A 56,028-nucleotide genomic window follows, 5' to 3' on the forward strand; every position below is an offset into this window, starting at 1 on the left:
CCTCGACCACGAACTCCTGCCGAAGAACATCGAAGGCACCCGAGCCAAACTGAAACGCCTCGTCAAGCTCGACATCCTCACCGAGATCGACACCGACAACTTCACCACGAAACAGTAGCCAACCGAACGCCCGCCACCGGCCGTCCCGCCCCAGCCTCACCCCGAACCGGACATCAACTCACGAACCGCCCTCTCAGAGCCTCGCGACCTCCCATCAGCGACGCAACGCCGGGACCCTGATGGCCCTGGCCCTCGGCTGCGGCCTCGCCGTCGAAGACCTCGCCCTCGTCCGCGGACGCGACATCACCGGCGGCCCCGGAGGCCGAGCACTCGTCACCGTCGGCGGCCGCCGTCCCCGCACCGTCATGTGCCGCTACGCCTACGAGGAACTGCTGCTCACCAGCACCAGGGGCCTCGAGCCGGACACGTACGCGTTCCGCCCCCACTACGGCGACCGCTCCAGCAAGCACCTGGCCTCGGACTGGCTCACCACACACCCCCGCCACACGGGCCGGAACAGAACGGAGGTCCTCCAGCCCCAGCGCCTGCGGACCGCCTACCTGCTCGGTCTGCTCCATGACAGGCTCCCGCTGCCCGTCATCCTGCGCGCCGCAGGCGTCAAGTCCCTTCACAGTCTGTCGCGTTACGTCGAATTCCTGCCGGACGTCCCCGACGGCCACGCACTCGAGCTCATGAGGGGCACGCCCGAATGAGCCGACGGGAAGCCGACCGGCCACGCCCCGGCCGCACCAGCGGCAACCCTCTGAGGCCCTCACCGGACCAACCCACCTGGCCCGAGAGCGAGAAGATCTCCGGCGCCCTCGTCGACACGCTCTTCGACCTCGTCCGCCGCAGCGGAGCCCTCGAGCGCCTGCCCAGCGACACCGGCCGGCCCGGACCCAAAGGCCTCGACTTCCGCACGGTCCTCGTGGGACTGCTGCTCGCCCAGTACAAGCGCTACCGCGCCAACCTGGACGACGCGTGGGAGCTTCTGTTCCTCGGACTGAGCACCAAGTCCAAGCGCCTGCTGGGAATCCCGGACCTTGACCTCACCCTGCGCGACGACATGCCCGAAGACGAAGGCAATCGGGTCATCCACCTGCAGTACGCCACCTCCAAGCGCGTCTACGGAGCATGGAAGTCGATGAACCGGCGCTTGGACCCCGCCCCGCACAACCGCCGAAAGCGCATCACCATCGCCGAAGCCGAAGCCATCCGTGCCCAGTGGGCCGACCCGGCCAACGAGCCTATGGTCCGCAACCTCGAAGCCATCGCCCAGGACCTGATCATGGCCCCGGTCAAGAGCGCTGTCACGGCCGGACTCTTCCGCCGCTGGCCCGGGGACGTCGCAATGGACGACACCCCGCTTCTGCTGCGCGCCCAACGGGAGAGCGCCCACGACGACCGGGCGTCCTTGGAGATCACCGCAGGCCTCTACAAGAAGGGCGGCAGCAAGAAGAATAAGAAGGGCGGCGACGCGAAGAAGGGCCGCTCCACCGGCACCCGGCGCGGCGTCGCCAACGAATCGCGCCAGCACTCCGGCGAGAGGGCCACCGGGCGCGCTGCCGCCAGCGGCAGGGCCCGCACGGCCAAGAAGACCAGTGTGAACAAGGCAGGCGGTAAACAGGCGAAGGCCAAGGAGGAGCCGGACGACAACGACCTGATCTTCGCGTATGCCCTCATGCTCACCACCACGACCCACGCCGTGGGTGATCTCGCCGGCACCTACCCCAAAGTGACGCTGGGCATGATCCTGCGCACCCCCGGTACCGAGCCCGGTCGAGCAGCCATGCGCTCGCTCCACCCCTCCTACGAGCACGGCATGGCCCGCGGACTCGTCTGCGCTGACCGCGGCATCAGCCAGGCGAAGGCCGAAGACTTCGACATCCCGCTGCTCGGCATGGGCCTTGGCGTCGTCAAGCACTACAACGACGACCAGGTCGACCTCCAAGGCGAGTACCGCGGGATGCATCTGATCGGCGGCCGCTTCTACTGCCCGCTCATGCCGCAGGCGCTCGCCACCGCAGGCGCGATCGTCGTCGATGTCGAAGCTGACAAGGCGGAGCGCCTCCTGGCCCGTGAGCAGGTCCGCCAGCGCAGGCCCTACGCGACCAAGCTCAAGCAGAGCGGACCCAACGGCGACGAACGCCGGTCCTGTCCCAGCCTGGGACCGCACCCGACCGTCACCTGCTACCGGCGCACCGTCGGCACCAAACCGCAAACGGTCATCGACCTCGACGCTCCTCTCCCGCGCACAGCACACGCACTGCCGCACATCGCCGGGTCGGCCAACGAAACCGGACCCCACCCGAGTATCTGCACCCAGGCGAGCGTCACCGTCCCGGGAACCGTCCTCGCCAAGCACCGCCAAGCCATGGCCGTCCTCGACGACGACTGGCAACAAGCGTGGTCGCGGCAACGCAGCCAGAACGAGGGCCACAACGGCATCCTCAAGAAGGGCTACAGCGACGACCTCAGCGACCCGGACAAGCGACTGTCCCCAGGCCGTGTCTCCCAGACCATCCTGGTGGCGATCACGCTCTGCGTCGCCAACATGCGAGCGATCGAGGTCTTCCGCCGCAGCCGCTACTTCAAGGCCATCAAATCGGCCACCCAGCCAACCAAGCGGGAAAGCGCACAAGCCGGACAAGAGCCGAGCCTGCCGCCGAGCGCCGACGTTCACGTCGAGGACTGCCAGCCGTCCCGCGAGTGAGCCCCACCTGCAGCGATCGGCAGTACAACGCAAAATGCCCATGAAGCGAACTAGGTTCGCTTCATGGGCATGCTCACGTTTGCGGTAAATCGCCTGCCGGTGCCCACTTTTCACAGCACCGCCGCCTAACGACGATTGAAACCAAGATCAAAAACCCACTCCGAGCATCAAGGGCTCGTCGAGTCAAGATCATTTAGCGATCTCGGGAACGCTCGCGGGATGAATCCTTGAACGACCCTGCTAGTGTCCGAGGGGGGACTTGAACCCCCACGCCCGATAAAGGGCACTAGCACCTCAAGCTAGCGCGTCTGCCATTCCGCCACCCGGACGGGTGTTGTGTCTTTGCGGGTTGTTGTCCCGCGCTGACATGGACAACAGTAGCAAAGATCGCCTGGTAGACCCAAAACCGGGGCGGCGGGGTGGCGGCGGGCTTCGAAAGCGTGGGGTGGAGGGGGGCAGGCCCTTGGGGTGCGGCGGGTGCTGGGGGAGGATGGCGGGATGGCGCCCGCGGCTCCCGGCCGGGCCGGGGCGGCGCGGGCCGCAGCCGCGCCGGGCGGGCCGAGGTTAGGTGGGAGCGATGAGTGTGGGCAGCGAGCGCGCGGTGACGGCCGAGTCGGAGGTCGCCGAGATCTGCCGTGACCTGATCCGTATCGACACCAGTAATTACGGCGACGGATCGGGCCCGGGGGAGCGGAAGGCGGCCGAGTACGTCGCCGAGCAGCTCGCCGAGTTCGGGCTGGAGCCGCAGATCTTCGAGTCGGCCAAGGGTCGCGCCTCCACCGTGGTGCGGATCGAGGGCGAGGACCGTTCGCGGCCCGGCCTGCTGATCCACGGCCACACCGACGTGGTGCCGGCCAACGCCGACGACTGGACGATCCACCCGTTCTCGGGCGAGATCGCCGACGGCTGCGTGTGGGGTCGCGGCGCGGTCGACATGAAGGACATGGACGCGATGACCCTCGCCGTGGTCCGCGACCGCCTGCGCACCGGCCGCAAGCCCCCGCGCGACCTGGTGCTGGCGTTCCTCGCGGACGAGGAGGCCGGCGGCACCTACGGCGCCCGGTTCCTGGTGGACCGTCACCCCGAGCTGTTCGAGGGCGTCACCGAGGCGATCGGCGAGGTCGGCGGCTTCTCCTTCACCGTCAACGACCAGGCCCGGCTGTACCTGATCGAGACGGCGGAGAAGGGCATGCACTGGATGCGCCTGACCGTCGAGGGCCGCGCCGGGCACGGCTCGATGGAGAACGACGACAACGCGATCACCGAGCTGTGCGAGGCGGTGGCCCGGCTCGGCCGGCACCAGTTCCCGCTGCGGATCACCAAGACCGTCCGGGCGTTCCTCGACGAGCTCTCGGACGCCCTCGGCGTCCCGCTCGACCCCGAGAACATGGACGAGACGCTCCGGGTGCTCGGCGGCATCGCCAAGATGATCGGCACCACCCTGCGCAACACCGCCCAGCCGACCATGCTCGGCGCCGGCTACAAGGTGAACGTCATCCCCGGCCAGGCCACCGCGCACGTGGACGGCCGCTTCCTGCCCGGCTACGAGGAGGAGTTCCTGGCCGAGCTGGACAGCGTCCTCGGCCCGCGCGTCAAGCGGGAGAGCCTGCACTACGACAAGGCGTTGGAGACCAGCTTCGACGGCAAGCTGGTCGAGGCCATGCAGACCGCGCTGCGCGCCGAGGACCCGATCGCCCGGGCCGTCCCCTACTGCCTGTCCGGCGGCACCGACGCCAAGTCCTTCCAGGACCTGGGCATCCGCTGCTTCGGCTTCGCGCCGCTCCAGCTGCCGCCGGAGCTGGACTTCGCCGGGATGTTCCACGGCGTGGACGAGCGGGTGCCGGTGGACGGCCTGAAGTTCGGCGTCCGGGTGCTGGACCGGTTCATCGACCTCGCCTGATACGGCGCGCGCCCGATGCGGCCGCGACCGGCGCACCCGAGATCCGAGAGGAAATCCGCACATCCAGGAAATATGAGAAGCAGTCGAGCGTGAGAGATGCCGATCAGCTGTTCGCTTGATCACTTCAACGGGTGAATGTCGGCCCGGCCCCGCATCCCGGGTGCCGGGCCTTCGTTCATCCGTGTGCAGCCCGGGGGAACGGGCTGGAATCGACCAGGAGGAACAGAACAGATGAAGGCCAAGAAGATCGCTGCCGTCGCCGCCGCCACCGGTGGTCTGCTGCTCGCCGGCGCGGGTGTCGCCTCGGCGCACGGTGGCGCGCAGGCGGAGGGTGCCGCGGCCGGCTCCCCGGGTGTGCTCTCCGGCAACCTGATCCAGATCCCGGTGCACGTCCCCGTCAACGTCTGCGGCAACACGATCAGCGTGATCGGCCTGCTCAACCCGGCGTTCGGCAACAGCTGCGCCAACTTCTGACGGATTCCCCGAATCCGGCGCCCCCGTACGGCCGTTGGCCGTGCGGGGGCGCACTCATGTCTGCGGCCGTTCCCCGGTGGCTTTCCCGTACGGGTGAACGTCATGGTTCCCGGAATACCGCAGACCTCACCCGATCGGATGAACTGACTGCAACTGGCTCAACCTTCACCACCAGGGGTCGTTGAACGTAGTGCTGCCGCAATCGCGGCACGGAATTCCGACTATCGGATTGATGAGCGGTCCCGGCTCGCGGAATGCGGAAGTCATCGGAAGTCGGTTCATCTGTCCACCGGACAAGGAAACAAGGGGAGTCAATGCGACAGGTCGCCAGGAAAGGCCTCCTCACGGCCATGGCCACCGGCAGCGTGCTGGCCTCGACCGCGGGCTACGCCCACGCGACCGCCGACGCTCACGGCGTGGCCGCGAACTCGCCGGGCGTCGGCTCGGGCAACGCGGTGCAGGTCCCTGTGGAGCTCCCCGTGAACGCGTGCGGCAACACCATCAACGTGATCGGCCTGCTCAACCCGGCGTACGGCAACAACTGCGCGAACCTCAGCCCGTCGCGCCCGGCCGGCACCACCCCGAGCACCACCGGCAACGGTGGCTCCGGCACGGGCGGCTCCCACACCGGTGGCTCCCACCCGGGCGGCGCCCACACCGGCGGCTCCGGCTCCACCGGCTCCGGTCCGACCGGCACGTCGGGCGGCGGCTCGTCCGTGACGGGCGGCGGCGCCACGGCCGGCGGCACGGCCAGCAACTCGCCGGGTGTGATCTCCGGCAACCAGGCGCAGGCCCCGGTCGACGTGCCGGTCAACGCGTGCGGCAACACCATCGACGTGATCAGCCTGCTCAACCCGGCGTTCGGCAACAACTGCGACAACCACGTCACGCCGCACCAGCCGCCCGTCCCGGTCGTCGAGACGCCCCCGCCCGGGTGCACCCCGCCGGGCGGCGAGTGCCCGCCGGTGACCCCGCCGGTCACGCCTCCCGTCACTCCGCCGGTCACCCCGCCGGGGACGGAGCGCACCGTCGTCCCGGTCGGCGGCCAGGCCTCCACCCCGGCCCCCCAGGTCGCCGGCGTGCACTCCGCCGCGGACACCTCGGACCGGCAGCTGGCCTCCACCGGCGCGGACGGCCTGGAGATCCTCGCCCCGGCCGGCCTGCTGCTGATGCTCGGCGGCGGCGTCCTGTACCGCCGCTCCCGCGCCCTCGCCCGTCGCTGAGCCCGGACCCGACCCCGCTGAGCCCGGACCCGACCTCCACCGAGGCCGGAGAGCACCGCGCCCGGGCCGCCCCACCGCTTCACGCGGGGGGCGGCCCGGGCGCGGGCATGCGCGCTACCAGGTGGAGCGGACCTGCCGGATGATGCGCCGCTTCAGTCGGACCGTCCGACTGCCGTCGGGGTACAGCCGGAGTCGGTCCAGCTCCCACTGCCCGTACTCGGCGTGGTCGGTGAGCAGTTGGCGCGCGGCGTTGCGGGAGGTGCCGCGCGGCAGACGAAGCGACTGGTACTCGTACTCCGGAAGCCGGACCGGTTTGGTAGGGATCAAGACTTCTCCTCCGCTGCTGTGCTGCCTGCAAGCCTACGGCGCGCCGTCGACCGGTGGCCGGTTCGGGTCCGATCCGCTTCCGGGCGACAGGACGAGCCTTCCCGGGTGCGGAGCTGAGCGTCAATCAGTTTTCCCTTCCGGTACGGATACCCGTCCCGGGCCGCGCCGACGCGTCCCCGGCACGCACCGGCGAACGGGCCGCAGGCCCGGGCAATTGGTGGTGACGGAAAGGTGCGGAACGGACATCGAGGGTGAACTTGCCCGCTTTTCACGGCTGTAGGTGACAACCGCTGTGCGTGTTGCCGTCGGGTGGGGATAGCGTCTGCACCATGTCTGATGCCGCGCAGCTGACCATCACCGAGGTACGGGCCGCCGCAGAGGCGGTCAAGGCCGCCATTGACCGCCACCTGCAGGCCGTCTCCAGCTCGACCGAGCCCGGCGATCCGGTCGTCGTCCACGCGTACGAGGAGCTTGCGGCGGCCGCCATTGCCTACGACCAGATCCTGTACGAGGTCTACGACGAAGTCACCCCCTTCGAGATCCCGGGCGACGAGACCGGGACGGGTTACCAGGGCCCCGAACAGCCCGAGGCGATCAGCGTGTTGATCCGCCGCGACTACCTGATCACCGACCCGAAGCGCCTGCGGGCCCAGGCCGAACGGGTCGACGAGGGGCTCACCCCCGGCGGGGGTGGCGAGGCCGAGATGACCGCGGCGATCGGCGTGCTGTTCGGCGAGTACGAGCCGGACGAAATCGCCGCCCGGGCCGAGGAGTTCGGCCTGGAGGAGGGCGACTCCACGCTGTGGGTGTCGGCCACCGACCCGACCGAACCCGGCGAGTGGCTGCCCGAGCCGTTCGACGGCGCCGACCCGGAGCTGCTGATCTGCCGCTTCGACGTCAGCGAGGTCTACGACGACGAACTGGACGACTGACCCGACCCACCCCGCCCGATCCGGGAACGCCGACGCGAAGGGCCCGGGACGACGCAACCCGTCGTCCCGGGCCCTTGCCCGTCTGCCGCCCCTGTCGGCCCCTGCCGCCCCTGCCGGCCCTACTGGTCGGCCAGGAGCGACCGCAGGCGGGTGGTGCGCGGCGTCGCCGGGCGCTCGGCGACCGCCCGGGCGAGCGCGGGGCCGGCCGCGTGGACCACCGACAGGTGCCGCTCGGCCCGGCCGAACGCCGTGTACACCCACTGCCGGGTCAGCTGCCCGGCCGCGTCCTCCGGCAGCACCACGACCACCGCCGGCCAGCGCCGGCCGACCGCCTGGTGGGCCGTCACCGCCCAGCCGTGGCGGAGCTTCCCGGCCTGCTGCGGGGTGAGCGTGAGCCGCCCGCCGTCGGCCAGCTCCAGGTGCAGGCCCTGCGCGTCGCCGTCCAGCACCCGCCCGGGCAGGTTGACGCCCAGCGCGGGGGAGTGCACCACCCGGTCGCCCGGGTCGAAGCCGCCGAAGCGGCCCGGCCCGGGGTTCAACTTCGCCTTCGCGGCGGCGTTCAGCGCCCGCGTACCTGCCGGGCCGGCGTGGCCCGGCGTCAGCAGCACGGTCTGCTCGGACGGGATCGACAGGGCGCGCGGGACGGAGTCGGTCAGCAGCTGCACGGCGCGGTGCACGGCCTCGCCGCCGTCCTTGGCGGTGAGGATCACCACCTCCTTGTCCGGGGCCTCCACCGGCTGGAGTTCGCCGATGCCGACACCCGAGACCAGCTCGCCGATCGGCCCGAAGTCCGGGGTGCGGGACGCCACCGTCGGGCAGGCCCTGGCCGCCAGCAGGTCGGCGAAGAACCGGCCCGGGCCGGCCGACCACAGGCCGCCCGGGTCGCCGGACAGCACCAGCCGGGTGCCGTCCGCGAGCGCCTCCAGCAGGGTGGCGGCGGTCTCCACGTCCAGCAGCGGCGCGTCCAGCACCACCAGCACGTCCAGCGGCAGGGTGCCGTCCACCGCCCGCGGCAGCTCGGCGCCGTACAGCAGCTCGGCCAGGGTGCCGATCCGCCCGGCGGCGGGGGAGCCCTCCGGGAGCAGCGCGGCCAGCGCGTCGCGGCCCTGCCCGGTCCAGGTCGCCGCCCGGGCCCGCAGACCGAGCCCGGCGGCGGCGTGCAGCAGCGCGGCCGGCTCGGCGCGGGCCGCCTCGCCGCCGGTGTGCAGCACCAGACCGGACCCGGCGACAGTGCGCACCAGCTCCTGCGCCGAGCGGGACGGCGCAGCCGCGGCCGCCGCCTCCCACGCGGCCGGGCCGGGCTGGACGGGGGGCTCCTCGGACGCCGCGACGGCCTCGTCCGCAGCCTCCGCAGCCTCGCCCGAAGCCCCCGCGTCCTCGTCCGACGACTCCGCAGCCTCCGCAGCCTCCGCAGCCTCCGCCTCCTCCGTCTTCTCTGCGTCCTCGTCCGCAGAGCCTTCGTCCGAGGAGACGTCGGAATCCTGAACGTCCTCGCCCGGTACGAAGGTCGACAGCAGCCGGACCAGGCCCTCGCCGAGGCTCTCCTCCGCCAGCGCCAGGCGCTCCAGCGCGAGCAGGGTGCGGACGGGCGGCTCCTCGTCCTCGTCGTGGCTGCCGGGCGGCATCGGCAGCTCCTCCTGGAACGGCATCACCTGCCCGTCCTCCAGCACCGCCTGGAGCGCGCCCGCCGGGTCGGGGACGTGCTGGGCGCGCAGCGCCTCGGAGACCGCGGCGAGCTCCTGCGCGGAGTGCCCGCGCAGCGCGGCCTGCTCCATCAGCCACGTCACCAGCGCCTGGGCGCGCCGCGGGTCGCCGGGCTGCGCCTCGGCGCCGAGCAGCCCGCGGGCGAAGCCGTCGGCGTGCTCGGGACGGACGCCGGGCAGCGAGAGCACCGCCCACGGGTCCGCGCGCAGCAGGCCGGCCGCGCCCTCGCCGAGCTCGGCGACCGCGACGGGGGCGAGCTGCGCGGGCGCGCCGCCGACCGCCAGGACCTCGGCGACGGCGGCGAGGGCGGCCTGCCGCTGGGCGTCGGCGGTCGGGCCGTCAGCAGTGGGGCCGTCAGCAGTGGGGCCGCCGGCGGTCGGGCCGCCGGCGGGCTGCTCGGCGGCGGGAGCGTCGTGGGAGCCGCCCTTGCCGACCGCGCGGATCGCTTCGGCGAGGGCGGCGACGGTACCGGCGTGCTGCTCGGAGGCCGGGGCCGGGCTCTCCTCGGGGGTGGTCATGCGGAAGGCTCCTTCAACGGGCCGGACGGCGCTACAGCTCCGTCCAGCCCTGGTCCGGGTAGCGGTGCACCGGGGCCGACACGTCGTCCAGGGCAGCGCGGATCTCACCCGGAAGCGTAAGGGCCTCCACCGACAGTGAGGACTGCAGCTGGGCGGCGGTGCGGGCGCCCAGCAGGGCGGCCGACACGCCGGGCCGGTCGCGGACCCAGGCGAGGGCGACCTTCAGCGGCGTGGAGGCCAGGCCGTCGGCGGCGGTCGCCAGCGCGTCCACGATCCGGCGGGACGCCTCGCCCAGGTACGGCTGCACCGACCCGGCCGGGTGCGGGGCGGCGCCCCGCGACTCCGCGGGAACGCCGTGCCGGTACTTGCCGGTCAGCACGCCCCGGCCGAGCGGCGAGCCGGCCAGCAGGCCCGCCCCGGCGTCCAACGCGGCGGGCAGCGCCTCCCGTTCGATGCCGCGTTGCAGCAGCGAGTACTCCAGCTGGACGGCGGCCAGCGGCGCGCGGCCGGGCGAAGCCTGCTGCCAGGCCGCGGACTTGGCGAGCTGCCAGCCGCTGTACTGGCACACCCCGGTGTACCGGGCACGGCCGGAGGAGACCGCCAGGTCGAGGGCGTGCAGGGTCTCCTCGGTGGGCGTGGCCGGGTCGTACGCGTGCACCTGCCACAGGTCGACGTGGTCGGTGCCGAGGCGGCGCAGCGAGGCGTCCAGGGCGTTCAGCAGGTGGCCGCGGGAGGCGTTGGGGCGGGGGGTGCCGGGCAGCAGGCCGGCCTTGGTGGCGATGACCAGTTCGGAGCGCGGGACCAGACCGTCCGTCAGCCGGGACAGCAGGTACTCGGCGCCGCCGTCGGCGTACACGTCGGCGGTGTCGACCAGGGTGCCGCCGGCGTCGACGAAGGCCTTCAACTGCTCGGCGGCCTCCTGCTCGTCGGTGTCCCGCCCCCAGGTGAGGGTGCCCAGGCCCAGCCGGGAGACCCGCAGGCCGGTGCGGCCGAGCTGTCGCTGTTCCATCGCGCCCTCCGTCCACCGTGCTGCGCCACGCGTGCGGGCGCAGGTCGGGGGCGGTGCCCCCCACGTGCTGCGAGATTAGCGGCGAAACCGTTCGCTGCCCGGGACGACCCGCTCGGCCGACGTGGTGTCGGGCTCAGCAGTGCGTCTCGATGAACAGCAGCACGCGGCCGTCGTCGTCGGCGAACTCGTACGCCTCGTGGAACGGCAGCGCGGCGGCGTCGAATCCGGCCCGCGCCGCCAGCCAGGCGGCCGGGCGTTCCTCCGCGGCGAGGAACCGCGGCATCCACAGCCGGACCCGCTCGTCGTAGTCCACGTCCATCGTCATGCGGTCGGCGGTGACGGCGAGCCGCTTGGCCCGGCGGACGTCCAACGGCCCGCGGACGAGGCGCCAGTGGCAGCCGTCGGCGTCGGTGAAGCCGCGGTCGTGGACGGGCATCGGGCTGAAGCGGACCTCGGGCTCGTCCTCGGGGCGTGCGGGCAGGGCCGCCACCAGGTCGGCGAAGGTGGTGGAGCGGCGCTTCCCGGTCATCCGGGCAGCATGTCAGGGCGGAGTGGCGGACAACACGGCTACCGGTCAGTAGTGTGTCGCTCGACACAGGGGCTACTCTCGCCGCACCACCGGATCTGGAAGGCAGTGGGCACATGCGACTCGGGATCAACCTCGGCTACTGGGGCCTCGGTCTGGACGCCGACAACATCGCCGTGGCCCAGGAGGCCGACCGGCTCGGCTACTCCGTCTGCTGGGCCGCCGAGGCGTACGGCTCGGACGCCGCCACCGTGCTGTCCTTCGTCGCCGCGAAGACCGAGCGGATCGACGTCGGCTCCGCGATCTTCCAGATCCCGGCCCGCACCCCCGCGATGACCGCGATGACCGCCGCCACCCTCGACACCCTCTCCGGCGGGCGCTTCCGCCTCGGCCTCGGCGTCTCCGGCCCGCAGGTCTCCGAGGGCTGGTACGGCGTCAAGTTCGACAAGCCGCTGGCCCGCACCCGCGAGTACGTGGAGATCATCCGCAAGGCGATGACCCGCGAGCGGCTCGTCCACGACGGCGCCAACTGGACGCTGCCGCTGCCCGGCGGGCCCGGCAAGGCCCTCAAACTCACCGTCCACCCGGTGCGCGAGCGCATCCCGCTGTACATCGCCTCGATGGGCCCGAAGAACCTCGAACTGACCGGCGAGATCGCCGACGGCTGGCTCGGCCTCTTCTTCGCCCCCGAACACGCCGCGCTCTCGGTCGACGCCCTCGCCGCCGGCCGCGCCAAGGCCGGGCTGACACTGGACGGCTTCGACCTCTGCCCGACCGTCAACATCGCGGTCGGCGACGACATCCACGCCGCCGCCGACACGCTGCGCGACTACACCGCCCTCTACCTCGGCGGCATGGGCAGCAAGGAGAAGAACTTCTACAGCCAGCTCGCCCGCCGAATGGGCTTCGAGCAGGCCGCCGACGACGTCCAGACCCGCTACCTCGCCCACGACAAGGCCGGCGCCGCGGCCGCCGTCCCGCACGACTTCATCGACGCCACCTCCCTCCTCGGCGACACCGCCCGCATCGCCGACCGCATGCAGGCCTACGCAGCCGCCGGCGTCACCACCTTGACCCTCGCCCCCGCCGGCTGGTCCCTCGACGAGCGGATCGCCGTCCTGCGCACGGGAGTCGATGCCCTGGAACGCGCCGGGCTGGCCTGACGGCGGGTCTCCCCGGGGGCGAGGTCGGTGCGAACAGCGCGACGCCGTTCGACGGCTGCGGGCGCCGCCTGCTCGGTGTTCGTCGCCTCTCCCGGGTGCAGGCTGCCGCCGGCTGACCCGCGCGGCAGCGGGGCGTGATTCCTGACGCTGTCGCGCGAGCCGGAGGGCACCTCGTCGGACGGGCGGACGACCGCGAGGTGTCGGGCGCGTTCGATCCCTTCGCCGGCTCGAAGCCCGGGGTCGTGGCTCAAGGGCCATGGCTCAAGGGTCGGCGCGGGTCGCGTCCGGTCGCGCCGACAGACTCCAGGCCGGGCTAGTATCGCCGAATGGCGATGAAATCTCCCAATAAGGATGCCGGCAGGGGTGGTCTTGAACCCGCTGCCGCCTTGTTTCGTTCGCTCGGCGATCCAGCCCGGTTGGCGATCGTCCGGCGGCTCGCGGTCGGCGAGGCCCGGGTGGTCGACCTGGTCGAGCAACTCGGTCTGGCCCAGTCGACGGTCTCCAAGCATCTGGCCTGCCTGCGCGAGTGCGGCCTGGTGGACTCCCGCCCGGTCGGCCGGGCGTCGATGTTCACACTGACCCAGCCTTCACTTGTGGGCCTGCTGGTAGCGGCCGAGGCCGTGCTGGAAGCCACCGGCGAGGCCGTGGCGCTCTGCCCCGCCTACGGCACCCCGGACGGAGAGCGCGCGTGACCGCCCCCGAGATCGCGGCCGGGACGACGGCAGTCCACGAGTCCAGCGGCGGCTGCCGCTGCGAGCCCGGCTGCACCGACGCCTGCTGCCGCCCACCGGTCGTCAGGGATGCTGCCTGGCACGACGCTGCGCGCAAGGCGAAGCTGCTGTCCTGGCTCAGCCTGGGTTTCATGGCGACCGAAGGCGCCATCGCCATCACCGCCGCCGTGCTGGCGTCCTCCGTCGCGCTGCTCGGATTCGGCCTGGACTCCGTCATCGAAGGCCTGGCCTCGGTGATCATCGTCTGGCGGTTCAGCGGCTCCCGGACTCTGTCCGAGGACGCCGAGAGCAAGGCCCAGAAGGCCGTGGCGGTCACGTTCTTCCTGCTCGCCCCGTACATCGCCTACGACGCGATCTCCGCCTTGGCGGCGGGCGAACATCCGTCGACCAGCGTGCTCGGCATCGTCCTGTCCGTGTCCTCGCTGATCGTCATGCCGCTGCTCGGCCGGGCCAAGCGCCGTCTGGGCAAGGTGCTGGACTCCGCGTCGACGTCCGGCGAGGGCACGCAGAACCTGCTGTGCGCCTACCTGGCCGGTGCTGTCCTGGTCGGCCTGCTCGCCAACACGCTGTTCGGCCTGTGGTGGGTCGACCCGGTCATCGGCCTCCTGGTGGCCGGCCTCGCCGTGCGCGAGGGCATCGAGGCATGGCGCGGCGAGGAGTGCGGCTGCTGACGGCCGGCGAGGTCACCGTGCGGGACGGGAGCCTTCGGCCTGGCCGGCCCGGGACCTTGCGCAGCGCCACGGCCGGCGGACGCCCCGCTGCATGAGCTTGACCATGGCGTCGGCGGTCTGCGCCCGAGCCCGGCGGGCGGAGCGGTCCGTGGCCAGTCCGGTGCCCAGTCGTTCTTCACAGCCTGCTGAACCGGTGCGGCCGTTGCCCGGTTGCGGTCAGCTTGCCTGTTCCTCCCGGAGTTGCCGCCGGTCGGTGTCCTCCCACGGGAACGGGGCGAGGTCGGGCTCGACCCAGCCGGCCCTTGCCTGTGCGCCGGCCAGGGTCGCCGGACGGTAGAACCGGGTCAGAAGGCGCTTGTCGAGCAGGACGGGGTGGTTGTCGGCGAACGCGGCGAAGTCGTCGTCGCCGTGCTCGGCCGCATAGTGGTCCACCAGTTCCACCCAGGCTCGGCTGACGGTCGCGTGGTACTTCTGGGGTGCGCCTGCGTCGCGGGCGGTGCGCTGGATGCCGTCGCTGACCAGACCGACGGCTGCGGGCATGCCGAACCGTCGTACGGCCAGCCACGTCAGATGCACGTGTTCTCGGTGGCCGAACTTCCCGGAGGTCGCGGTCACTTCGGCCATCAGTGCGTTGAAGTCGGAGGGCTGGGTGGTCATGAGGACACCTCGGTCAGGGCTTGCAGTGCGGTGCGCAGGCAGGCGATCGCGTCGGCCGGCAGGCCGTGGAGTGCGCGGTGCTCCAGGTCGGTGATGGTTTGGCGGATCGTGGCGGCGGCCACGCGGCCGGAGGCGGTGAGTTCGATGAGCACTGCGCGACGGTCTCCCGGGCGGGTGCCGCGGGTGATGTGGCCGCGTCGTTCCAGGCGGTCCAGCACGCTGGTCAGCGTGGTGGGGCGGGTGCCCACTGCCGCGCCGAGCTCAGAGACGGTCCGGCCTCGGCCGTCGGCGAGATTGGCCAGCGCGTTGATCTCGGAGGGGGTCAGATCCAGGTCGACGAGCTCTGCGGCGAGTACGTGCAGGGTGGCGTGCGTGGCCCGCTGCAGCGCGAGCAGGGCCGACCATTCGGATGGCACGGATTCGGACTTCATGAGTTCGGACTATACGATTTCGTATCACCTACGGCAAGCCAGGTCCGGACGCGGGGGAGAAAATGCGACGCGCCCCGGGCCGGCGCGAGGCCGGTCCGAGGCGCGGGGTGCCGGTGGCTGTTACACGTACTCGATGAGCCAGCCGACCGGGTTGTCGTCCACCACGTCGCTGCTGCTCTTCTTCACACGCCCGACGTGGATCTTCTGGATCCCCTTGGGGAGCTTCTCGGTGACCCGGGCACCGCCTTGGTTGACGTCCCAGTCCTTGGCGGGAAGCCAGGTCGTACCGTTGTGGAACTGCACCTTCAACCGCACATCGACCCAGCTGGAGCCGAGGCTGAAGTACGCGTCCCCCCACACGCCCGTCTGGTTGGGCTGGGGGATGGGCAGGAGAAGCCCGTACCTGTAGTGGATGAGCCCGTCGCTCTCGTTGAACACGAAGCCCGTAGGGACGTCGCCGAGCTGGAAGTTGGCCACCAACGCTCCTCAAAGAATGCCGGGTGTGTCGCCGTTCGATGGGCGACGCACGGCTCACGCTAGGGCGGCCTACTGCGCTTTCCGGTCGCCGGATCATTCAAACCCCCCGAATTGGTGAGGCATAAGCACAGGGGGCGGGTCCACTTTCCGGGCTCCAACCTCCTTCCGGAAGGCTGGAGCCGTTGATCACCTGTCAGCGCTCGATGACGCCCGTGATTTCGTCTTCCCTGATGATGATGTGCTCCTCGCCCTCGATGGTGACTTCCTGGGCGTTGAAAACGCCGTCCTTCTTGGGCGCTTCGCCTTCGTTGTTCGTCTGCTCGTCTGCCATGTCTACCTCCGGAGCGCGCGATGAAAGCAGCCGTATTGGGCAACTGCTCGAAGTTTTGACGACGTTCGATTCATGCGGCAAGTCCGAGTTCTCGGACTCGGTTGCCCCGGCGGGCGCCGAGGACGGCACGGGCGTTGTGGCCGCGCTCGGGGCCTTCCTGACCGGCCTGGACGTCATCGGGGAGGGACACCGGCACCTGCGGGTGGTTCGTCGAGGCCGTGGTGTTCGGCGCGAAGACCCGGCGCTGTGCCGGGTCTTCGGCCCTCGGCGGAGTGCGCGCCCGGCCGGGTCGGCCGGGGTCTCGGTGTGCGGGTCGCCGTGCTGTGCGCGGGAGTTGACGCCCTGGCTCGGGCCGGTCCGGTCCGGGCGGGCGGGCGGTCGGTCGGTCAAGGGTGGGGAAAAGTCGCTGTTCAGCGGGTCGGTAGGTTCCGATACGATCACCCGCGTCCGTCGTCGAACATCTGTTCCGCGGCGAGGGGCCGAGTGTCTGAACCACCGTTCCAGGGGGACATGTTGAGCATCCGTCGTTCGATCGCCACCGCCGTCTTCGTCGCCGCGGTCTCCGCGCCAACCGTCCTCGGCGCCGGCCCGGCGCTCGCCGACACTGCACCGACGCCCACGCCGACCGGGCAGTCCCAGCCGGACGCCCCGGTCGCCGACACTCCGGCGGCGGACGCCCCGGCGGAGACCGGGCCCACCACGCCCGCGCCCTCCACCGGCATCACGCCGGAGGAGGAGGCCGAACTGCGCGCCCGGCTGGCCAAGGTGATCGCGGAGCCCGGGCACAGCCGGTACTTCTACGAGCACGCCCAGACGGCGGCGAACGGCACGGCCGAGGACGTCAAGCACTTCCTGGACGTCGAGATGCCGCAGATCATCCGCAGCGACAAGCGCGTCCGGGTCTCCCAGATCCTTGAGCAGGCCACGCCCGGCAGCCGCCTGGCGGAGGCCGCGAGCAAGGCGCTGGACGGCGACGACGCGGCGATCGACCACTTCCTGGAGGTCGAGGCCCCGAGGCTGCTGGCCAACGACCGGTGGTGGAAGGTGCTCCACCAGCTGGTCCGGCCGGGCAGCTCGGCCACCATCACCGAGGCCGCCGCCGAGGTGCTGAGCGCGGACGACCTCAAGGCCTTCCTGTCCGACCTGAAGACCGTCAGCGACGACGACGCCCGGCTGTGGCTCTCCCAGGCCATGTCGATGGGCGGGGCCGAAGTCCGGAAGGCCGCCGGCGCGGCCCTGGACGCGAACACCTCCGAGGCCCTGCACACCTTCCTGATCACCGGCCTGGCCGAGGCCCAGGCCCGGGACACCGCCAACGCCCACGAGACGGGCGGCGGCAACGGCGGCAGCGACAACGGCGGCGGCACCGGCACCGGCGGCACCGGCACCGGCGGGACCACCCCGAACCAGGGCGGCCAGGGCGACGGCACCACCGTCACCCCGGCGTCCGACACGACCCCGACCGGCACCGGCACCGGCACCGACACCTCCGGCACCAACACCTCAGGCACCGGCACCCTCGCCTCCACCGGCGTCGACGCCCCGCTCGGCACCCTGGCCGCCACCGGCGCGGCCTCCGTGGCCCTCGGCGCAGCCCTGGTGGCCGCCCGCCGCCGCCGGCAGCAGCAGTCCTGACCGAGCACCCGCCGTCGAAGCACCCGCCGTCGAACGCGCGGGCCGGCTGCTACAGCCAGCCCGCGCGTTTGAACAGGCGGTACAGGACGACGCAGACGCCGGTCATCACGCCGAGCGCCGCCGGGTAGCCCCAGGGCTGGCGGAGCTCCGGCATGTGTTCGAAGTTCATGCCGTAGATGCCGGCGATCATGGTGGGGACGGCGGCCAGGGCGGCCCAGGCGGAGATCTTCCGCATGTCGTCGTTCTGCTGGACGGAGACCTGGGCGAGGTTGGCGGCGAGGATGTCGGAGAGCAGCCGGTCCAGGCTCTCCACCACCTCGTTGACCTTGGCCAGGTGGTCGGCGACGTCCCGGAAGTAGGGACGCAGTTCGGCGGGGACGAAGGGCACCTTGACCTCGCCGGCGGCGGCGTTGACGCGGGTGAGGCGCAGGGCGGGCTCCATCAGCGGGAAGGTGGCCTTGCGGAAGTTCACCACCTGCCGCTTGAAGCCGTAGATGCGCTCGGCCGCGCCGCGCACCCGGCCCGGGGAGAAGACCTCGGCCTCCAACTCGTCGAGGTCGGTCTGGAGTTCGGTGGCCACGTCGAGGTACTGGTCGACCACCAGGTCGCAGATCGCGTAGAGGACGGCGGCGGGGCCGTGCGCCAGCAGTTCGGGCTGCTTCTCCAGTTGGGCCCGCAGGTCCTTGAGCGGGCTCTCCGGCCCGTGCCGGACCGTCATCACGTACGAGTCGCCGAGGAATATCATCAGCTCGCCGATGGAGACCGACTCGTCCTGCGGGTGGTACCCGGCGGTCTTCAGGACGGTGAACACCGAGTCCTGGTAGATGTCGACCTTCGGGCGCTGATGCGCCGTCACCGCGTCCTCCACCGCCAGCGGGTGCAGGCCGAACTCATCTGCGGCATGGTCGAATTCGGCCTGCGTCGGGTCCGCCAGGCCGATCCACACGAAGCCGTCGCCGGCCGCCCGGACGGCGTCCAGGGCGTCCGAATAGTCCTCGGGGCCCTCGGTGCGCCGGCCGGCCCGATAGGTGCCGCAATCCACGATCATGCCCGCCATTGTGACCCGAACCCGTGGCCCGCCGGGAGGGGCGCACACCGTACGCTTGCGGTATGCCCACCCTGCTGCTCGTGCGTCACGGCCGGTCCACCGCCAACTCGGCCGGAATCCTGGCCGGCTGGACGCCCGGCGTCGGCCTGGACGACACCGGCCGCGCCCAGGCCGCCGCCCTGCCCGGCCGACTGGACGGCCTGCCGCTCGTCCGCCTGGTCAGCAGCCCGCTGGAGCGCTGCCGGCAGACCCTGGAACCCCTGGTCGCCGCCCGCCCCGAACTCGGCCCGCCCGACCTCGACGAGCGGCTCGGCGAATGCCACTACGGCGACTGGACCGGCCGCCCGCTGTCCGAACTTGCCGAGGAACCCCTGTGGCGCACCGTTCAGGACCACGCCTCCGGCGCCGCCTTCCCCGGCGGCGAGTCGCTGCGCACGCTCAGCCACCGCACCGTGGACGCCGTCCGCGAGTGGAACGGGAAGATCTCCGTCGAATACGGCCCGGACGCGCTCTGGGCGGTCGCCACCCACGGCGACGTGATCAAGGCGATCGTCGCGGACGCCCTCGGCCTGCACCTCGACCACTTCCAGCGGATCTCCGTCGAACCGTGCTCGGTCACCGCGATCCGCTACACCCCGAACCGCCCCTACCTGCTGCGCCTCGGCGACACCGGCGCCCTCGCCTCGCTCGCCCCGCGCCCGCACGGCCGCTCGGCCGGCGACGACGCGGTGGTCGGCGGCGAGACCGGCACCACCGCCTGAGCCCGGGCAGGCACCACCGCCCGAGCCCCGGCAGGAAACCGCGGGCACAGCCCCAGCAGGAATCCGCGCCACCCGCACCCCACGGCAGGGCCGTTTGGCCGTAGGGTGAGATCGAGAAGACCGCACACCCCCGTACCGGAGCGAGCAGCGTGTCCCGTCAGGTCCACTTCTACGACCAGCCCGAGCGGTTCGTGGCCGGCACCGTCGGCCAGCCCGGCGCCCGGGCGTTCTACCTGCAGGCCTCCTCGCGTGGCCGGATCACCAGCGTCCTGCTGGAGAAGGCCCAGGTCGCCGCCCTCGCCGAACGCATCGAGGAAGTCCTCGACGAGGCGCTGCGGCGCAGCGCCGGCGAGTCCCCGATCCCGGCCGCCGCCCCCGTCGACCTGCTCGACGCCGCCCCCCTCGACCTGCCGCTGGAGCAGGAGTTCCGGGTGGGCACCATGGCCCTCGCCTGGGACGCCCGCGAGGAGTGCCTGGTGATCGAGGCGCAGGCGTACGTCGAGGAGTCGGAGGACGAGGACGAGATCGAGGTCTTCGACGACGAGAACGGCCCCGACCTGCTGCGGGTGCGGCTGAGCGGCGCGATGGCCCGGGTGTTCGCCAAGCGCGCCCTCGACCTGGTCGCGGCGGGCCGCAAGCCCTGCCCGTTCTGCAACCTGCCGCTCGACCCCGAGGGCCACCTGTGCCCCCGCGCGAACGGCTACCGGCGCTGAGCGAGCAGCCGGCCGTGGAAGCCCCCGGCACCGACCCGGCCCCCGGCACCGACCCGGCCACCAGCGCCGCGCTGGCCGCCGACACCCCCGCCGCCCTCGCCCTGCTGCGCGAGGGCGCGCTCGCCGTCCACGGCCGGGTCACCGACGCCTCCAACGCCGTCCTCTACTGCACGGCCACCCTCGACGGCGTCACCGCCCCGTGCGTGTACAAGCCCGTCGCCGGCGAACGCCCGCTGTGGGACTTCCCCGACGGCACCCTGGCCGGCCGCGAGACCGCCGCCCACGAGGTCTCCGCCGCCACCGGCTGGCAGCTGATCCCGCCGACCGTCCTGCGTGACGGCCCCGCCGGGCCCGGCATGGTCCAGCTGTGGATCGAACCCGACCCCGAGGCCCCCGAACTCCTCGACCTCCAGCCCCTGGACGGCCCGGCCGACGGCTGGCTCCCCATCGTCCGCGCCGAGCTCGACGGCGGACGCCGGGCCTGGCTGGTGCACCGCGACGACGAACGGCTGCGCCGCCTCGCCGTGCTGGACGCCGTCCTCAACAACGCCGACCGCAAGGGCGGCCACTGGCTGCCCGCCGCCGACGGCCGGATCTACGGCATCGACCACGGCGTCACCTTCCATGCCGAGCCAAAACTCCGCACCCTGCTCTGGGGCTGGGCCGACCGTCCGCTCACCGCCGAGGCCCTCGACGTCCTCGGCAAGCTCGCCGCCGACCTCGACGGCCCGCTCGGCGAGCGGCTGCGCCCGCACCTCACCGCGGCCGAACTCGACGCGCTGCGGGCCCGGACGGGCGCGCTGCTGGCCTCCGGACGGCATCCGCTGCCGTCGGCTGACTGGCCGTCTATTCCCTGGCCGCCGGTCTGATACCGATCCGAAACAGAGAACAAGCGGAATCAAGCCGATCATGCCGGCAGGTTGGTCTTTCAAATCAGTGCACGGTTAGAGTCGGTGCCATGCATGCCTGGCCCACCTCCGAGGTTCCCGCCCTGCCCGGTCAGGGGCTTCCCCTGCGTATTTACGACACCGCCACGAGCAGTGTCCGAGAGGTCGTCCCCACCGGCCCGACCGCCCGGCTCTACGTCTGCGGCATCACTCCCTACGACGCGACCCACCTGGGCCACGCAGCCACCTACAACGCCTTCGACCTGGTTCAGCGGGTCTGGAAGGACGCCGGCCACGACGTCCTGTACGTCCAGAACGTCACCGACGTCGACGACCCGCTCCTGGAGCGCGCCGTCGCCACCGGCCAGGACTGGACCGAACTCGCGGCCCGCGAGACCGCGCTGTTCCGCGAGGACATGACCGCGCTGCGGATGCTCCCGCCCGCGCACTACATCGGCGCCGTCGAGTCCATCCCGTGGATCGTCCCGCTGGTGCAGCAGCTGCTCGCCTCCGGCGCCGCGTACGAGGTCGACGGCGACATCTACTTCTCCGTCGAGTCCGACCCGCACTTCGGCGAGGTCTCCGGGCTCACCCGCGAGCAGATGCTGCCGATCTTCGCCGAGCGCGGCGGCGACCCCGAGCGCCCCGGCAAGAAGAACCCGCTCGACGCCCTGCTCTGGCTCTCCGCCCGCCCCGGCGAACCCGCCTGGGACACCGAACTCGGCCACGGCCGCCCCGGCTGGCACATCGAGTGCGTCGCCATCGCGCTCAAGTACCTGGGCATGGAGTTCGACCTCCAGGGCGGCGGCAGCGACCTCTCCTTCCCGCACCACGAGATGGGCGCCTCGCACGCCCAGGTCGCCCTCGGCGCCCACCCCTACGCGCGCTCCTACGTGCACGCCGGGATGGTCGGCCTCGACGGCCACAAGATGTCCAAGTCGCGCGGAAACCTGGTCTTCGTCTCGGCCCTGCGCCGCGACGGCATCGACCCCGCCGCGATCAGGCTCGCGCTGCTCGCCCACCACTACCGCAGCGACTGGGAGTGGACGGCCGACGACCTCGACGCCGCCCTCACCCGCCTCGCCACCTGGCGCGCGGCGGTCTCCCGCCCGGACGGCCCGTCCGCGACCTCGCTGCTCGCGGAGATCCGCGAGGCCCTCGCCGACGACCTCGACGCCCCCGCCGCGCTCGCAGCCGTCGACCGCTGGGCCGCGACCGCCCACGCGGACGGCGGCGAGGACATCGGCGCCCCGGGCCTGGTCTCCCGCGCGGTGGACGCCCTCCTGGGCGTCGCCCTCTAACCGCGCGAAGCGGAAGGCGCCCGACAGCCGGATCGGCCCGAGGACAGAACCACCGTCCTCGGGCCGATCCGCTGTGCGTTCACTCGTCCTCGTCGTCCTTGGGACGTTCCGTCGCGTGCCCCGTGACGGGCTTCTCGCCCTTCGGGCCCTGGTTCTCGCGGCGCCGCAGGTACCGCTCGAATTCGCGGGCGATCGCGTCCCCGGAGGCCTCCGGCAGCTCCGCGGTGTCCTGCGCCTCCTCCAACTGCTGGACGTACTCGGCGACTTCGGAGTCCTCCGCGGCGAGCTGGTCGACGCCGAGCTGCCAGGCGCGGGCGTCGTCGGCGAGTTCGCCCGGCGGGATGCGCAGGTCGAGGAGGTCTTCCAGCTTGTTGATCAGGGCCAGGGTGGCCTTGGGGTTGGGCGGCTGGGAGACGTAGTGCGGGACGGCGGCCCAGAAGGTGACGGCGGGGACGCCGGCGTGGGCGCAGGCCTCCTGGAGGACGCCGACGATGCCGGTCGGGCCCTCGTAGCGGCTCTCCTCCAGGTCGAGGCTGCGCGCCACCGTCGCGTCCGAGGTGACGCCGGAGACCGGGACCGGCCGGGTGTGCGGGGTGTCGCCCAGCAGCGCGCCCAGGACGACGACCAGTTCGACGCCCAACTCGTGGGCGAAGCCGAGCAGTTCGTTGCAGTAGGAGCGCCAGCGCATGCTGGGTTCGATGCCGCGGACGAGGACCAGGTCGCGCGGCTTGGGCTCGGTGACGCGGACCACCGAGAGCCGGGTGGTGGGCCAGGTGATCCGGCGGACGCCGCCGTCGAGCCAGATGGTGGGCCGGTTGACCTGGAAGTCGTAGTAGTCCTCGGCGTCGAGTGCGGCGAACACCTTGCCGCCCCAGGTCTCGTCGAGGTGTCCGAGCGCGGCCGAGGCCGCGTCGCCGGCGTCGTTCCAGCCCTCGAAGGCGCAGATCATCACCGGGTCGATCAACTCGGGCACGTCTTCCAGCTCGATCACCCGGCATCTCCCTCCGTCCATGGCGGGGGCACTGCCGCCCCCAGGTCCCTACCTGCCCAGCCTACGGGCTTTGAATGCCACCCGTGGCCGGGCAAGGGATCCAGCCTATCCGTCAGTCGACGGGCTCTGCGCAGGCGACGGTCGGGTTCATGGCGAGGGTGCCGGGCGGCGCGGGAATGGTGAAGCTGACGGTGGCTTCGTCGGGGCAGGTCGCCTCGGTGCTGCCCTTGAGGTGCACGGTCTGCTTCACGTACTCCTTGTCGACCTTGTACTCGGGCTTGTGGTCGCCCTTCCCGTCGCAGCGGGTCTCGGCGACGGTGTCGGAGCCGCTCGCGCTCTTGGTGGCGTAGACGCAGTCGCCGACGACGATGCCGACGCCGCCGCCACCGCCCGGGTCGCCGGGGTGCGGGTCGTGGAGGTTGCGCAGGCAGGCCCAGGCGGAGCGGTTGTTGGCGACGTCGGTCAGCGCGTTCCGGGTGAGGTCGAGGGCGACGTCGGTGCCGTCGGGGCAGTCCGCGCCGTGCGGGAGGGCGGCGGCGACGCCGGTCAGGGCGCCGCTGCGCTTGGTGACCTCGGCCTCGGCGCCGGGGCTGTCGCAGGGCACCATCTCGTAGTGGGCGCCGGTCCCGCTGCCGCCCGGGTCGAGCGCGCGGGCGCAGCTGCCCTCGGCGAAGTAGGAGTCGTCGAGCCGGGCGGTCGTGGGGGAGGCCGCCGGGGAGGGGGTGGCGGTGGGGGAGGGGCTGGGCGGCGGCGCGGGCCTGGCGTGCTCGGCGGGCCGGCAGCCGACCAGGAGCAGGCCGGCGGTGAACAGGGCCAGTCCGGTCCCGGCGCCGCGCAGGAGTGTGCGGGTCATGTCGGTCCTCCGTACCCGGGGTGTGTGGGGATGGGCACAGGAAATGCCCAACTCGCCTGGAAATAACGGTCTTTGGTCCACGCTACCGTGATGCGCCGTCAGCCCCGTCCGACGGCCGGGACGTGATCTTCGTCGCGGTCGGCGCGCCCGTTCGCGGTTCCCGGGCGGCCCCGGCAGGCTGTGCGCAGAGATACCCCTTTTGTCAGATTTACTCTGCGCCGCGAGGAGAGAAGGCCATGAAGGCAGCTGTGGTCCGGGAGTTCACCGAGCCGCTGGAGATCGAGGAACGCGAGGTGCCGACCCCGGCGCCGCACCAGGTGCTGGTACGGATCGAGTGCTCCGGCCTGTGCCACACCGACATCCACGCCGCCCACGGCGACTGGCCGGTCAAGCCGTCTCCGCCGTTCGTCCCCGGCCACGAGGGCGTCGGCATCGTCGAGGCGGCCGGTTCGAACGTCCGGCACGTCGAGGTCGGGCAGCGGGTCGCCATCCCGTGGCTGGCCGACGCCTGCGGCCGCTGCGACTACTGCGTCACCGGCTGGGAGACGCTCTGCCAGGCCCAGCACAATTCGGGCTACTCGGTGGACGGCGCGTACGCCGAGTACGCCCTCGCGCACGGCGACTACGTGGTGCCCGTCCCGGACGGCGTGGACCCGATGGACGCCGCCCCGCTGTCCTGCGCGGGCGTCACCACGTACAAGGCCGTCAAGCTGTCCGGCGCCCGGCCCGGCGCCCGGGTGCTGATCTCCGGCATCGGCGGACTCGGCCACCTCGCGCTGCAGTACGCGAAGATCTTCGGCGCCGAGACCGTCGCGGTCGACATCACCGACGACAAGCTGAAGCTCGCCAAGGAACTCGGCGCCGACCACGTGATCGACGCCCGCATCCAGGACGTCGCCCACGAGGTGCAGAAGCTCGGCGGCGCCGACGCGGCCGTCTCGCTGGCCGTCTCCAACGCGTCCTTCCGCGCCGCCTACGACTCGCTGCGCCGCGGCGGCACCCTCGTCCTGGTCGCGCTGCCCGCCGAGGGCGAGCTGACCGTGCCGGTGTTCGACACGGTGCTGAACGGCACCAAGGTGATCGGCTCCATCGTCGGCACCCGGCAGGACCTCGCCGAGGTGTTCCGCCTGCACCAGCTCGGCCGGACCCGCGTCATCCGGGAGACCCGCAGGCTGGAGGACGTCAACGCCTGCATCGAGGACGTGCTGGCCGGCAAGGTCTCCGCCCGCCTGGTGTTCGACCTGCGCTGACCCGCGACGGAGGGGGCCCGGACGCGCGTCCGGGCCCCCTCGGCACGTCAGAGCGCCGAGGAGCCGGTCATCAGCGCGGTGATCTCCGCGGCCAGCTCCGGGCCGAGCCGGCCCCAGTCCTCCTTGTAGCCGTACACGCCGGCCAGCGTGCGGGCCTCGTAGTCGCCGTTCAGCACCTCGATGTCGTCGGGCGTGATCAGCGACGGGTGGGCGACGCCGAGCGCCGAGGACACCTTCGTCAACTCCTTGCGCAGGGTGCGCAGATAGACCGCCGCCCGGGTCGACTTGGACGCCGGGTCCACGCCGCGGGCCAGCCACGGGTTCTGGGTGGCGATGCCGGTCGGGCACTTGTCGGTGTGGCACTTCTGGGCCTGGATGCAGCCGATCGACAGCATCGCCTCGCGCGCCACGTTGATCATGTCGGCGCCCAGCGCGAACGCCACCGCCGCGTTCTCCGGCAGGCCGAGCTTGCCGGAGCCGATGAACGTCAGCTCGTCGGTCAGCCCCAGCTCGGCGAAGGTGCCGTAGACCCGGGAGAATCCCATCCGGAACGGCAGCGACACCGAGTCCGCGAAGATCCGCGGCGCCGCGCCGGTGCCGCCCTCGCCGCCGTCCACCGTCACGAAGTCGACGCCCCGGTCGCCGCGCGCCATCAGCGTCGCCAGCTCCTGCCAGAAGTCCTGCTCGCCGACCGCGCTCTTGATGCCGACCGGCAGGCCGGTCTCGGCCGCCAGCAGCTCGACGAAGTCCAGCATCGAGTCCACGTCGCCGAACGCCGAGTGCCGCGACGGCGAGGCGCAGTCCTTGCCGACCGGGATGCCGCGGATCGCCGCGATCTCCGGCGTCACCTTCGCCCCCGGCAGCATGCCGCCCAGGCCCGGCTTGGCGCCCTGCGACAGCTTGATCTCGATCGCCCGGACCGGCGCGCCCGCGACCACGTCCTTGAGCTTTCCGAGGTCGAAGCTGCCGTCCTCGTTGCGGCAGCCGAAGTACGAGGTGCCGAGCTGCAGCACCAGGTCCGCGCCGCTGCGGTGGTACGGCGACAGGCCGCCCTCGCCGGTGTTGTGCATCGCGCCGGCCTGCGCCGCGCCCTTGTTGAGCGCGGTGATGGCCGCCCCCGAGAGCGAGCCGAAGCTCATCGCGGAGATGTTGACGACGCTGCCCGGCCGGAACGCCTTCGCCCGGCCGCGCGGCCCGCCCAGCACCTTCGCCGACGGCAGCGGAGCCTGCGGGTCGTGCCCGTCCGGCAGCGGCCCGGCGAAGGTGCGCTGCTTCAGGTAGGCGCGGCCCTGCGCCCCCGCGACGTCGACCTCGGTGCCGAAGCCGAAGTAGTTGTTCTCCTCCTTGGCGGAGGCGTAGATCCAGCTCCGCTGGTCGCGGCTGAACGGCCGCTCCTCCTCGTTGGAGGTCACGATGTACTGCCGCAGCTCCGGCCCGACCGTCTCCAACAGGTACCGGGCGTGCCCGAGCACCGGGAAGTTCCTCAGCAGGGCGTGCTTCTTCTGGACCAGGTCGCGGGCGGCGAGGACCGCCACCGCGGCGGCCGCGGCCGCGCCGATCTTGCGGGCTTGCATGGATGTTCCCCCTCGGGTGCCGGCCCCGTCCCCACACGGCGGAGCCGAACCGATGCTAAGAGGCCCCCCGAACCGGCTCGCGACCAGGGGGCCCCGAAGACGACACGCGAGGTCAGATGCACCAGCCGTCGCGGTACGCCGCCCAGTGGTCGGGCGTGGCGGCGAAGTCCACGTACAGCGCCAGGCCGAAGTTCTCCCGGGCGCCCGCGCCGAGGCCGAGACGGGCCCCGCGGACGGCGGCCCGGACCGTCTCGGCGTCCCCCCGGTGCGACGGCGTGTCGGCCCAGTACGCGGGCAGGCCCATCAGCAGGTCGACGCCCGGCGGGGTGTTCGCCAGCGCCAGCGAGGTCTGCCGGGCGACGTAGCCGCCGTACAGCGACTCCACCGGCATCGAGGTGTCGTACGACATCACCGCGACCTGGTCGACCCGCTGCGCGGCCTGCGCGAAGTACCCGGCGCTCCACCACTTGCCGTGGTCGGTCAGCGCGAAGCTCACCGTCCCGACCAGCGGAACCGGCTCGATCTGCGGCGCCGCGATCGACAGCGGCGCGGAGCGGGCGGCGGTCAGCGCGTGCACCTGGTCGAGCAGCGCGAGGAACCCGGGCGAGCCGTCGTGCACCGGCTCCAGGTCGAAGTGGACGCCGTCGAAGCCCAGGTCGAGGACCTGCTGCGCGGACGCGGTGATCCGCTCCCGCACGTCCGGGCGGTCCAGGTGCAGGCCCTCCTTCTCGGGCGCGACCACGTCGCCCAGCCAGGACTGGATCCGCACCCCCGGCATCGCCGCCCGGGCCCGGCCGAGGAAGTCCGCCACCCCCGGCGCCAGCTTCGGGTCGAGCGAACCGTCGTGCTCCAGCGGGCCGGTGTGCACGTACAGGTCGTGGATGCCGGTGCCGCGCACCCGCGCCGCCAGCACCGACAGGTCGGCGTCGGTGCGCCGCCCGTCCACCCAGGCGTGGCCCAGCCAGATGGCGTCCCGCCCGCGGGTACGGGCGTCGGCCGCCGGATCGCCCGTGTACGACCAGCGCAGCGCGAGCGCCGCGCCCAGCACCGGCAGCACCAGCAGCGCGGCCAGCGCCGCGCAGGCGGTCAGCGCACGGCGGCGCCGGGTCCAGCGGGTGCGCAGGCTCCAACGGCGACGCGCCCGGACCGGGCCTGTCCGCCATGCGGACACGGCCAGGGCGCGGAGACGGTGACGCGACCTGCTCGGACGCGGTGAAGCGGGCATGCTCGGGCTCCCTTCCGGTGGACAGGGACGCCCAGATGGCGAAATGGGTTCCATCGCACCGCCGTCGGGCGGATACCCTGGCGGGGTGCGTCCCCGGGACAGGTGGGTTCGCATAGCCGACAGCCGTCGCACTCAGGGAGCAGCCACATGGCCACCGTTGTACCCACGTCCGCCCAGCAGGACCGCGCCGACGCCTTGCGCGAGGCGCTCGCCACCCGGGTGGTGGTCGCCGACGGAGCCATGGGCACGATGCTCCAGGCCCAGGAACCGACGCTGGAGGACTTCCAGCAGCTGGAGGGCTGCAACGAGGTCCTCAACGTGACCCGCCCGGACATCGTCCGCTCGGTGCACGACGCGTACTTCGCGGTCGGCGTGGACTGCGTGGAGACCAACACCTTCGGCGCCAACCACTCGGCGCTCGGCGAGTACGACATCTCCGACCGGATCTTCGAACTGTCCGAGGCCGGCGCCCGGATCGCCCGCGAGACCGCCGACGCGTACACCGCCGAGGACGGCCGCACCCGCTGGGTGCTCGGCTCGATCGGCCCCGGCACCAAGCTGCCGACGCTCGGTCACACCACCTTCGAGACCGTCCGCGAGGGCTTCCGGCTGAACGCGGCCGGCCTGATCGCGGGCGGCGCCGACGCCCTGCTGGTGGAGACCAGCCAGGACCTGCTGCAGACCAAGGCCTCCGTGCTCGGCTGCAAGGACGCCCTCGCCGAGGCCGGCCTGGACCTGCCGGTGCTGGCGCAGGTCACCGTCGAGACCACCGGCACCATGCTGCTGGGCTCCGAGATCGGCGCGGCGCTGACGGCGCTGGAGCCGCTCGGCATCGACTTCATCGGCATGAACTGCGCCACCGGCCCCGCCGAGATGAGCGAGCACCTGCGCTACCTGGCGAAGAACGCCAAGATCGGCCTGTCCTGCATGCCGAACGCGGGCCTGCCGGTGCTCACCAAGGACGGCGCGCACTACCCGCTCAGCCCCGAGGAACTCGCCGACGCCCACGAGGGGTTCGTCCGGGACTACGGCCTCTCGCTGGTCGGCGGCTGCTGCGGCACCACCCCCGAGCACCTGCGCCAGGTCGTCGAGCGGGTGCAGGGCCGCCCGCTGGCCGCGCGTGAGCCGAAGCCCGAGCCGGCCGCCGCCTCGCTGTACCAGGCGGTCCCGTTCCGGCAGGACACGTCCTACCTGGCGATCGGCGAGCGCACCAACGCCAACGGCTCGAAGAAGTTCCGCGAGGCGATGCTCGCCGCGGACTGGCAGACCTGCGTGGAGATCGCCCGCGACCAGATCCGCGAGGGCGCCCACCTGCTCGACCTGTGCGTCGACTACGTGGGCCGCGACGGCGTCGCCGACATGAAGGAGATCGCCGGCCGCCTCGCCACCGCCTCCACCCTGCCCATCGTGCTGGACTCCACCGAGCCGCCCGTGCTGCGGGCCGGCCTGGAGATGCTCGGCGGCCGCGCGGTCCTCAACTCCGTCAACTACGAGGACGGCGACGGCCCCGACACCCGGTTCGGGCGGATCGCCGGCCTGGCCCGCGAGCACGGCGCCGGCCTGATCGCCCTCACCATCGACGAGGAGGGCCAGGCCCGCACCGCCGACAAGAAGGTCGCCATCGCCGAGCGGCTGATCGAGCAGCTGGGCCGCGAGTACGGCATCCACGAGAGCTCGATCCTGGTCGACTGCCTGGCCTTCACCCTGGCCACCGGCCAGGAGGAGTCCCGCCGCGACGGCATCGAGACCATCGAGGCGATCCGCGAGCTCAAGCGCCGCCACCCGGACGTGCAGACCACCCTCGGCCTGTCGAACATCTCCTTCGGCCTCAACCCGGCCGCCCGCCAGGTCGTCAACTCGGTCTTCCTGCACGAGTGCGTCGAGGCCGGCCTCGACTCGGCGATCGTGCACGCCGCCAAGATCCTCCCGATGAACCGGATCCCCGACGACCGTCGGCAGGCCGCCCTCGACCTGGTCTACGACCGCCGCAGCGAGGGCTACGACCCGCTGCAGAAGCTGCTCCAGCTGTTCGAGGGCGTCTCCGCCGCGTCCAGCGCCGCCTCCAAGGCCGAGGAGCTCGCCGCCCTCCCGCTGGAGGAGCGCCTGCAGCGCCGCATCATCGACGGCGAGCGCAACGGCCTGGAGGCCGACCTCGACGCCGCGCTGACCGGGCGCCCCGCGCTGGAGATCATCAACGACACGCTGCTGTCCGGCATGAAGGTGGTCGGCGAGCTGTTCGGCTCCGGCGAGATGCAGCTGCCGTTCGTGCTGCAGTCCGCCGAGGTGATGAAGGCCGCCGTCGCGCACCTCGAACCGCACATGGAGAAGTCCGACAGCGAGGGCAAGGGCACCATCGTGCTCGCCACCGTCAAGGGCGACGTCCACGACATCGGCAAGAACCTGGTCGACATCATCCTGTCGAACAACGGCTACAACGTGGTCAACCTGGGCATCAAGCAGCCCGTCTCGGCGATCGTCGAGGCCGCCCAGGAGCACAGGGCCGACGTGATCGGCATGTCCGGCCTGCTGGTCAAGTCCACGGTGATCATGAAGGAGAACCTGCAGGAGCTCAACCAGCGCGGCCTGGCCGCCGACTACCCGGTGATCCTCGGCGGCGCCGCCCTCACCCGCGCCTACGTCGAGCAGGACCTGCACGAGATCTACGACGGCGAGGTCCGCTACGCCCGCGACGCCTTCGAGGGCCTGCGCCTGATGGACGCCCTGATCGGCGTCAAGCGCGGCGTCCCCGGCGTGGTGCTGCCCGAGCTGCGGCAGCGCCGGCACGCCCGGGTCGAGATCGACGAGCCGGAGGAGGTCAACCTCGGCCAGATCCGCTCCGACGTCGCGATCGACAACAAGGTGCCCACCCCGCCGTTCTGGGGCGACCGCATCATCAAGGGCATCCCGTTCCAGGACTACGCCTCCTGGCTCGACGAGGACGCCCTCTTCAAGGGCCAGTGGGGCCTCAAGGGCGGCCGCTCCGGCGGCCCGTCCTACGAGGAGCTGGTGGAGACCGAGGGCCGCCCCCGGCTGCGCGGCTGGCTCGACCGCCTGCAGACCGAGGGCTGGCTGGAGCCCGCCGTCGTCCACGGCTACTACCGGGCCAACTCCAAGGGCGACGACCTGATCGTCTACGGCGAGGACGACGCCGAGCTCACCCGCTTCACCTTCCCCCGCCAGCGCCGCGGCCGCCGCCTGTGCCTCGCCGACTTCTTCCGCCCCGAGGAGAGCGGCGAGCGCGACGTGGTCGGCCTGCAGGTCGTCACCATGGGCAACCGGATCTCCGAGGCCGCCAACGAGCTGTTCGCCGGCAACTCCTACCGCGACTACCTCGAACTGCACGGCCTGTCCGTGCAACTCGCCGAGGCGCTCGCCGAGTTCTGGCACGCCCGGGTCCGCTACGAACTCGGCTTCGGCGACGAGGACCCGCAGGACGTCAAGGACATGTTCGCCCTCAAGTACCGCGGCGCCCGCTTCTCGCTCGGCTACGGCGCTTGCCCCAACCTGGAGGACCGCGCCAAGATCGCCGAACTGCTCAAGCCCGAGCGGGTCGGCGTGATCCTCTCCGAGGAGTACCAGCTGCACCCCGAGCAGTCCACGGACGCCATCGTGCTGCACCACCCGGAGGCCAAGTACTTCAACGCCCGCTAGGGCCGGACAGGCCCTGGGCCCCGGGCGCGGGGAGAACTTCAACCGGGGATCATCCGTTCGCCTCGCCGCCGCCCGGTGCAATCCGCTCCGGCGGGCGTATTCTTGATGATCCTGAACGGGCCGGTCCGCTCACCAGCGGGCCGGCCCGTGCCATCCCCGGACGCAGTGCGCTCCGGACGACCCCCGGAAGGACGGCGCGCATGACGACGGTCTCGACCCCGGTCCGAGTCGGCGGAGACGGCGAGGGCAGCGGCCTGCAGGCCGTGCTGCTCGACATGGACGGCACTCTGGTCGACACCGAGGACTTCTGGTGGCAGGCCGAGGTCGACCTGTTCGCCGAACTCGGCCACCGCCTCACCGCCGAAGACCGCACCCACGTGGTCGGCGGCCCGATGACCCGCGTCATCGACTACCTCCTCACCCGCACCGGCGCGGCGATCCGCCCCGCCGACCTCGGCGCCCAGATCAACCGGCGCTTCGTCGACCTGCTGGCCGGCGGCGTCCCGCTGATGCCCGGCGCCGAGCGGCTGCTCAACACCCTCGCCGCGCACAGCATCCCCGCCGCCCTGGTGTCCGCCTCGCACCGGCACATCATCGACATCGTGCTGCGCAGCCTGGGCGCGCAGAACTTCGCCTTCACGGTGGCCGGCGACGAGGTGCCGCGCACCAAGCCGTTCCCCGACCCCTACCTGACCGCCGCCGCCCGCCTGGGCGCCGACCCGGCGCGCTGCGTGGTCGTCGAGGACACCCCCACCGGCGTGGCCGCCGCCGAAGCGGCCGGCTGCCCCGTCATCGCCGTCCCCTCCATCGCCGCCATCGAACCCGGCCCCGGCCGACTGGTGCTGCCCTCCCTCGAACACGTCGACCTCGACGTGCTGCGCACGCTGGCCGGCGCCCGAGTGTGACCTTCGTCTCGTTCCCGCGGATTTCCGGTTCCCCTCCGCGTCCGTGGGTACGCGGACCGTATCCGGCAGCAGGTGTGAAAACGGGCAATGGCAGACAACTCGTCGGCCCGGACGCCACGTTCCGTCGCCTGCCGTCCACCCAAGGTTCGAACAGACGGTGACCAGCCGGATTCGATGTGGCACGCTACAACGGATCAGACGCCCTCCCGTGCCGCCGCCCACCGCCGTCAGACATCGGCAGGCGGGCGCCCGCGCGGTCGTACCGGCCTGCGCCCTGCCGCCCCACCCCGGCGGCCGGACGCGGGCCTCCGGGGCGAGCCGGCCGCACGCAGTGAGGAAGACCACCCCGCATGACTACGCCCAACCGCCTGGCCGTGCTCAGCTGCGCCGCGCTCGTCGCCACCACGGCGGCCGGCTGCGCGTCCGTGGAGAAGGTCGCCAACGGCGGCGACAACGGCGCCGCCGTCACGCTGGGCACCACCAACGGGACCACCGTCCTGGACCCGGCCGGCGCGTACGAGATCGGCTCCTGGCTGGTCCTCAACAACTCCTTCCAGTCGCTGCTGTCCTTCCCGCCCGGTGCGACCGTGCCGCAGCCGGACGCCGCCGAGTCCTGCCAGTTCACCGGCAGCGACACGATGACGTACAAGTGCACGCTGAAGTCCGGGCTGAAGTTCACCAACGGGCACCCGGTGACCGCCGAGGACGTCAAGTTCTCGATCGACCGCACCAAGAAGATCAACGACCCGACCGGTCCGACCCCGCTGCTGTCCACCATCAAGTCGGTGGAGACCAACGGCGACTCCGAGGTGATCTTCCACCTGGAGACCCCCGACGCGGTGCTCCCGGCCAAGCTCGCCTCGCCGGCCGGCGCGATCGTCGACCACCAGGTCTTCCCGGCCGACAAGCTGCTCGCCAACGACAAGCTGGTCGGCTCCGGGCCGTACCGGGTCGACGCGATCGAGAACAAGGGCCCGAGCCCCGTCAAGATCACGCTCTCGCCGAACGCGACCTACCGGGGCGCCGCCGGCAAGCCGGAGAACAGCAAGTTCACCGTCCGCTTCTACGAGAAGGCGGAAGACCTCAAGGCAGGCCTCGACAAGGGCGAGATCGACATCGCGGCCAACGGTCTGGACCCGGCGACCGCCGCCCAGATCAAGACCGACGACCAGTCCGGCAAGGGCAACCTGCGGGTCGCCGAGGGCGACAGCGCCGAGACCTTCTACCTGGTCTTCAACACCAAGGACGAGGTCGGCTCCAAGCAGGCGGTCCGCCAGGCCATGGCCCAGCTGCTCGACCGCAAGGCGCTGGCCCACGACGTGTACGCGGGCACCGTGCTGCCGCTGTACTCGGTCGTCCCGGCCGGCGTGGTCGGCCACAACACCGCCTTCTTCGACAAGTACGGCGAGCCGGACGTCGCCAAGGCCAAGAAGCTCCTGACCGACGCGCACATCACCACCCCGGTCAAGATCAACCTGACCTGGTCCCGCTCCCGGGCCGGCGCCGCCGAGCTGGAGAACGTCAAGAAGCAGCTGGACGCCAGCGGCCTGTTCCAGGTGACGGTCCAGCAGGAGGCCGACTGGAACACCTTCCTGGCGAACTGGTCGAACAACAGCTACCAGGCCTACCTGATCGGCTGGACCCCCGACTACGTCGACGCGGACGACTACATCTCCCCGCTGGTGGTCGACGGCGGCGCGTTCCACAACAACTGGGACAGCCCGCAGATCAGCAACAAGCTGGTGCCGGACTCGATCAAGCTCACCGACCGCACCGGCGCCGGCGCGTACGCCCAGATCCAGAACATCCTGGCCGACTCCGTGCCGATGCTCCCGCTGTACCAGAACAAGTCGTTCTACGTGTACAAGAACGGTGTCACCGGCGTCGACACCACCGTCGACAACACCAGCCGCTTCCGGTTCTGGCTGATCGGCCGCAACAAGAAGTAACGATTCGCCAAGCAGCACGACGGCCCGTCACCCCCTCGGGGGTGACGGGCCGTCGGCGTTCCGGCGGAGTAGGACTACAGGGCGCCCGGGCGCACCAGGCCGCTCTCGTACGCGTACACCGCCGCCTGCACCCGGTCGCGCAGCTGGAGCTTGGTCAGCACATGGCCGACGTGGGTCTTCACCGTCGTCTCGGAGACGAACAGCTCGGCCGCGATCTCCGCGTTCGACAGACCCCGCGCCACCAGCCGCAGCACCTCCACCTCGCGCTCCGTCAGCACCGTCAGCGCCTGCGGCGGCGCCTCGTCGCCCGACGGCAGCTTGGTGGCGTACATGTCCAGCAGACGGCGGGTCACCGACGGGGCGAGCATCGCCGCGCCGTCCGCCACCACCCGGATCGCCTGCACCAGCTCCTCGGCCGGCACGTCCTTCAGCAGGAAGCCGCTGGCGCCCGCGCGCAGCGCCTCCACCACGTACTCGTCCAGGTCGAAGGTGGTCAGCACCAGCACCTTCGCCGGGCCGCTGCGGTCCGGGCCGGCGATCCGGCGGGTCGCCTCCACGCCGTCCATCCGCGGCATCCGGATGTCCATCAGCACCACGTCCGGCTGCAGCGCGCGGACCTGGTCCAGCGCCTGCTGCCCGTCGCCCGCCTCGCCGACCACCACCAGATCGGACTCCGCCTCCAGGATCATCCGGAAACCGGTACGGAGCAGCGGCTGGTCGTCCACCAGCAGCACACGGATCGTCACCTACGACTCCTTGCGGGGATTGGTCAGAGTGGCCAGCGGCAGCGGGTACGGCGGGGGAGTGCCGCCGAACTCCGGACAGCTGGCCTTGTGGTCGCACCAGTCGCACAGCCGGTTGCGGGTCGCCGGGAACTCACCGGAGGCCACCGCCGCCGAGATCGCCTCCCACAGCGCCTCCAGCTTCCGCTCCACCGCCAGCAGGTCGGCCTCGTCCGGGTCGTACGTCACCACGTCGCCGCCGCCGCCGAGATACACCAGCTGCAGCCGCTTGGGGAGCACGCCCTTCCACCGCCAGACCACCAGCGCGTAGAACTTCATCTGGAACATCGCCTTGCCCTCGAAGTCCCGCGAGGGCGCCCGGCCGGTCTTGTAGTCCACCAGCCGCACCTCGCCGCTGGGCGCGACGTCGACCCGGTCGATGTAGCCGCGCAGCAGCAGGCCCGAGGCCAGCGCGGTCTGCACGTACAGCTCGCGCTCCACCGGGTGCAGCCGGGTCGGGTCCTCCAGCCGGAACCACTTCTCCACCAGCTGCTCGGCGTCGCCCAGCCAGCCGGCCAGTTTCGCCGGCTCGTCCGGGAACAGTTCGGCCAGCTCCGGCCGTTCCCCGAGCAGCCGCTCCCACTGCGGGGCCAGCAGGCCCCGGGCCCGCTCGGGGGTGCGGTCGGCCGGCGGATGGTCGAACAGCCGCTCCAGCACCGCGTGCACCAGCGTCCCCCGGGTCGCCGCCGCACTCGGCGGCTCCGGCAGCCGGTCGATCACCCGCAGCCGGTACAGCAGCGGGCAGGTCATGAAGTCACCCGCCCGGGACGGCGACAGCCCGGTCGGCGCGGCCGCCGGGCGGGCAGTGGGCGTGGGGTCGGTCTGCTGCATGCCCCGACCCTATTGCACCGGACCGACAGCTCGGTCGAAGAGGTGGGTATGGCAAAGGAGAGCGGGGTGCGCCGCCGCTGCCGCCCGGAGATCACGTAGCGTACGAGGAACCACAGGGTTCGCGGAGGGAGCACGGTGAACGACACCAAGGGGCGGGCACCCGGGACACCGGACTCGCCGGACGGGGGCGAACCGCCCCGCGGCGGCATCCTGATGGGCCGCCCGTTCGGCGTGCCCGTCTACGTCACCCCGTCCTGGTTCCTGGTCGCCGCACTGATCACCTGGCTCTTCGGCAGCCGGCTCGCCGACGTCCTGCCCGAACTCGGCGCCGCCCGCTACCTGCTCGCCTTCTCCTTCGCCGTCGCCTTCTACGGCTCGGTCCTGGTCCACGAACTCGCGCACACCCTCGTCGGCCTGCGCTACAAGCTCGGCGTGCGCCGCATCCAGCTCCAGTTCCTCGGCGGCGTCTCCGAGATCGAGAAGGAGGCCGACCGGCCCTGGCGCGAGTTCTGGCTCGCCCTGGTCGGCCCGCTGCTCTCCCTGGTGCTGGCCGGCGCCTTCTGGGCCGGCTTTAAGGCCGTCGAACCCGCCACCGTCCCCGGCGTGCTGCTGGCCGGCCTGATGATCTCCAACCTGGTGGTCGCCGCCTTCAACCTGCTGCCCGGCCTCCCGCTGGACGGCGGACGGATGCTGCGCGCCGTCGTCTGGGCCGCCACCGGCGACCCCATGAAGGGCACCGTCGCCGCCGTCTGGACCGGCCGCGCCCTCGCCGTCGCCGTCGTCCTCGGCCTGCCGATCGTCGGCGCCGCCCAGAACGCCGAACGCTCCACCGGCGAAGCCATGCTCGACGGCGTACTCGCCGCCGTCCTCGGCTTCATCATCTGGCAGGGCGCCGGCAACTCGCTGCGCAACGCCCGCCTCAAGCAGATCCTCCCCGGCCTCAAGGTCCGCGACCTGGCCCGCCGCAGCGTCGAGGTCACCGCCGACACCCCCCTCGGCGAAGCCCTCCGCCGCGCCCACGAGGCCCAGGCCGGCGCCGTCGTCGTGGTCGACGGCCGCGGCGAACCCACCGCGCTCGTCAAGGAGTCCGCGGTCGCCAACGTCCCCGAGCACCGCCGCCCCTGGGTCGCCGTCTCCGCCGTCGCCCGCGACCTCGAACCCGGCCACACCATCCCCGTCGACCTGGCCGGCGAACAGATCCTGGACACCCTGCGCCGCGCCCCCGCCTCCGAATACCTGGTCGTCCGCGCTGACGGCAGCGTCTACGGCGTGCTCACCCTCGCCGACCTCGAACGCCGCCTCACCGCCGCCCTTCTCGGCCGACCGACCGGCTGAACCGATCATGTGGTCGGGGGAGCCCTCCGGAGCCCGTAGGATGGCCCCCATGTCCGAACCGACCGGTGCCGCCCGCCGACGCGGGCCCTTCCAGGTCGGGGACCAGGTCCAGCTGACCGACCCCAAGGGCCGCCACTACACGTTCACGCTCCAGGCCGGGAACCAATTCCACACCCACAAGGGTGCGTTCCCGCACGACGAGCTGATCGGCGCTCCCGAGGGCACGGTCGTCCGCACCACGGGAAACGTCCCGTACCTCGCGCTGCGCCCCCTGCTCCCCGACTACGTCCTCTCCATGCCCCGCGGCGCGGCCGTGATCTACCCCAAGGACGCGGGGCAGATCCTGGCCATGGCCGACATCTTCGCCGGCGCGAGGGTGGTGGAAGCGGGCGTCGGCTCCGGTGCCCTCTCCACCTACCTGCTGCGCGCCGTCGGCGACACCGGCATGCTCGCCTCCTACGAGCGGCGTGAGGACTTCGCGGACATCGCCCGCAGCAACGTCGAACGCTACTTCGGCGGCCCGCACCCCGCGTGGAAGCTGACCGTCGGCGACCTCCAGGACAACCTGGTCGAGACCGACGTCGACCGCGTCATCCTCGACATGCTCGCCCCCTGGGAGTGCCTGGACGTCGCCTCCGAGGCGCTCGTCCCCGGCGGCCTCATCTGCTGCTACGTGGCCACCACCACGCAGATGTCCCGCACCGTCGAGGCGCTGCGCGAGCACGGCACCTTCACCGAGCCGCAGGCCTGGGAGACCATGGTCCGCACCTGGCACCTCGAAGGCCTCGCCGTCCGCCCCGACCACCGCATGATCGGCCACACCGGCTTCCTCCTCACCGCCCGCCGCCTCGCCGACGGCGTCGAGCCCCCGCTGCGCCGCCGCCGCCCGGCGAAGGGCGCCTACGGCGAGGACTACGACGCCACGGAGCCGGAGCTCACGCTCGCGGAGCGGGCCGCGGTCCGCAAGGCGCAGCGGGAGGCCGCGGCGCACGACGGTCGGGACCTGAGCTAGCGGGTTCACCAGCAGGGGCGCGGGGAGACTCGCGCGAGCGAGAAGCGCACGTCAGCAAGGTCGCGATCAACGGCAAGTCATTGCCCGCGTCGCGACCTTGCGGACGGGTGTCTTCCGCTTCGCGCAGTCCCCCCGCGCCCCTGTTTGTGTCCCACCTGCCTTTCGGGGCCTGTTCCCCGGTGTGCGAAAATGCGGGCACCGGAAGGGGAGTTCGTGGTGCATGCGCAGTCGGGGTTGAAGCACTGGGCGCTGGTCGCGGCGGGGTGTCTCGCCGTGGTGGGCGGGGCGTTGGGCGCGACCTCGGCGACCGGGGCGGTGGTGACGGCGCATCAGTCGGAGGCCGCGGTGGTGCCGGAGGTGGACCTGTCGAAGGTCCAACTGCCCATGGAGTGCGGGCCGTTCCCCGTCGCGGTGAGCCTGAAGGCGTCGGCCGTGGTGGACGGGAAGGCGCTGGGGGTGCTCGCGGCGCACTGCCAGGCGGACATGGGGACGCCGCCGGACCAGGTGTTCGTGGTGGAAGGGGCGGGCCGGCCGGTCGAGTTGCTCTCGGACCGGGACGGCTACACGCTGACCGAGCTGGCGATCCGCAGCGACGGTTCGATCCGGGGCGCGGCCCGCGGCTACTCCTCGGACGACGTGCCGCGCTTCTCGCCGGACCTGAAGGTCGAGTTGGTGTGGAAGCGCAGCGCTTCCGGCGGGTGGGCGAAGACCGAGAACCGGAGCCCCGCCCACACCGCGTGACGGACCGTCAGTCCGCGTCCGGGCCGTACACTTCGACGCCGTCGGCGGCCCGGCGGACGTGGATGCAGTCGCCGGGGCAGTCCTTCACGGAGTCGACGACGTCCTGAAGGAGCGTCAGCGGGACGGGCGCGCTCTCGCCGGGCTGCTGGCGCAACTCGTCGTCCTCGCCCTTCACATAGGCGAGTCCGTCGATGTCGAGTTCGAAGACCTCGGGCGCGTACTGCGCGCAGATCCCGTCCCCGGTGCACAGATCCTGGTCGATCCAGACTTCGAGTGCCTCGCCCGTCCCCGCCATTGCCCCTGCCGTTTCTGCTCTGGTCGCCCCGCATTCGGGGACATTCCTGTCACGATACATCCGCGCTGCTTTGAACCGTTGAGGGGTGGGCATCTCCTTGTCAGAGGGGAAGCGCGCAGGGCGAACATCGGACACGCCCGATCCATCTTTCTGATCTAGGGGTTTACATGACCCTGGTCCCAGGTAGGTTTGGGTCGTCCAGCTCCCCCAGGAGGAGGTGAGGACCGTGGCAGCCAACGATGACGACTACGACCGCAGCGCCGGCAGGCCCGCACGGGGGTCCGACGAGGCCGCGCAGGTCTCCTACCTCGAGCAGGAGATCGCCGTCCTTCGGCGCCGGCTCGCCGATTCTCCGCGCAGCTCAAGGGTGCTTGAGGAGCGGATCGTCGAGCTGCAGACCAACCTGGCCGGTGTGACCGCCCAGAACGAGAGGCTCGTCGCCACCCTGCGCGAGGCCCGCGACCAGATCGTGGCCCTCAAGGAGGAAGTGGACCGGCTCGCCCAGCCGCCCGCCGGATTCGGCGTCTTCCTCGAGAAGAACGAGGACGGCACGGCCGACATCTTCACCGGCGGTCGCAAGCTCCGGGTCAACGTCAGCCCCGGCGTGGAGCTGGACGAGCTGCGCCGCGGCCAGGAGGTGATGCTCAACGAGGCGCTGAACGTCGTCGAGGCGATGGAGTTCGAGCGGATCGGCGAGATCGTCACCCTCAAGGAGGTGCTGGAGGGCGGCGACCGGGCCCTGGTGGTCGGGCACACCGACGAGGAGCGGGTGGTGCGGCTCGCCGAGCCGCTCCGCGCACTGACCCTGCGGGCGGGCGACGCGCTGCTGCTGGAGCCGCGCTCCGGGTACGTGTACGAGGTGGTGCCGAAGTCCGAGGTCGAGGAACTGGTCCTCGAGGAGGTCCCGGACATCGACTACCGGCAGATCGGCGGCCTGTCGAACCAGATCGAGCAGATCCGGGACGCGGTGGAACTGCCGTACCTGCACGCCGACCTGTTCAAGGAGTTCGAACTGCGGCCGCCCAAGGGCGTGCTGCTGTACGGCCCGCCCGGTTGCGGCAAGACGCTGATCGCCAAGGCGGTCGCCAACTCGCTGGCCAAGAAGGTCGCCGAGGTGACGGGCCGGCCGCAGGGCAAGAGCTACTTCCTCAACATCAAGGGCCCCGAGCTGCTCAACAAGTACGTGGGCGAGACCGAGCGGCAGATCCGCCTGGTCTTCCAGCGGGCCCGGGAGAAGGCCGGCGAGGGCACGCCGGTCATCGTGTTCTTCGACGAGATGGAGTCGCTGTTCCGCACCCGCGGCTCCGGCGTCAGCTCGGACGTGGAGAACACCATCGTCCCGCAGCTGCTGGCGGAGATCGACGGCGTGGAGGGCCTGGAGAACGTCATCGTCATCGGCGCCTCCAACCGCGAGGACATGATCGACCCGGCGATCCTGCGGCCCGGCCGCCTGGACGTCAAGATCAAGATCGAGCGGCCGGACGCCGAGGCGGCCAAGGACATCTTCTCCAAGTACCTGAAGGACTCGCTGCCGTTCCACCCCGACGACGTCAAGGAGCACGACGGCTCGGTGCCCGCCACCGTCGCCGCCATGATCCAGTCGGTGGTCGAGCGGATGTACTCGGAGACCGAGGAGAACCGCTTCCTGGAGGTCACCTACGCCAACGGCGACAAGGAAGTGCTGTTCTTCAAGGACTTCAACTCCGGCGCGATGATCCAGAACATCGTCGACCGGGCGAAGAAGATGGCCATCAAGGACTTCCTCGACCACGGCCAGCGCGGTCTGCGGGTCTCCCACCTGCTCGCCGCGTGCGTGGACGAGTTCAAGGAGAACGAGGACCTGCCCAACACCACCAACCCGGACGACTGGGCCCGCATCTCCGGCAAGAAGGGCGAGCGGATCGTGTTCATCCGCACCCTGGTCACCGGCAAGCAGGGCGCCGAGTCCGGTCGCTCCATCGACACCGTCGCCAACACGGGGCAGTACCTGTAGGACGCGCACCACACCGTCCGGTTGCGGCGCCAGGCAAGGCTCCGCAACCGGACGGCGCGTCTGCACCGGCAGTACCCACAGGGTCAGGAGGGCCGCATGACCGTACGGCGCGTGATGGGGATCGAGACCGAGTACGGCATCTCCGTGCCCGGGCACCCCAACGCCAACGCCATGCTCACCTCGTCCCAGATCGTCAACGCGTACGCGGCGGCGATGCACCGGGCGCGGCGCGCCCGCTGGGACTTCGAGGAGGAGAATCCGCTGCGCGACGCCCGGGGCTTCGACCTGGCCCGGGACGTGGCGGACGCCAGTCAGCTCACCGACGAGGACATCGGCCTGGCCAACGTCATCCTCACCAACGGCGCCCGGTTCTACGTCGACCACGCGCACCCCGAGTACTCGTCGCCGGAGGTCACCAACCCGCGCGACGCGGTGCTCTGGGACAAGGCCGGCGAGCGGATCATGGCCGCGGCCGCCGCCCGGGCGCTGGAACTGCCCAACGGGCAGCGGATCCTGCTCTACAAGAACAACACCGACAACAAGGGCGCCTCCTACGGCACCCACGAGAACTACCTGATGCAGCGGGCCACCCCGTTCGCCGACATCGTCCGCCACCTCACGCCGTTCTTCGTCTCCCGCCAGGTGGTGTGCGGGGCCGGCCGGGTCGGGCTCGGGCAGGAGGGCGGCGGGCACGGCTTCCAGATCAGCCAGCGCGCCGACTACTTCGAGGTCGAGGTCGGCCTGGAGACCACCCTCAAGCGCCCGATCATCAACACCCGCGACGAGCCGCACGCGGACGCCGAGAAGTACCGCCGCCTGCACGTGATCATCGGCGACGCCAACCTCTCCGAGATCTCCACCTACCTCAAGCTCGGCACCACCGCGCTGGTCCTGTCGATGATCGAGGACGGCTTCATCGCCGTCGACCTCGCCGTCGACCAGCCCGTGCGCACCCTGCACCGGATCTCCCACGACCCCGACCTCAAGCACCTGGTGTCGCTGCGCTCCGGGCGCAAGCTCACCGCCGTCCAGTTGCAGATGGAGTACTGCGAACTGGCCCGCAAGTACGTCGAGGACCGCTTCGGGCAGGACGCCGACGACCAGACCATGGACGTGCTGGCCCGCTGGGAGGACGTGCTGGGCCGGCTGGAACGCGACCCGATGAGCCTGTCCCGGCAGCTCGACTGGGTCGCCAAGAAGGAGATCCTGGAGGGCTACCGCCAGCGCGACGCCCTGACCTGGGAGAGCCCGCGCCTCCAGCTGGTCGACCTCCAGTACAGCGACGTACGCCCCGAGAAGGGCCTGTACAACCGCCTGGAGGCCCGCGGCCGGATGGAGCGCCTGCTCACCGAGGACGAGGTGCTCCGCGCCGTCTCCCAGCCGCCCGACGACACCCGCGCCTACTTCCGCGGCCGCTGCCTGGAGCAGTACGCCGACGATGTGGCCGCCGCGTCCTGGGACTCCGTGATCTTCGACCTGCCCGGGCACGACAGCCTGCAGCGGGTGCCCACCATGGAGCCGCTGCGCGGCACCAAGGCGCACGTCAAGGAACTGCTCGACCGGTGCCGCACCGCCGAAGACCTGGTGCGGGTCCTCTCCGGTGGGTAACTTTTCGATCACCACGGGTGAACATTCCCGGACGGGGAATCATTCAGGTGAGCAACGAGCGTTGAACGAGAACACCGAGCGAGCGGGGTGAGGAAAATGGCGGAGAAGGACACCGGCGGCGGCCAGCAGCGGGCCAGCCGCTCCTCCGAGGAGGTCGAGGAGCAGGCCGCGGAAACCCAGGCCTCGGACGACCTCAAGGAGCGTCAGGAAAAGCTCAGCGACGACGTCGACGCGGTCCTGGACGAAATCGACGAAGTGCTGGAATCCAACGCCGAGGATTTCGTGCGCGGATTCGTGCAGAAGGGCGGCGAGTGAGAGGGGGAAACCCCCTTTCCATCGGAAAAGAGCACGGCGAGCGCCGCAGGTGTGCCCTGAGCGCGCCTGCGGCCTCGCCTTCTCTGCGGCCCGTCACCGAAAACGTGGATCCGGACCCCGGAGCGGGTAGGGTCCGGGGCACAACTCCAACTTTGGATCTTCGATCTGGAAGGACACGTGTGGAAGCCAACCTCAGTGGCACCGGGCGTCTACCGGCTGCCTTCCTCACCCCCGGCTCCTCCTCGTTCATCGACTTCCTCGACAGCCACGCGCCGCAGCTGCTCCCGGGGCGGCGGCAGCTGCCCGAGGGCCTGACGATCGAGGCGCCGCACGGCACCACCATCGTGTCCGCGGTGTTCGACGGCGGCGTGGTGCTCGCCGGCGACCGTCGGGCCACCATGGGCAACGTCATCGCCCAGCGCGACATGGAGAAGGTCTTCCCGGCCGACGAGTACAGCGCGGTCGGCATCGCCGGCACCGCCGGCCTGGCCATCGAGATGGTGCGCCTGTTCCAGCTGGAGCTGGAGCACTACGAGAAGATCGAGGGCACCGTGCTCTCCTTCGAGGGCAAGGCCAACCGGCTCACCACCATGATCCGGTCCAACCTGGCGATGGCCATGCAGGGCCTCGCGGTCGTCCCGGTCTTCGCGGGCTACGACCTCGACCTCGGCCGCGGCCGGATCTTCACCTACGACGTCACCGGCGGCCGTTCCGAGGAGCGCGCGGGCTTCGCCGCCACCGGCTCCGGCTCGGTGTTCGCCCGCGGCGCGATGAAGAAGCTCTACCGGGACGGGATGACCGCCGAGCAGGCCGCCACCCTCACCGTCCAGGCGCTGTACGACGCCGCCGACGACGACTCGGCGACCGGCGGCCCGGACCTCGCCCGCAAGATCTTCCCGATCGTCACGCTGATCACCGAGGACGGCTTCCGGCGGCTCAGCGAGGAAGAGGTCACCGAGATCGCGGTGTCCATCACCGAGCAGCGGCGCGAGCACCCCAACGGTCCGCAGGCCCCGCTGCTCTGAATCCGCCTCAACCACCCGAAGGGAGACCGGCGGTGTCCACGCCGTTCTACGTCTCGCCCCAGCAGGCCATGGCGGACCGCGCGGAGTACGCCCGCAAGGGCATCGCCCGCGGACGCAGCGTGGTCGTGCTCACCTACGCCGACGGCATCGTCTTCGTCGCGGAGAACACCTCCCGCGCCCTGCACAAGGTCTCCGAGATCTACGACAAGATCGCGTTCGCCGCGGTCGGCCGCTACAACGAGTTCGAGAACCTGCGGATCGGCGGCGTGCGCTACGCCGACCTGCGCGGCTACTCCTACGACCGGGCCGACGTCACCGCCCGCGGCCTGGCCAACGTGTATGCCCAGACCCTGGGCACCATCTTCTCCTCGGTCGGGGAGAAGCCCTACGAGGTCGAGCTGATCGTCGCCGAGGTCGGCCGCACCGACGCCGACGACCAGATCTACCGGCTCACCCCGGACGGCTCGGTGGTGGACGAGAAGAACGCCGTCGTGGTCGGCGGCAACGCCGACTCCATCGGCAACTACCTCGGCCAGCGCCACCGGGCCGGCCTGAGCCTCACCGAGGCGCTCAAGCTCGCCGTCGACGGCCTCGCCCGCGACCCCAACGGCGGCAGCCCGCGCACCCTGACGCCCGAGCAGCTGGAGGTCGCCGTCCTCGACCGCCAGCGGGTCCAGCAGCGCAAGTTCAAGCGCATCCTGGGCAGCCAGCTGTCCCGGCTGCTCAGCGGCGACGAAAGCGCCGCCACCGAAGAGGACGACGGCACCACCGCCGAATGACCGAGTCGGCGGCCCGCCACCTGCCGGGCGGGCCGCCCGACGATCCATCACCGCACCGAAGGGTTTCACGGAGCTTCCCACAGAGAAGAGTCGCCATATGGACCGCCGAATTTTCGGGATCGAGAACGAGTACGGCGTCACCTGCACCTTCCGCGGCCAGCGCCGCCTGTCGCCGGACGAAGTCGCCCGCTACCTCTTCCGCCGTGTCGTCTCCTGGGGCCGCAGCAGCAACGTCTTCCTGAAGAACGGCGCCCGCCTCTACCTCGACGTCGGCTCCCACCCCGAGTACGCCACCCCCGAGTGCGACGACGTGGTCGAGCTGGTCACCCACGACAAGTCCGGCGAGCGGATCCTCGAAGGGCTGCTGGTGGACGCCGAGCGGCGGCTGCACGAGGAAGGCATCGCCGGCGACGTCTACCTGTTCAAGAACAACACCGACTCCGCCGGCAACTCCTACGGCTGCCACGAGAACTACCTGGTCGCCCGGCACGGCGAGTTCTCCCGGCTGGCGGACGTGCTGATCCCGTTCCTGGTGACGCGTCAACTGATCTGCGGCGCGGGCAAGGTGCTGCAGACCCCGCGCGGCGCCGTCTACTGCGTCAGCCAGCGCGCCGAGCACATCTGGGAGGGCGTCAGCTCCGCCACCACCCGCTCCCGGCCGATCATCAACACCCGCGACGAGCCGCACGCCGACGCCGAGCGCTACCGCCGGCTGCACGTCATCGTCGGCGACTCCAACATGTCGGAGACCACCACGCTGCTCAAGGTCGGCGCCACCGACCTGGTGCTGCGGCTGATCGAGGCCGGCGTGGTGATGCGCGACCTGACGCTGGAGAACCCGATCCGGGCGATCCGCGAGGTCAGCCACGACCTGACGGGCACCCACCAGGTCCGGCTCGCCAACGGGCGGGAGGCCAGCGCGCTGGAGATCCAGGAGGAGTACTACACCAAGGCGCTGGAGTTCGCCGACCGCAAGGGCCTCAACGAGGGCACCGTGGCGCGCGTCCTGGACCTGTGGGGCCGCACGCTGGAGGCGGTGCGCACCGAGGACCTCGGCAAGGTCGGCACCGAGATCGACTGGATCATGAAGTACCAGCTGATCGAGAAGTACCGCGCCAAGCACCAGATGACCATGTCCAACCCGCGGGTCGCGCAGATCGACCTCGCGTACCACGACATCCACCGCCGCCGCGGCCTGTTCTACCTGCTGCAGAAGAACGGCCAGGCGCAGCGCGTCACCAACGACCTGCTGACCTTCCAGGGCAAGTCGGTGCCCCCGCAGACCACCCGGGCCCGGCTGCGCGGCGACTTCATCCGGCGCGCCCAGGAGCAGCGCCGCGACTTCACCGTCGACTGGGTGCACCTGAAGCTGAACGACCAGGCGCAGCGCACCGTGCTGTGCAAGGACCCGTTCCGGTCGGTGGACGAGCGGGTGGAGAAGCTGATCGCCGGAATGTGATCAAGTCGTCGACGGTCCGTCGGAGGCACGCCCGAGTGCCTCCGACGGACCGGACGAATCCGGCCATACGCTGGCCCCATGCGTCGAATCGCCTGCCTGCTCTCCGTTCCCCTCGCCGCCGTGCTGCTGACCGCGTGCAGCAGCAGTTCCGGCAAGTCCACCGGGTCGACGCCCTCGACGACGGCCTCCCCGGTGGAGGTGCCGAGCCCGGTCGCGTCCGCCTCGCCGATGCCCACGATCAGTGGGGAGTTCGGCTCGAAAGCGACGATCACGCTGCCGGGCGGCCCGCCCAGCGGGCAGTTCGTGGTGAACACCGAGACCGAGGGCACCGGCGCGACGGTCAACAAGAACGACTGGGTGACCGTCAACTACACCGCCAAGGACTGGACCAGCGGCAAGGACCTGACCAGCTCCTACGACTCCGGCGGCAAGCCGCAGCTGTACCAGGCGGGCACCGGGCAGCTGGTGCCGGCGTTCGACGTCAGCGTCGAGGGGAAGAAGGTCGGCAGCCGACTGGTGGTGGTGGCCCCGCCGGCCGCCGGGTTCGGCGCCCAGGGGTCGACGGCGCTCGGCGTCGGCAAGGACGACACGGTGGTGTTCGTGCTCGACATCATGCAGTCGGTGCCGCAGGACTCCACCGCCTCCGGGCAGGTCACCGAACCGCCCGCGAACGCCCCGCAGGTCAAGGACAACGGCAAGGCCGCGCCCACCATCACCATCCCCTCCGGCGAGCAGCCGCCCGCGGACCTGCAGCAGTACGTGCTGATCAAGGGCGACGGCCCGGAGGTGAAGTCCGGGCAGACCCTGGTGGTCCAGTACACCGGCGTGACCTGGGCCGACGGCAAGCAGTTCGACTCCTCGTGGAGCCACGGCGGCGCGCAGGCGCTGCAGGTCGGCACCGGCAGCCTGATCAAGGGCTGGGACCAGGGCCTCGTCGGCAAGACCGTCGGCAGCCGCGTCATGCTGGTCGTCCCGCCGTCGCTGGGCTACGGCGACAAGGCCAGCGGCTCGATCCCGGCGAACTCCACGCTGGTGTTCGTGATCGACATCCTGGAAGCTGTCTGATCGACGCCCGGCAGCGGGCCGGGGCCGGACCGACCGGCTCTCATGCCGACCTGCCATACTGCTGCCCCGCACCAGTGGTACACGCGTCGTCGGGCGAGATGAATTGGGGAGTCATGTCTGAGAAGCCGTCGAGCCCGGACGAGGCCGACAACAACGGGCAGCGCCGGCCGGGAGGAGACCGCGAGTCGATCCTCGTCCCCGCCGAGATGCTGACCCAGGCCGGCTGGGACCCGCAGTCGGCCCCGGCGCCCGGCGCCGGGGACAAGGGCGACGAGGCGCCGCAGGTCTTCGCCTCCACCCAGCGCAAGGCCGACACCTCCGAGGCCGGATACAACGAGGACCCGGGCAGCTCCGGCCGCCTCGGCGCGATCCTCGGCACCGTGCTCGCGGTCCTGCTGATCGGCTCCGCGATCACCATGTACCAGGTCAACAAGGGCGACGACAAGCCCGCCGCGAAGTCCGACGCGGCCAAGCCCGCCGCCACCGACTCGCCGAGCCAGGAGCCCGTCCCGCCGATCAAGGACAGCGCCAAGGCGCTGCCCACGGTCACCGGCGACTTCGGCACCAAGGCCAACATCACCGTGCCGCAGGACAAGCCGGACGGCACCTTCGTCGTCAAGGAGCTCTCCGCGGGCAGCGGTCCGAAGGTCGAGAAGGGCAACTGGGTCTCCATCGACTACACCGCCCTGGACTGGAACACCGGCAAGGAGATCCCCGGCTCGTACGGGGACAAGGGCGGCAAGCCGCAGCTCTTCCAGGCCGAGGCCGGGAAGCTGATCCCCGCGCTGGACAAGGCCGTCAGCGGCCACAAGGCCGGCAGCCGGGTGCTGGTCGTCGCCCCGCCGGCCGCCGCGTTCGGCGCCCAGGGCAACACCCAGCTCGGCATCGGCGCCACCGACAGCCTGGTCTTCGTCCTGGACATCCGGCAGGCCACCGCGCCCGACGCGGTGCTCAGCGGCGAGATGACCGCGCCGCCGGCCGACATGCCGCAGGTCAAGGACAACGGCAAGAAGCCGTTCGACATCATCCCGGTGCCCGGCGCCGCCGACCCGACCGAGCTGAAGTCGCACGTCCTGATCCAGGGCAAGGGCCGCAAGATCGAGTCCGGCGAGAAGGTCGTCGTCCAGTACACCGGCGCGCTGTACAAGGACGGCAAGAAGTTCGACTCCTCGCTCGACCGCAACCAGGCGTACAGCTTCGCCACCGGTGCGGGCAGCGTCATCGAGGGCTGGGACAAGGGCATCGTCGGCCAGAACATCGGCAGCCGCATCGAGCTGGTCATCCCCGCCTCGCTGGCCTACAAGGACCAGGCCAGCAACGGCATTCCGGCGAACTCCACGCTGGTGTTCGTGATCGACATCCTGGACGCCGGCGTCGGTGGCGAGGACTGACCGGCCGCCGCTTCTGTTTAGGATGAGCAGCGTTCACGCAACCGAACGAGAAGAGCAACAGTGAGCCTGACCAAGCCGGAGATCGACTTCCCGGGCGGCGACGCCCCGACCGAGCTCCAGATCCGCGACATCGTGGTCGGCGACGGCGCCGAGGCCAAGGCCGGCGCGGTCGTCGAGGTCCACTACGTCGGTGTCACCTTCGCCTCCGGCGAGGAGTTCGACGCCTCCTGGAACCGCGGCCAGACCTTCCGCTTCCCGCTGGGCGGGGGCCGGGTCATCAAGGGCTGGGACCAGGGCGTCGAGGGCATGCGCGTCGGCGGCCGCCGCGAGCTGGTCATCCCGCCGCACCTGGCGTACGGCAACCAGTCCCCGAGCCCGCTGATCCCGGCCGGCTCCACCCTGATCTTCGTGGTGGACCTGCTGGGCGTCTGACCTCGGACGCACCACCGAACCCCCGGCTGCGCACGCAGCCGGGGGTTCGGCTTTCGCCGAGCGTGTCCGGACCGGTACGGTCAGGCGGGTCACCCCCCGATCGGAGGAAAGGTCAGCGATGGCGATCGCCAAGGCAGAGCGGCTGATGAACCTCGCCCTGTGCCTGATGAACACCCGGCGTCCGCTCTCCAAGAAAGAGCTGCGCGAATCCGTCGAGGCGTACAGAGAGGCCTGGCAACAGGGCTCCGAGGACGCCTTCAACCGGATGTTCGAGCGCGACAAGGACGACCTGCGCGAACTCGGCCTGATCATCGACGTGGACGAGAACGCGTTGGACGGCGAGGTGGGCTACCTCGCCCGCCGCGACCGCAACCGCCTCCCCGAGATCGCCCTGGACGCCGAGGAGGCCGCCGCGCTCACCCTCGCCGCCCGGGTGTGGCAGCAGGCCAAGATGTCCGGCGCGGCCAGCGGCGCCCTGCAGAAGCTGCGGGCCGCCGGCGTGCCGTTCGCCGAGGAGCGCGAGCACGGTGCGCTGGAGCCGCGGATCCCCGGCCGGGAGGCCGCGTTCGAGCCGCTGCTCACCGCCGCCCGCGACCGGCGGCCCGTCACGTTCGAGTACCGCAAGGCCGGCGCCGCCAGCGCCGAGCCGCGCTCGGTCGAGCCGTGGGCGCTGGAGTGCTGGCGCGGCCACTGGTACCTGGCCGGCTTCGACCGCGACCGCGGCTCCGCCCGGGTGTTCCGGCTGTCCCGGATCACCGGCAAGGTCCGCTCCCGGGCCGGCGCGTTCACCGGCGACGTCCCCGAGCACGTCGACGTGCGCGCCGTGGTCGCCCGGTTCGCGGGCGAGGGCGCCACGGCCGTGGCGGTGGTGCGGATCCGGCGGGGCGCCGCGTACCCGCTGCGGCAGCGGGCGCTGGACACCCGGCCGGTGGACGCCGACTGGGACGAGCTGGACATCCCGTACGGCAACGGCCTGGGCGCCGACCTCGCCGAGTACGGCCCCGACGTCATCGTGATCGGCCCCGAGGACCTGCGGGCCGACGTCATCGACCGGCTGCGCGCCGTCGCCGGTCTCGCGGAGGTTGCACAGTGAGTAACGCGATCGACCAGACGCGGCGGATGCTGTCGCTGGTCACCTACCTGCGCGAGCGGCCCGGGGCCGAGGTGGCCGAGGTGGCGCGGGCGTTCGGGATCACCGAGCGCGAACTGATCGGCGACCTCAACGTGCTGCCGATGTGCGGCACCTCCTTCCGCGGCGGCGACCTGCTCGACATCGACACCGACGGCGAGCGGATCTGGTGGCACAACGTCGACGACGTCGCGCAGCCGCTGCGGCTGGCCGCCGACGAGGCCACCGCGCTGCTGGTCGCCGCCCGGGCCGTCGCCGGGCTCCCCGGCCTGCGCGAGCGGGACCGGCAGGCGCTCACCCGGGCCGTCGCCAAGATCGAGGACGCGGCCGGCGAGAGCGCCGAGTCCGCCGCCCGGATCGGCGTCACCTTCGAGGCCGAGGGCACCGTCTTCGCCGACATCGACCGGGCGCTCAGCGAGGGCCGGCTGATCTGGCTGCGCTACTGGTCGCACGGCCGCGGCGAGCTCACCGAGCGCGAGGTCGACCCGATCCGGCTGGTCACCGAGGGCCACACCTACCTGGAAGGCTGGTGCCGCACCTCCGAGGACCGGCGGACCTTCCGGCTCGACCGGATCGCCGAGATCAAGGTCCTCGACGAGCCCGCGAACCCGCCCCGGCTGCAGCCCCGCGACCTGTCCGCCGGCCTGGTCGCGCCCGCCGCCGACGACCCGCAGGTCGTGGTCGAGGTCGGACCCGGCGGCCGCTGGGTCGCCGAGTACTACACCCACGACAGCGCCGAGGAGCTCCCCGACGGCGGCCTGCGGATCACCCTGCGCTCCGCCGAACCGTCCGGGCTGCGCACGCTCGCCCTGCGGCTCGGGCGGGACGGCCGGATCACCGCCCCGCCGCAGCTCGCCGAACAGGCCCGCACCGCCGCGCTGGCCGCGCTGGAGCACTACCGGGACGGACAGGTCCGAACCACGTGACCGAGGGCACCAGATTCAAGGTGTACTGCTCGCAGTGCCGGGAGAAGGTCGAACTCCCGGCCGAGGAGTTCCGGCTGGCGCTCGGCGCCAGCCGGGAGCGCACCTTCTACAGCTTCACCTGCCCGGCCTGCGGAGCGTCCGTCCGCAAGATCGCCGGGGAGCGGATCGTCGCCGCGCTCACCGCGGCCGGCGTGCACACCATGCGGCTGCTGCCGGTGGACGGATAGGAAAGGCCCCCGCACATGAACTGGACCCTGGTCGGCGCCGTCCTGCTGTCCACCGCCGGGCTGCTGGTGCTCGGGGTGCTCGCGGTCCGGCTGTGGCTGGACGCGCGGGCGCTGACCCGTGAGGTGGACGGGGCGGTCGCGGCGTTGCAGCGGGCCGCCGAGAAGGGCTGAGCGCGCGGGGGCCCGGGTCGCCGGTGGTGGGGACCGGGTTCCCGGCGCGACACCCCGAGCGGCTACCATCGCCCGCAGAGGGGGAGCTCTGCCTCCCTGGATCTCCCGGACCTCCTGGATCTCCCGGACAAGGAAGGTGGTGCTGCGATGCGGATCCTGACACACCCCGCCTCGTTGCTGATCGTCGTGGTCTTCGCCGTGCTGCTGTTCGGCGGCAAGCGGCTGCCCGACGCGGCGCGGGGGCTCGGGCGGTCCCTGCGGATCCTGAAGAGCGAGGGCAAGGCGCTGCGCGGCGAGTTCACGGCCGGTGCCGCCGGCACGCCCGCCGCTCCACCCGCTCCCGCCGCCGAGCCGGAGCGGGTGGTCAAGACCGCTCCCGGCGCCTCCCGCACCGACCGGGCGGCCTGAACCGCAGGGCTGCCCCGCACCACTCCGACCACTGACGAGCGCACGATTCGAGGACCGGGTTGAGCAAGACGACCAAAGCGCCCAAGGACCCTGAGGGGCGGATGGCGCTGGCCGACCATCTGCGGGAGCTGCGCAACCGGCTGGTCAAGTCGCTGCTGGCGATCATCGTGTTCACGATCGCCGCGGCGTTCTACAGCAGGGAGCTGGTGCACTTCCTGATCGAGCCGCTGCCGGCGTGCGGCCCGGGCGGGGAGCTGCCCGAGGGCATGAAGCACTGCGTGGAGATCTCCACCATCGGCCTGACCACGCCGTTCACCATCGCGTTGAAGGTCAGCCTCACGGCCGGTGTGGTGGCCGCCACCCCGGTCTGGCTGTACCAGCTGTGGAAGTTCGTTTCGCCCGGCCTGCACCGGCACGAGAAGCGCTACTCGGTCTCGTTTCTGGCGCTCGGCACCCCGCTGTTCCTGGCGGGCGCGGTGCTCGCGTACGTGATCATGCCGACCACCGCGATGATGCTGATCAGCTTCATCGCGGACGGCGTCAAGGCGATCGTGCCGGTCGAGACCTACCTGGACCTGATCACCCGCATGGTGCTGGTGTTCGGCCTGGGCTTCGAGCTGCCGCTGTTCCTGGTCATGCTGAACCTGATCGGGGTGCTCTCCGGCAAGCGGCTGCTGGGCTGGTGGCGGGCCATGGTGATGGGCATCACCGTGTTCGCGGCGTTCGCCACCCCGTCCGCCGACCCGCTGTCGATGCTGGCGCTGGCCGCGCCGATCTGGATGCTGTACTTCCTGGCGGTCGGCGTCGCGCTGCTCAACGACAAGCGCAAGCTGGCCCGCAACCCCGACGCGCTGCTGAGCGACGAGGAGGCCTCGGAGGTCGACCTGACGGTGGACGCCGTCGAGGACGCGGAGGCGGTGGGCGCGGCGGAGCCGGTGCAGGCGGCGCGGCACGACGACATCACCTGATCGCGCTCCTGCGGATCGCCGTGCGGACGGCCTCGGACCTGACGGTCCGGGGCCGTTCGGCGTTCCCGGGTGCGGCTTTTCGGGCGAGCCGGGAGGGGGTGGGCTTGTCGGTGATTCTGGACATGTGACATATTACTGACGTGTTGAAGCGAACCTCCTACGACGTCGTGGTGATCGGTGCGGGTGTGGTCGGCGCGGCGTGCGCGTATTACGCCGCCCGGGCCGGGCTGCGGGTGGCCGTGGTCGACCGCGGGCCGGTGGCCGGCGGTACCACCGGGGCCGGCGAGGGGAACCTGCTGGTCTCGGACAAGGAACCCGGGCCCGAACTCGACCTGGCGCTGCTCTCCACCGAGCTGTGGCGGGAGCTGGCGGACTCGCTCGGCGAGCAGGTCGAGTACGAGGCCAAGGGCGGTCTGGTGGTCGCCTCCGGGGCGGCCGGGCTGGACGCGCTGAACCGGTTCGCCGTCGAACAGCGACGGGTCGGGGTGGAGGCCGTCGCGGTGGACGGGGCGGAGCTGCGGGAGCTGGAGCCGCACCTCGCCGAGGGACTGCCCGGCGGGGTGCTGTACCCCCAGGACGCGCAGGTGCAGCCCGCGCTGGCGGCCGCGGAGCTGCTGCGGGCCTCCGGTGCGGACCGGTACCTCGGGGAGGCCGTGACGGCGCTGCGGCGCGGCCTGGACGGGTCGATCGCGGGGGTCGTCACCGAGCGGCGCGAGCTCGCCGCGCCCGCCGTGGTCAACGCGGCCGGCACCTGGGGCGGCGCGGTGGCCGAGCTGGCCGGGGTGCGGCTGCCGGTGCTGCCGCGGCGAGGGTTCGTGCTGGTCACGGAGCCGCTGCCGCGGGTGGTGCGGCGGAAGGTGTACGCCGCGGACTACGTGGCGGACGTCGCGTCCGGGTCGGCGGACCTGCAGTCCTCGGCGGTGGTCGAGGGGACGCCCGCCGGGCCGGTGCTGATCGGCGCCAGCCGGGAGCGGGTCGGGTTCGACCGGACGCTGCGCGTGGAGGTGCTGCGGCGGCTCGCGGCGCAGGCCGTCGCGCTGTTCCCGGTGCTGGGGACGGTGGCGGTCCAGCGGGCCTACCGGGGGTTCCGGCCGTACCTGCCGGACCACCTGCCGGCGATCGGGCAGGACGTGCGGGTGCCGGGCCTGTACCACGCGTGCGGGCACGAGGGGGCGGGGATCGGGCTGGCGCCGGCGACGGGGCTGCTGATCGGCCGCCAACTGGCGGGCGAGGACGTCGGGTTCGATCTCTCGCCGTTCCGGCCGGAGCGGTTCGAGGGGGCGGACGAGGGTTCCGGCGGCTCGGGTCCGGCTTCGGGAGCCGAGTAGGTGGCGGCGCTGCCGGCGCCGGTCGGCGCGGGCGGGGGACGGGCGTTGCGCGTGGGGTGCGCGGGCGGCCGGGCGCCGGGCGCCGGCGGTGGGTGTGCGGGGGTTGTCGTGTGCGGTGGTTCGGGGCTGTTTGGGAGGTGTGAGCGTGGATCCGCTCGAATTGGTGGGCGCCGAGCCCGGCTCGGCGCGGTCGATTCTGTTCGACGGGCGGGCGGTTGCGGCGCTGCCCGGGCAGACGTTGGCGGCGGCGTTGTGGGCGGACGGCGTGGTGGCCTGGCGGGTGACGCGGGTCGGCGGGCGCCCCAGAGGGGCGTTCTGCGGGATCGGGCAGTGCTTCGACTGTCTGGCGACCGTGAACGGGCGCCCGAACCAGCGGCTGTGCCTGGTGCCGGCCGAGGACGGCGACGTGGTGACCACGCAGGAAGGGCACGGCCATGGTGAACTCGCGGTCTGAGCGGGTGGGTTACGACCTCGCGGTGATCGGTGCGGGGCCTGCGGGCCTGGCGGCGGCGGACGCCGCGGCCGGGCTGGGGCTGCGGGTGGCGCTGGTGGACGCGGGGTCGCAGCTCGGCGGGCAGTACTACCGGCATCCCGCGCCGGAGCTCGGCGCGGCGCGGCCGGACCGGCTGCACCACGGCTGGCGGACGTTCGAGTGGCTGCGCGAGCGGCTGGGGGCGACCCCGCTGGTGGACCACCTGCCCGGGCACCACGTGTGGGCCGCCGAGCGGAGTGCGGACGGCTGGACGCTGCACGCGACGCGCGGGCCGGAGGGCGGCGACCGGGTCGCCGTCGAGGCCCGGGCCGTACTGCTGGCGACTGGTGCGTACGAGCGTCAACTGCCGTTCCCCGGCTGGACGTTGCCCGGCGTGGTGAGCGCCGGCGGGGCGCAGGCGATGCTGAAGTCCGGCCTGGTGCTGCCGGGGAAGCGGATCGTGGTGGCGGGCAGCGGCCCGCTGCTGCTGGCGGCCGCGTCCTCGCTGACGGCCGCCGGGGCGAAGGTTCCGGCGATCGTCGAGGCGACCGGCTACCTCGGGTACGCCCGCGGGATTCCGGTGCTCGCCGGCAACCCCGGCAAGCTGGCGGAGGGCGCCGACCACGCGCGGCGGCTGCTGCGGCACGGGGTACGGTTGCGGCTGCGGGCCGCCGTCGTCGAGGCGCACGGCAGCGACCGGGTCACCGGCGTCACCGTGGCCCGGCTGGACGCCCGGTGGAAGCCGGTGCCCGGCACCGAGCGGCGGATCGCGTGCGACGCGATCGCCGTCGGACACGGACTCGTCC

Annotated in this window: 55 protein-coding genes and 1 tRNA gene (1 of these 56 only partly in view); 39 read left to right on the top strand and 17 right to left on the bottom strand. The window is 71.8% G+C overall.

Annotated elements, in window-relative coordinates; all coding sequences use genetic code 11:
- The first annotated feature begins 239 nt into the window (after positions 1-239).
- Together ACFV4P_RS26895 and ACFV4P_RS26900 are read left to right on the top strand one after the other, a co-directional pair.
- Positions 240-713: a hypothetical protein gene (locus tag ACFV4P_RS26895; RefSeq protein ID WP_380475298.1), complete on the top strand. Its 474-nt coding sequence runs from the start codon at positions 240-242 to the stop codon at positions 711-713.
- Positions 710-2,713: a hypothetical protein gene (locus ACFV4P_RS26900; protein WP_380475300.1), complete on the top strand. Its 2,004-nt coding sequence runs from the start codon at positions 710-712 to the stop codon at positions 2,711-2,713. The genes ACFV4P_RS26895 and ACFV4P_RS26900 overlap by 4 nt, the downstream gene beginning before the upstream one ends.
- 244 nt (positions 2,714-2,957) lie before the next feature.
- Here ACFV4P_RS26900 and ACFV4P_RS26905 read toward each other — a convergent pair.
- Positions 2,958-3,042 (bottom strand) — tRNA-Leu (locus tag ACFV4P_RS26905).
- A 248-nt stretch (positions 3,043-3,290) separates the two neighbouring features.
- Here ACFV4P_RS26905 and ACFV4P_RS26910 point away from each other — a divergent pair.
- From ACFV4P_RS26910 to ACFV4P_RS26920, 3 genes are all read left to right on the top strand, one after another.
- Positions 3,291-4,613 carry a M20/M25/M40 family metallo-hydrolase gene (locus tag ACFV4P_RS26910; RefSeq protein ID WP_073808690.1) on the top strand — a complete coding sequence of 441 codons (1,323 nt, stop codon included), beginning with the start codon at positions 3,291-3,293 and terminating at the stop codon, positions 4,611-4,613.
- 231 nt (positions 4,614-4,844) lie between these two features.
- Entirely contained in the window at positions 4,845-5,087 is a 243-nt protein-coding gene (locus ACFV4P_RS26915; protein WP_380475302.1) for a chaplin, read from the top strand.
- Positions 5,088-5,401: 314 nt separating this feature from the next.
- Positions 5,402-6,310 (top strand): chaplin, encoded by a 909-nt coding sequence (locus tag ACFV4P_RS26920; protein WP_380475304.1) that lies wholly within the window; start codon positions 5,402-5,404, stop codon positions 6,308-6,310.
- Positions 6,311-6,424: 114 nt separating this feature from the next.
- On the opposite strand, the gene ACFV4P_RS26925 is transcribed toward ACFV4P_RS26920, so the two are convergent.
- Entirely contained in the window at positions 6,425-6,634 is a 210-nt protein-coding gene (locus tag ACFV4P_RS26925) for a DUF5703 family protein (protein WP_043912690.1), read from the bottom strand.
- 332 nt (positions 6,635-6,966) lie between these two features.
- On the opposite strand from ACFV4P_RS26925, the gene ACFV4P_RS26930 reads away from it, so the two are divergent.
- The gene (locus ACFV4P_RS26930) at positions 6,967-7,569 is read left to right on the top strand and encodes a hypothetical protein (protein ID WP_380475306.1); all 603 of its coding nucleotides are present in this window, start codon (positions 6,967-6,969) and stop codon (positions 7,567-7,569) included.
- A gap of 119 nt (positions 7,570-7,688) precedes the next feature.
- Here ACFV4P_RS26930 and ACFV4P_RS26935 read toward each other — a convergent pair whose 3' ends face one another.
- The 3 genes from ACFV4P_RS26935 to ACFV4P_RS26945 form a co-directional block, all read right to left on the bottom strand.
- Complete coding sequence (locus ACFV4P_RS26935; RefSeq protein WP_380475308.1) at positions 7,689-9,791, bottom strand: ATP-binding domain-containing protein; 2,103 nt, start codon at positions 9,789-9,791, stop codon at positions 7,689-7,691.
- 31 nt (positions 9,792-9,822) lie between these two features.
- Entirely contained in the window at positions 9,823-10,800 is a 978-nt protein-coding gene (locus ACFV4P_RS26940) for an aldo/keto reductase (RefSeq protein WP_380475310.1), read from the bottom strand.
- Between the two features lie 133 nt (positions 10,801-10,933).
- Positions 10,934-11,329, bottom strand: coding sequence for a hypothetical protein (locus ACFV4P_RS26945; RefSeq protein WP_380475312.1), 396 nt, complete (start codon positions 11,327-11,329; stop codon positions 10,934-10,936).
- Between the two features lie 113 nt (positions 11,330-11,442).
- Here ACFV4P_RS26945 and ACFV4P_RS26950 point away from each other — a divergent pair, with 113 nt between their 5' ends.
- The 3 genes from ACFV4P_RS26950 to ACFV4P_RS26960 all read left to right on the top strand — a co-directional run bounded on the left by ACFV4P_RS26950 (position 11,443) and on the right by ACFV4P_RS26960 (position 13,891).
- Positions 11,443-12,489, top strand: coding sequence for an LLM class F420-dependent oxidoreductase (locus tag ACFV4P_RS26950; RefSeq protein WP_380475314.1), 1,047 nt, complete (start codon positions 11,443-11,445; stop codon positions 12,487-12,489).
- Positions 12,490-12,821: 332 nt separating this feature from the next.
- Positions 12,822-13,181 carry an ArsR/SmtB family transcription factor gene (locus tag ACFV4P_RS26955; protein WP_380475672.1) on the top strand — a complete coding sequence of 120 codons (360 nt, stop codon included), beginning with the start codon at positions 12,822-12,824 and terminating at the stop codon, positions 13,179-13,181.
- The gene (locus ACFV4P_RS26960) at positions 13,178-13,891 is read left to right on the top strand and encodes a cation transporter (protein WP_380475316.1); all 714 of its coding nucleotides are present in this window, start codon (positions 13,178-13,180) and stop codon (positions 13,889-13,891) included. Before ACFV4P_RS26955 ends, ACFV4P_RS26960 begins: the two co-directional genes overlap by 4 nt.
- Before the next feature lie 216 nt (positions 13,892-14,107).
- On the opposite strand, the gene ACFV4P_RS26965 is transcribed toward ACFV4P_RS26960, so the two are convergent.
- The 4 genes from ACFV4P_RS26965 to ACFV4P_RS26980 form a co-directional block, all read right to left on the bottom strand.
- Positions 14,108-14,548, bottom strand: coding sequence for a hypothetical protein (locus tag ACFV4P_RS26965; protein ID WP_380475318.1), 441 nt, complete (start codon positions 14,546-14,548; stop codon positions 14,108-14,110).
- A complete protein-coding gene (locus tag ACFV4P_RS26970) occupies positions 14,545-14,979 on the bottom strand; it encodes a MarR family winged helix-turn-helix transcriptional regulator (protein WP_380475320.1) in 435 nt (144 codons plus the stop codon). The genes ACFV4P_RS26965 and ACFV4P_RS26970 overlap by 4 nt, the downstream gene beginning before the upstream one ends.
- 120 nt (positions 14,980-15,099) lie before the next feature.
- Positions 15,100-15,456, bottom strand: coding sequence for a hypothetical protein (locus ACFV4P_RS26975; protein ID WP_380475322.1), 357 nt, complete (start codon positions 15,454-15,456; stop codon positions 15,100-15,102).
- A gap of 193 nt (positions 15,457-15,649) precedes the next feature.
- Positions 15,650-15,787: a hypothetical protein gene (locus ACFV4P_RS26980; protein WP_380475324.1), complete on the bottom strand. Its 138-nt coding sequence runs from the start codon at positions 15,785-15,787 to the stop codon at positions 15,650-15,652.
- Positions 15,788-16,300: 513 nt separating this feature from the next.
- Here ACFV4P_RS26980 and ACFV4P_RS26985 point away from each other — a divergent pair.
- Positions 16,301-17,422: an ALF repeat-containing protein gene (locus ACFV4P_RS26985; RefSeq protein ID WP_380475326.1), complete on the top strand. Its 1,122-nt coding sequence runs from the start codon at positions 16,301-16,303 to the stop codon at positions 17,420-17,422.
- Positions 17,423-17,471: 49 nt separating this feature from the next.
- On the opposite strand, the gene ACFV4P_RS26990 is transcribed toward ACFV4P_RS26985, so the two are convergent.
- Positions 17,472-18,470: a magnesium and cobalt transport protein CorA gene (locus ACFV4P_RS26990; protein WP_380475328.1), complete on the bottom strand. Its 999-nt coding sequence runs from the start codon at positions 18,468-18,470 to the stop codon at positions 17,472-17,474.
- Positions 18,471-18,532: 62 nt separating this feature from the next.
- Here ACFV4P_RS26990 and ACFV4P_RS26995 point away from each other — a divergent pair, with 62 nt between their 5' ends.
- The 4 genes from ACFV4P_RS26995 to mshC all read left to right on the top strand — a co-directional run bounded on the left by ACFV4P_RS26995 (position 18,533) and on the right by mshC (position 22,132).
- Complete coding sequence (locus ACFV4P_RS26995; RefSeq protein WP_380475330.1) at positions 18,533-19,231, top strand: histidine phosphatase family protein; 699 nt, start codon at positions 18,533-18,535, stop codon at positions 19,229-19,231.
- A 149-nt stretch (positions 19,232-19,380) separates the two neighbouring features.
- The gene (locus ACFV4P_RS27000) at positions 19,381-19,944 is read left to right on the top strand and encodes a DUF3090 domain-containing protein (protein WP_380475332.1); all 564 of its coding nucleotides are present in this window, start codon (positions 19,381-19,383) and stop codon (positions 19,942-19,944) included.
- A gap of 14 nt (positions 19,945-19,958) precedes the next feature.
- Positions 19,959-20,813 (top strand): SCO1664 family protein, encoded by an 855-nt coding sequence (locus tag ACFV4P_RS27005; protein WP_380475334.1) that lies wholly within the window; start codon positions 19,959-19,961, stop codon positions 20,811-20,813.
- A gap of 89 nt (positions 20,814-20,902) precedes the next feature.
- Complete coding sequence (gene mshC / locus ACFV4P_RS27010; protein WP_380475336.1) at positions 20,903-22,132, top strand: cysteine--1-D-myo-inosityl 2-amino-2-deoxy-alpha-D-glucopyranoside ligase; 1,230 nt, start codon at positions 20,903-20,905, stop codon at positions 22,130-22,132.
- 79 nt (positions 22,133-22,211) lie between these two features.
- On the opposite strand, the gene ACFV4P_RS27015 is transcribed toward mshC, so the two are convergent.
- Both ACFV4P_RS27015 and ACFV4P_RS27020 read right to left on the bottom strand, forming a co-directional pair.
- Positions 22,212-23,123 (bottom strand): PAC2 family protein, encoded by a 912-nt coding sequence (locus tag ACFV4P_RS27015; protein WP_380475338.1) that lies wholly within the window; start codon positions 23,121-23,123, stop codon positions 22,212-22,214.
- 112 nt (positions 23,124-23,235) lie between these two features.
- Positions 23,236-23,976: a hypothetical protein gene (locus ACFV4P_RS27020; protein WP_380475340.1), complete on the bottom strand. Its 741-nt coding sequence runs from the start codon at positions 23,974-23,976 to the stop codon at positions 23,236-23,238.
- Between the two features lie 236 nt (positions 23,977-24,212).
- Between ACFV4P_RS27020 and adhP the strand changes: the two genes are divergently transcribed.
- Positions 24,213-25,226 (top strand): alcohol dehydrogenase AdhP, encoded by a 1,014-nt coding sequence (adhP, locus tag ACFV4P_RS27025; RefSeq protein WP_380475342.1) that lies wholly within the window; start codon positions 24,213-24,215, stop codon positions 25,224-25,226.
- 47 nt (positions 25,227-25,273) lie between these two features.
- On the opposite strand, the gene ACFV4P_RS27030 is transcribed toward adhP, so the two are convergent.
- Complete coding sequence (locus ACFV4P_RS27030; protein ID WP_380475344.1) at positions 25,274-26,800, bottom strand: FMN-binding glutamate synthase family protein; 1,527 nt, start codon at positions 26,798-26,800, stop codon at positions 25,274-25,276.
- A 112-nt stretch (positions 26,801-26,912) separates the two neighbouring features.
- Positions 26,913-28,025, bottom strand: coding sequence for a hypothetical protein (locus ACFV4P_RS27035; protein ID WP_380475345.1), 1,113 nt, complete (start codon positions 28,023-28,025; stop codon positions 26,913-26,915).
- Between the two features lie 147 nt (positions 28,026-28,172).
- Between ACFV4P_RS27035 and metH the strand changes: the two genes are divergently transcribed.
- The 3 genes from metH to ACFV4P_RS27050 all read left to right on the top strand — a co-directional run bounded on the left by metH (position 28,173) and on the right by ACFV4P_RS27050 (position 34,530).
- Positions 28,173-31,676 carry a methionine synthase gene (gene metH, locus ACFV4P_RS27040; protein ID WP_380475347.1) on the top strand — a complete coding sequence of 1,168 codons (3,504 nt, stop codon included), beginning with the start codon at positions 28,173-28,175 and terminating at the stop codon, positions 31,674-31,676.
- A 200-nt stretch (positions 31,677-31,876) separates the two neighbouring features.
- Positions 31,877-32,581, top strand: a complete 705-nt coding sequence (locus ACFV4P_RS27045) for an HAD family hydrolase (RefSeq protein WP_380475349.1) — start codon at positions 31,877-31,879, stop codon at positions 32,579-32,581.
- 350 nt (positions 32,582-32,931) lie between these two features.
- On the top strand, positions 32,932-34,530 hold the full coding sequence (locus ACFV4P_RS27050) for an ABC transporter substrate-binding protein (RefSeq protein ID WP_380475351.1): 1,599 nt from the start codon (positions 32,932-32,934) through the stop codon (positions 34,528-34,530).
- Between the two features lie 74 nt (positions 34,531-34,604).
- Here the strand turns inward: ACFV4P_RS27050 and ACFV4P_RS27055 are convergent, their stop codons facing one another.
- Positions 34,605-35,276 (bottom strand): response regulator transcription factor, encoded by a 672-nt coding sequence (locus ACFV4P_RS27055; RefSeq protein WP_073808639.1) that lies wholly within the window; start codon positions 35,274-35,276, stop codon positions 34,605-34,607.
- The gene (locus ACFV4P_RS27060; RefSeq protein WP_073808637.1) at positions 35,277-36,143 is read right to left on the bottom strand and encodes a RecB family exonuclease; all 867 of its coding nucleotides are present in this window, start codon (positions 36,141-36,143) and stop codon (positions 35,277-35,279) included.
- A 135-nt stretch (positions 36,144-36,278) separates the two neighbouring features.
- Between ACFV4P_RS27060 and ACFV4P_RS27065 the strand changes: the two genes are divergently transcribed.
- The 3 genes from ACFV4P_RS27065 to ACFV4P_RS27075 all read left to right on the top strand — a co-directional run bounded on the left by ACFV4P_RS27065 (position 36,279) and on the right by ACFV4P_RS27075 (position 39,231).
- Positions 36,279-37,478: a site-2 protease family protein gene (locus ACFV4P_RS27065; RefSeq protein ID WP_380475353.1), complete on the top strand. Its 1,200-nt coding sequence runs from the start codon at positions 36,279-36,281 to the stop codon at positions 37,476-37,478.
- Between the two features lie 49 nt (positions 37,479-37,527).
- The gene (locus ACFV4P_RS27070) at positions 37,528-38,490 is read left to right on the top strand and encodes a tRNA (adenine-N1)-methyltransferase (protein WP_073808634.1); all 963 of its coding nucleotides are present in this window, start codon (positions 37,528-37,530) and stop codon (positions 38,488-38,490) included.
- Between the two features lie 213 nt (positions 38,491-38,703).
- Positions 38,704-39,231: a hypothetical protein gene (locus ACFV4P_RS27075; protein WP_380475355.1), complete on the top strand. Its 528-nt coding sequence runs from the start codon at positions 38,704-38,706 to the stop codon at positions 39,229-39,231.
- A 7-nt stretch (positions 39,232-39,238) separates the two neighbouring features.
- Here ACFV4P_RS27075 and ACFV4P_RS27080 read toward each other — a convergent pair whose 3' ends face one another.
- On the bottom strand, positions 39,239-39,526 hold the full coding sequence (locus ACFV4P_RS27080; RefSeq protein WP_073808631.1) for a ferredoxin: 288 nt from the start codon (positions 39,524-39,526) through the stop codon (positions 39,239-39,241).
- A 226-nt stretch (positions 39,527-39,752) separates the two neighbouring features.
- On the opposite strand from ACFV4P_RS27080, the gene arc reads away from it, so the two are divergent.
- From arc to ACFV4P_RS27170, 18 genes are all read left to right on the top strand, one after another.
- Positions 39,753-41,519, top strand: a complete 1,767-nt coding sequence (gene arc, locus ACFV4P_RS27085) for a proteasome ATPase (RefSeq protein WP_380475357.1) — start codon at positions 39,753-39,755, stop codon at positions 41,517-41,519.
- A 96-nt stretch (positions 41,520-41,615) separates the two neighbouring features.
- Positions 41,616-43,127: a depupylase/deamidase Dop gene (gene dop, locus ACFV4P_RS27090; protein WP_380475359.1), complete on the top strand. Its 1,512-nt coding sequence runs from the start codon at positions 41,616-41,618 to the stop codon at positions 43,125-43,127.
- Between the two features lie 96 nt (positions 43,128-43,223).
- Positions 43,224-43,442 carry a ubiquitin-like protein Pup gene (locus tag ACFV4P_RS27095; protein ID WP_035868822.1) on the top strand — a complete coding sequence of 73 codons (219 nt, stop codon included), beginning with the start codon at positions 43,224-43,226 and terminating at the stop codon, positions 43,440-43,442.
- 179 nt (positions 43,443-43,621) lie between these two features.
- Positions 43,622-44,467 (top strand): proteasome subunit beta, encoded by an 846-nt coding sequence (gene prcB / locus ACFV4P_RS27100; RefSeq protein ID WP_073808626.1) that lies wholly within the window; start codon positions 43,622-43,624, stop codon positions 44,465-44,467.
- 32 nt (positions 44,468-44,499) lie between these two features.
- Positions 44,500-45,246 carry a proteasome subunit alpha gene (prcA, locus tag ACFV4P_RS27105; RefSeq protein ID WP_380475361.1) on the top strand — a complete coding sequence of 249 codons (747 nt, stop codon included), beginning with the start codon at positions 44,500-44,502 and terminating at the stop codon, positions 45,244-45,246.
- A gap of 97 nt (positions 45,247-45,343) precedes the next feature.
- Entirely contained in the window at positions 45,344-46,705 is a 1,362-nt protein-coding gene (gene pafA / locus ACFV4P_RS27110; RefSeq protein WP_043911520.1) for a Pup--protein ligase, read from the top strand.
- A 78-nt stretch (positions 46,706-46,783) separates the two neighbouring features.
- The gene (locus tag ACFV4P_RS27115) at positions 46,784-47,770 is read left to right on the top strand and encodes an FKBP-type peptidyl-prolyl cis-trans isomerase (protein ID WP_380475363.1); all 987 of its coding nucleotides are present in this window, start codon (positions 46,784-46,786) and stop codon (positions 47,768-47,770) included.
- A 113-nt stretch (positions 47,771-47,883) separates the two neighbouring features.
- Positions 47,884-49,161 carry an FKBP-type peptidyl-prolyl cis-trans isomerase gene (locus ACFV4P_RS27120; RefSeq protein WP_380475365.1) on the top strand — a complete coding sequence of 426 codons (1,278 nt, stop codon included), beginning with the start codon at positions 47,884-47,886 and terminating at the stop codon, positions 49,159-49,161.
- Positions 49,162-49,221: 60 nt separating this feature from the next.
- Positions 49,222-49,593, top strand: a complete 372-nt coding sequence (locus tag ACFV4P_RS27125; protein ID WP_030913967.1) for an FKBP-type peptidyl-prolyl cis-trans isomerase — start codon at positions 49,222-49,224, stop codon at positions 49,591-49,593.
- A 118-nt stretch (positions 49,594-49,711) separates the two neighbouring features.
- On the top strand, positions 49,712-50,686 hold the full coding sequence (locus ACFV4P_RS27130; protein ID WP_380475367.1) for a helix-turn-helix transcriptional regulator: 975 nt from the start codon (positions 49,712-49,714) through the stop codon (positions 50,684-50,686).
- A 26-nt stretch (positions 50,687-50,712) separates the two neighbouring features.
- On the top strand, positions 50,713-51,648 hold the full coding sequence (locus ACFV4P_RS27135) for a YafY family protein (protein ID WP_073809511.1): 936 nt from the start codon (positions 50,713-50,715) through the stop codon (positions 51,646-51,648).
- Positions 51,645-51,875, top strand: a complete 231-nt coding sequence (locus ACFV4P_RS27140) for a hypothetical protein (protein ID WP_073808620.1) — start codon at positions 51,645-51,647, stop codon at positions 51,873-51,875. The genes ACFV4P_RS27135 and ACFV4P_RS27140 overlap by 4 nt, the downstream gene beginning before the upstream one ends.
- Positions 51,876-51,890: 15 nt before the next feature.
- Positions 51,891-52,046 carry a hypothetical protein gene (locus tag ACFV4P_RS27145; RefSeq protein ID WP_380475369.1) on the top strand — a complete coding sequence of 52 codons (156 nt, stop codon included), beginning with the start codon at positions 51,891-51,893 and terminating at the stop codon, positions 52,044-52,046.
- A gap of 147 nt (positions 52,047-52,193) precedes the next feature.
- Positions 52,194-52,454: a twin-arginine translocase TatA/TatE family subunit gene (locus ACFV4P_RS27150; protein WP_380475371.1), complete on the top strand. Its 261-nt coding sequence runs from the start codon at positions 52,194-52,196 to the stop codon at positions 52,452-52,454.
- A 59-nt stretch (positions 52,455-52,513) separates the two neighbouring features.
- Positions 52,514-53,422: a twin-arginine translocase subunit TatC gene (gene tatC / locus ACFV4P_RS27155; RefSeq protein WP_380475373.1), complete on the top strand. Its 909-nt coding sequence runs from the start codon at positions 52,514-52,516 to the stop codon at positions 53,420-53,422.
- 140 nt (positions 53,423-53,562) lie between these two features.
- Positions 53,563-54,750, top strand: coding sequence for an NAD(P)/FAD-dependent oxidoreductase (locus ACFV4P_RS27160; protein ID WP_380475375.1), 1,188 nt, complete (start codon positions 53,563-53,565; stop codon positions 54,748-54,750).
- Between the two features lie 145 nt (positions 54,751-54,895).
- The gene (locus tag ACFV4P_RS27165; protein WP_380475377.1) at positions 54,896-55,204 is read left to right on the top strand and encodes a (2Fe-2S)-binding protein; all 309 of its coding nucleotides are present in this window, start codon (positions 54,896-54,898) and stop codon (positions 55,202-55,204) included.
- Positions 55,185-56,028 carry the 5' portion of an FAD-dependent oxidoreductase gene (locus ACFV4P_RS27170; protein ID WP_380475379.1) on the top strand. It continues 563 nt past the right edge of the window, so the window shows 844 of its 1,407 coding nt (coding positions 1-844); its start codon is at positions 55,185-55,187; its stop codon lies off the right edge, out of view. Before ACFV4P_RS27165 ends, ACFV4P_RS27170 begins: the two co-directional genes overlap by 20 nt.

This window comes from Kitasatospora sp. NPDC059795 (assembly GCF_042732175.1).
Classification (GTDB): domain Bacteria; phylum Actinomycetota; class Actinomycetes; order Streptomycetales; family Streptomycetaceae; genus Kitasatospora.

Excerpts from the sequence above, each read along its gene's own strand:
- ACFV4P_RS26900 (WP_380475300.1), top strand. The coding sequence starts at position 710 with ATGAGCCGACGGGAAGCCGACCGGCCACGCCCCGGCCGCACCAGCGGC.
- ACFV4P_RS26980 (WP_380475324.1), bottom strand. The coding sequence starts at position 15,787 with ATGGCAGACGAGCAGACGAACAACGAAGGCGAAGCGCCCAAGAAGGAC.
- ACFV4P_RS26965 (WP_380475318.1), bottom strand. The coding sequence starts at position 14,548 with ATGACCACCCAGCCCTCCGACTTCAACGCACTGATGGCCGAAGTGACC.
- ACFV4P_RS26945 (WP_380475312.1), bottom strand. The coding sequence starts at position 11,329 with ATGACCGGGAAGCGCCGCTCCACCACCTTCGCCGACCTGGTGGCGGCC.
- ACFV4P_RS27045 (WP_380475349.1), top strand. The coding sequence starts at position 31,877 with ATGACGACGGTCTCGACCCCGGTCCGAGTCGGCGGAGACGGCGAGGGC.
- ACFV4P_RS26940 (WP_380475310.1), bottom strand. The coding sequence starts at position 10,800 with ATGGAACAGCGACAGCTCGGCCGCACCGGCCTGCGGGTCTCCCGGCTG.
- ACFV4P_RS26915 (WP_380475302.1), top strand. The coding sequence starts at position 4,845 with ATGAAGGCCAAGAAGATCGCTGCCGTCGCCGCCGCCACCGGTGGTCTG.
- ACFV4P_RS27050 (WP_380475351.1), top strand. The coding sequence starts at position 32,932 with ATGACTACGCCCAACCGCCTGGCCGTGCTCAGCTGCGCCGCGCTCGTC.
- ACFV4P_RS27130 (WP_380475367.1), top strand. The coding sequence starts at position 49,712 with ATGGCGATCGCCAAGGCAGAGCGGCTGATGAACCTCGCCCTGTGCCTG.
- ACFV4P_RS26935 (WP_380475308.1), bottom strand. The coding sequence starts at position 9,791 with ATGACCACCCCCGAGGAGAGCCCGGCCCCGGCCTCCGAGCAGCACGCC.
- ACFV4P_RS27115 (WP_380475363.1), top strand. The coding sequence starts at position 46,784 with ATGCGTCGAATCGCCTGCCTGCTCTCCGTTCCCCTCGCCGCCGTGCTG.
- metH (WP_380475347.1), top strand. The coding sequence starts at position 28,173 with ATGGCCACCGTTGTACCCACGTCCGCCCAGCAGGACCGCGCCGACGCC.
- ACFV4P_RS27060 (WP_073808637.1), bottom strand. The coding sequence starts at position 36,143 with ATGCAGCAGACCGACCCCACGCCCACTGCCCGCCCGGCGGCCGCGCCG.
- ACFV4P_RS26970 (WP_380475320.1), bottom strand. The coding sequence starts at position 14,979 with ATGAAGTCCGAATCCGTGCCATCCGAATGGTCGGCCCTGCTCGCGCTG.
- ACFV4P_RS27135 (WP_073809511.1), top strand. The coding sequence starts at position 50,713 with ATGCTGTCGCTGGTCACCTACCTGCGCGAGCGGCCCGGGGCCGAGGTG.
- ACFV4P_RS27095 (WP_035868822.1), top strand. The coding sequence starts at position 43,224 with ATGGCGGAGAAGGACACCGGCGGCGGCCAGCAGCGGGCCAGCCGCTCC.
- adhP (WP_380475342.1), top strand. The coding sequence starts at position 24,213 with ATGAAGGCAGCTGTGGTCCGGGAGTTCACCGAGCCGCTGGAGATCGAG.
- dop (WP_380475359.1), top strand. The coding sequence starts at position 41,616 with ATGACCGTACGGCGCGTGATGGGGATCGAGACCGAGTACGGCATCTCC.
- ACFV4P_RS27150 (WP_380475371.1), top strand. The coding sequence starts at position 52,194 with ATGCGGATCCTGACACACCCCGCCTCGTTGCTGATCGTCGTGGTCTTC.
- ACFV4P_RS27035 (WP_380475345.1), bottom strand. The coding sequence starts at position 28,025 with ATGCCCGCTTCACCGCGTCCGAGCAGGTCGCGTCACCGTCTCCGCGCC.
- ACFV4P_RS26950 (WP_380475314.1), top strand. The coding sequence starts at position 11,443 with ATGCGACTCGGGATCAACCTCGGCTACTGGGGCCTCGGTCTGGACGCC.
- ACFV4P_RS27070 (WP_073808634.1), top strand. The coding sequence starts at position 37,528 with ATGTCCGAACCGACCGGTGCCGCCCGCCGACGCGGGCCCTTCCAGGTC.
- ACFV4P_RS26955 (WP_380475672.1), top strand. The coding sequence starts at position 12,822 with ATGAAATCTCCCAATAAGGATGCCGGCAGGGGTGGTCTTGAACCCGCT.
- ACFV4P_RS27020 (WP_380475340.1), bottom strand. The coding sequence starts at position 23,976 with ATGACCCGCACACTCCTGCGCGGCGCCGGGACCGGACTGGCCCTGTTC.
- pafA (WP_043911520.1), top strand. The coding sequence starts at position 45,344 with ATGGACCGCCGAATTTTCGGGATCGAGAACGAGTACGGCGTCACCTGC.
- ACFV4P_RS26920 (WP_380475304.1), top strand. The coding sequence starts at position 5,402 with ATGCGACAGGTCGCCAGGAAAGGCCTCCTCACGGCCATGGCCACCGGC.
- ACFV4P_RS27030 (WP_380475344.1), bottom strand. The coding sequence starts at position 26,800 with ATGCAAGCCCGCAAGATCGGCGCGGCCGCGGCCGCCGCGGTGGCGGTC.
- ACFV4P_RS26895 (WP_380475298.1), top strand. The coding sequence starts at position 240 with ATGGCCCTGGCCCTCGGCTGCGGCCTCGCCGTCGAAGACCTCGCCCTC.
- mshC (WP_380475336.1), top strand. The coding sequence starts at position 20,903 with ATGCATGCCTGGCCCACCTCCGAGGTTCCCGCCCTGCCCGGTCAGGGG.
- ACFV4P_RS26910 (WP_073808690.1), top strand. The coding sequence starts at position 3,291 with ATGAGTGTGGGCAGCGAGCGCGCGGTGACGGCCGAGTCGGAGGTCGCC.
- ACFV4P_RS27080 (WP_073808631.1), bottom strand. The coding sequence starts at position 39,526 with ATGGCGGGGACGGGCGAGGCACTCGAAGTCTGGATCGACCAGGATCTG.
- ACFV4P_RS26990 (WP_380475328.1), bottom strand. The coding sequence starts at position 18,470 with ATGATCGTGGATTGCGGCACCTATCGGGCCGGCCGGCGCACCGAGGGC.
- ACFV4P_RS26995 (WP_380475330.1), top strand. The coding sequence starts at position 18,533 with ATGCCCACCCTGCTGCTCGTGCGTCACGGCCGGTCCACCGCCAACTCG.
- ACFV4P_RS27120 (WP_380475365.1), top strand. The coding sequence starts at position 47,884 with ATGTCTGAGAAGCCGTCGAGCCCGGACGAGGCCGACAACAACGGGCAG.
- ACFV4P_RS26930 (WP_380475306.1), top strand. The coding sequence starts at position 6,967 with ATGTCTGATGCCGCGCAGCTGACCATCACCGAGGTACGGGCCGCCGCA.
- ACFV4P_RS27145 (WP_380475369.1), top strand. The coding sequence starts at position 51,891 with ATGAACTGGACCCTGGTCGGCGCCGTCCTGCTGTCCACCGCCGGGCTG.